This window comes from Herbaspirillum sp. WGmk3 (genome assembly GCF_023952535.1).
Taxonomy (GTDB): Bacteria; Pseudomonadota; Gammaproteobacteria; order Burkholderiales; family Burkholderiaceae_D; genus Herbaspirillum; species Herbaspirillum huttiense.
Genome location: NZ_JAKYWT010000007.1, coordinates 1 through 55,651, shown reverse-complemented (window position 1 = coordinate 55,651; position 55,651 = coordinate 1). Strand labels below are relative to the sequence as shown.

Annotated in this window: 52 protein-coding genes (1 of these 52 cut by a window edge); 32 read left to right on the top strand and 20 right to left on the bottom strand. The window is 64.1% G+C overall.

Annotation, left to right across the window (positions count from 1 at the left end):
* From MKD49_RS23095 to MKD49_RS23085, 3 genes are all read left to right on the top strand, one after another.
* Window positions 1–1,658: the 3' portion of an ABC transporter ATP-binding protein/permease gene (locus MKD49_RS23095; protein ID WP_252697480.1), read on the top strand. It extends 118 nt beyond the left edge of the window; the window shows 1,658 of its 1,776 coding nt (coding positions 119–1,776); the start codon falls outside the window, past its left edge; the stop codon is at window positions 1,656–1,658.
* 120 nt (window positions 1,659–1,778) lie between these two features.
* On the top strand, window positions 1,779–2,627 hold the full coding sequence (locus tag MKD49_RS23090; RefSeq protein WP_034335221.1) for a D-amino acid aminotransferase: 849 nt from the start codon (window positions 1,779–1,781) through the stop codon (window positions 2,625–2,627).
* Between the two features lie 181 nt (window positions 2,628–2,808).
* Window positions 2,809–3,090: a DUF493 family protein gene (locus MKD49_RS23085; RefSeq protein ID WP_017452757.1), complete on the top strand. Its 282-nt coding sequence runs from the start codon at window positions 2,809–2,811 to the stop codon at window positions 3,088–3,090.
* A gap of 66 nt (window positions 3,091–3,156) precedes the next feature.
* Here the strand turns inward: MKD49_RS23085 and gcvA are convergent, their stop codons facing one another.
* Window positions 3,157–4,107: a transcriptional regulator GcvA gene (gcvA, locus tag MKD49_RS23080; RefSeq protein WP_134137682.1), complete on the bottom strand. Its 951-nt coding sequence runs from the start codon at window positions 4,105–4,107 to the stop codon at window positions 3,157–3,159.
* Between the two features lie 196 nt (window positions 4,108–4,303).
* Here gcvA and MKD49_RS23075 point away from each other — a divergent pair, with 196 nt between their 5' ends.
* Genes MKD49_RS23075 through MKD49_RS23060 form a run of 4 tightly spaced genes read left to right on the top strand, consistent with a single transcriptional unit; the run spans window position 4,304 to window position 7,147 of the window.
* The gene (locus MKD49_RS23075; RefSeq protein ID WP_252697479.1) at window positions 4,304–4,618 is read left to right on the top strand and encodes a DUF2917 domain-containing protein; all 315 of its coding nucleotides are present in this window, start codon (window positions 4,304–4,306) and stop codon (window positions 4,616–4,618) included.
* Window positions 4,619–4,653: 35 nt separating this feature from the next.
* A complete protein-coding gene (gene lipB / locus MKD49_RS23070) occupies window positions 4,654–5,346 on the top strand; it encodes a lipoyl(octanoyl) transferase LipB (protein ID WP_134137683.1) in 693 nt (230 codons plus the stop codon).
* 40 nt (window positions 5,347–5,386) lie between these two features.
* Window positions 5,387–6,379, top strand: coding sequence for a lipoyl synthase (lipA, locus tag MKD49_RS23065; protein ID WP_008333855.1), 993 nt, complete (start codon window positions 5,387–5,389; stop codon window positions 6,377–6,379).
* An 18-nt stretch (window positions 6,380–6,397) separates the two neighbouring features.
* A complete protein-coding gene (locus MKD49_RS23060; protein WP_252697478.1) occupies window positions 6,398–7,147 on the top strand; it encodes a Fic family protein in 750 nt (249 codons plus the stop codon).
* A 6-nt stretch (window positions 7,148–7,153) separates the two neighbouring features.
* Here the strand turns inward: MKD49_RS23060 and MKD49_RS23055 are convergent, their stop codons facing one another.
* Entirely contained in the window at window positions 7,154–8,572 is a 1,419-nt protein-coding gene (locus tag MKD49_RS23055) for a coniferyl aldehyde dehydrogenase (protein WP_252697477.1), read from the bottom strand.
* A gap of 33 nt (window positions 8,573–8,605) precedes the next feature.
* On the bottom strand, window positions 8,606–10,237 hold the full coding sequence (locus MKD49_RS23050) for a GMC family oxidoreductase N-terminal domain-containing protein (protein ID WP_252697476.1): 1,632 nt from the start codon (window positions 10,235–10,237) through the stop codon (window positions 8,606–8,608).
* A gap of 235 nt (window positions 10,238–10,472) precedes the next feature.
* Between MKD49_RS23050 and ribA the strand changes: the two genes are divergently transcribed.
* From ribA to MKD49_RS23035, 3 genes are all read left to right on the top strand, one after another.
* On the top strand, window positions 10,473–11,159 hold the full coding sequence (gene ribA / locus MKD49_RS23045; protein WP_039790315.1) for a GTP cyclohydrolase II: 687 nt from the start codon (window positions 10,473–10,475) through the stop codon (window positions 11,157–11,159).
* A 222-nt stretch (window positions 11,160–11,381) separates the two neighbouring features.
* Window positions 11,382–12,548: a GTP-binding protein gene (locus tag MKD49_RS23040; RefSeq protein ID WP_252697475.1), complete on the top strand. Its 1,167-nt coding sequence runs from the start codon at window positions 11,382–11,384 to the stop codon at window positions 12,546–12,548.
* A gap of 146 nt (window positions 12,549–12,694) precedes the next feature.
* Complete coding sequence (locus MKD49_RS23035; RefSeq protein ID WP_252697474.1) at window positions 12,695–15,535, top strand: EAL domain-containing protein; 2,841 nt, start codon at window positions 12,695–12,697, stop codon at window positions 15,533–15,535.
* Window positions 15,536–15,604: 69 nt separating this feature from the next.
* Here the strand turns inward: MKD49_RS23035 and MKD49_RS23030 are convergent, their stop codons facing one another.
* A complete protein-coding gene (locus tag MKD49_RS23030; RefSeq protein ID WP_121037454.1) occupies window positions 15,605–16,540 on the bottom strand; it encodes an AEC family transporter in 936 nt (311 codons plus the stop codon).
* Between the two features lie 137 nt (window positions 16,541–16,677).
* On the opposite strand from MKD49_RS23030, the gene mnmC reads away from it, so the two are divergent.
* Window positions 16,678–18,555, top strand: a complete 1,878-nt coding sequence (gene mnmC / locus MKD49_RS23025; protein ID WP_252697473.1) for an FAD-dependent 5-carboxymethylaminomethyl-2-thiouridine(34) oxidoreductase MnmC — start codon at window positions 16,678–16,680, stop codon at window positions 18,553–18,555.
* On the opposite strand, the gene MKD49_RS23020 is transcribed toward mnmC, so the two are convergent.
* Together MKD49_RS23020 and MKD49_RS23015 are read right to left on the bottom strand one after the other, a co-directional pair.
* Window positions 18,530–18,865, bottom strand: a complete 336-nt coding sequence (locus tag MKD49_RS23020) for a YXWGXW repeat-containing protein (protein ID WP_121037460.1) — start codon at window positions 18,863–18,865, stop codon at window positions 18,530–18,532. The genes mnmC and MKD49_RS23020 overlap by 26 nt on opposite strands.
* A gap of 220 nt (window positions 18,866–19,085) precedes the next feature.
* Window positions 19,086–20,063, bottom strand: a complete 978-nt coding sequence (locus MKD49_RS23015; RefSeq protein WP_252697472.1) for a helix-turn-helix domain-containing GNAT family N-acetyltransferase — start codon at window positions 20,061–20,063, stop codon at window positions 19,086–19,088.
* A 244-nt stretch (window positions 20,064–20,307) separates the two neighbouring features.
* Between MKD49_RS23015 and MKD49_RS23010 the strand changes: the two genes are divergently transcribed.
* On the top strand, window positions 20,308–21,915 hold the full coding sequence (locus MKD49_RS23010) for an NAD(P)/FAD-dependent oxidoreductase (protein WP_121037466.1): 1,608 nt from the start codon (window positions 20,308–20,310) through the stop codon (window positions 21,913–21,915).
* Between the two features lie 76 nt (window positions 21,916–21,991).
* Here MKD49_RS23010 and phaP read toward each other — a convergent pair whose 3' ends face one another.
* The 3 genes from phaP to MKD49_RS22995 form a co-directional block, all read right to left on the bottom strand.
* Complete coding sequence (gene phaP / locus MKD49_RS23005) at window positions 21,992–22,561, bottom strand: TIGR01841 family phasin (protein ID WP_006463404.1); 570 nt, start codon at window positions 22,559–22,561, stop codon at window positions 21,992–21,994.
* 238 nt (window positions 22,562–22,799) lie between these two features.
* Window positions 22,800–24,008: a patatin-like phospholipase family protein gene (locus tag MKD49_RS23000; protein ID WP_252697471.1), complete on the bottom strand. Its 1,209-nt coding sequence runs from the start codon at window positions 24,006–24,008 to the stop codon at window positions 22,800–22,802.
* Between the two features lie 134 nt (window positions 24,009–24,142).
* Window positions 24,143–24,349 (bottom strand): DUF3717 domain-containing protein, encoded by a 207-nt coding sequence (locus MKD49_RS22995; protein WP_034331418.1) that lies wholly within the window; start codon window positions 24,347–24,349, stop codon window positions 24,143–24,145.
* Window positions 24,350–24,615: 266 nt separating this feature from the next.
* On the opposite strand from MKD49_RS22995, the gene MKD49_RS22990 reads away from it, so the two are divergent.
* The 7 genes from MKD49_RS22990 (at window position 24,616) to MKD49_RS22960 (ending at window position 32,216) form a co-directional block, all read left to right on the top strand.
* The gene (locus MKD49_RS22990; protein ID WP_252697470.1) at window positions 24,616–25,851 is read left to right on the top strand and encodes an SfnB family sulfur acquisition oxidoreductase; all 1,236 of its coding nucleotides are present in this window, start codon (window positions 24,616–24,618) and stop codon (window positions 25,849–25,851) included.
* A gap of 40 nt (window positions 25,852–25,891) precedes the next feature.
* The gene (locus MKD49_RS22985) at window positions 25,892–27,154 is read left to right on the top strand and encodes an SfnB family sulfur acquisition oxidoreductase (RefSeq protein WP_252697469.1); all 1,263 of its coding nucleotides are present in this window, start codon (window positions 25,892–25,894) and stop codon (window positions 27,152–27,154) included.
* 9 nt (window positions 27,155–27,163) lie between these two features.
* The gene (locus MKD49_RS22980) at window positions 27,164–28,543 is read left to right on the top strand and encodes an LLM class flavin-dependent oxidoreductase (RefSeq protein ID WP_134137695.1); all 1,380 of its coding nucleotides are present in this window, start codon (window positions 27,164–27,166) and stop codon (window positions 28,541–28,543) included.
* 121 nt (window positions 28,544–28,664) lie between these two features.
* Window positions 28,665–29,486 (top strand): MetQ/NlpA family ABC transporter substrate-binding protein, encoded by an 822-nt coding sequence (locus tag MKD49_RS22975; protein WP_039790299.1) that lies wholly within the window; start codon window positions 28,665–28,667, stop codon window positions 29,484–29,486.
* Window positions 29,487–29,636: 150 nt separating this feature from the next.
* Entirely contained in the window at window positions 29,637–29,786 is a 150-nt protein-coding gene (locus MKD49_RS22970) for a hypothetical protein (protein ID WP_166675115.1), read from the top strand.
* 138 nt (window positions 29,787–29,924) lie between these two features.
* Entirely contained in the window at window positions 29,925–30,857 is a 933-nt protein-coding gene (locus tag MKD49_RS22965) for a DMT family transporter (RefSeq protein ID WP_121037538.1), read from the top strand.
* 12 nt (window positions 30,858–30,869) lie between these two features.
* Window positions 30,870–32,216, top strand: a complete 1,347-nt coding sequence (locus tag MKD49_RS22960) for a DUF2863 family protein (RefSeq protein WP_252697468.1) — start codon at window positions 30,870–30,872, stop codon at window positions 32,214–32,216.
* Between the two features lie 9 nt (window positions 32,217–32,225).
* On the opposite strand, the gene MKD49_RS22955 is transcribed toward MKD49_RS22960, so the two are convergent.
* The gene (locus MKD49_RS22955) at window positions 32,226–32,552 is read right to left on the bottom strand and encodes a hypothetical protein (protein ID WP_209585218.1); all 327 of its coding nucleotides are present in this window, start codon (window positions 32,550–32,552) and stop codon (window positions 32,226–32,228) included.
* A gap of 411 nt (window positions 32,553–32,963) precedes the next feature.
* Here MKD49_RS22955 and MKD49_RS22950 point away from each other — a divergent pair, with 411 nt between their 5' ends.
* Window positions 32,964–33,809 (top strand): transporter substrate-binding domain-containing protein, encoded by an 846-nt coding sequence (locus tag MKD49_RS22950; RefSeq protein WP_039790280.1) that lies wholly within the window; start codon window positions 32,964–32,966, stop codon window positions 33,807–33,809.
* 104 nt (window positions 33,810–33,913) lie between these two features.
* Here MKD49_RS22950 and MKD49_RS22945 read toward each other — a convergent pair whose 3' ends face one another.
* The 3 genes from MKD49_RS22945 to MKD49_RS22935 all read right to left on the bottom strand — a co-directional run bounded on the left by MKD49_RS22945 (window position 33,914) and on the right by MKD49_RS22935 (window position 35,148).
* A complete protein-coding gene (locus MKD49_RS22945; protein ID WP_252697467.1) occupies window positions 33,914–34,312 on the bottom strand; it encodes a PIN domain-containing protein in 399 nt (132 codons plus the stop codon).
* Window positions 34,313–34,666: 354 nt separating this feature from the next.
* Complete coding sequence (locus MKD49_RS22940; protein ID WP_252697466.1) at window positions 34,667–34,858, bottom strand: hypothetical protein; 192 nt, start codon at window positions 34,856–34,858, stop codon at window positions 34,667–34,669.
* Window positions 34,858–35,148 (bottom strand): hypothetical protein, encoded by a 291-nt coding sequence (locus MKD49_RS22935; protein WP_121037493.1) that lies wholly within the window; start codon window positions 35,146–35,148, stop codon window positions 34,858–34,860. Before MKD49_RS22935 ends, MKD49_RS22940 begins: the two co-directional genes overlap by 1 nt.
* 440 nt (window positions 35,149–35,588) lie before the next feature.
* Here MKD49_RS22935 and MKD49_RS22930 point away from each other — a divergent pair, with 440 nt between their 5' ends.
* Together MKD49_RS22930 and MKD49_RS22925 are read left to right on the top strand one after the other, a co-directional pair.
* Window positions 35,589–36,740, top strand: coding sequence for a sigma-54-dependent Fis family transcriptional regulator (locus tag MKD49_RS22930; RefSeq protein WP_252697465.1), 1,152 nt, complete (start codon window positions 35,589–35,591; stop codon window positions 36,738–36,740).
* Window positions 36,741–36,825: 85 nt separating this feature from the next.
* Entirely contained in the window at window positions 36,826–38,628 is a 1,803-nt protein-coding gene (locus MKD49_RS22925) for an NAD(P)/FAD-dependent oxidoreductase (protein WP_209570010.1), read from the top strand.
* Between the two features lie 127 nt (window positions 38,629–38,755).
* Here the strand turns inward: MKD49_RS22925 and MKD49_RS22920 are convergent, their stop codons facing one another.
* Window positions 38,756–39,529, bottom strand: coding sequence for an amino acid ABC transporter ATP-binding protein (locus tag MKD49_RS22920; protein WP_305882139.1), 774 nt, complete (start codon window positions 39,527–39,529; stop codon window positions 38,756–38,758).
* 10 nt (window positions 39,530–39,539) lie between these two features.
* Window positions 39,540–40,205 carry an amino acid ABC transporter permease gene (locus MKD49_RS22915; protein ID WP_008333808.1) on the bottom strand — a complete coding sequence of 222 codons (666 nt, stop codon included), beginning with the start codon at window positions 40,203–40,205 and terminating at the stop codon, window positions 39,540–39,542.
* Between the two features lie 355 nt (window positions 40,206–40,560).
* Here MKD49_RS22915 and MKD49_RS22910 point away from each other — a divergent pair, with 355 nt between their 5' ends.
* Together MKD49_RS22910 and MKD49_RS22905 are read left to right on the top strand one after the other, a co-directional pair.
* Window positions 40,561–41,358 carry an SDR family NAD(P)-dependent oxidoreductase gene (locus tag MKD49_RS22910; protein WP_134137703.1) on the top strand — a complete coding sequence of 266 codons (798 nt, stop codon included), beginning with the start codon at window positions 40,561–40,563 and terminating at the stop codon, window positions 41,356–41,358.
* An 86-nt stretch (window positions 41,359–41,444) separates the two neighbouring features.
* A complete protein-coding gene (locus MKD49_RS22905) occupies window positions 41,445–42,710 on the top strand; it encodes a D-amino acid dehydrogenase (RefSeq protein WP_252697464.1) in 1,266 nt (421 codons plus the stop codon).
* 43 nt (window positions 42,711–42,753) lie between these two features.
* Here the strand turns inward: MKD49_RS22905 and MKD49_RS22900 are convergent, their stop codons facing one another.
* On the bottom strand, window positions 42,754–43,197 hold the full coding sequence (locus MKD49_RS22900) for a hypothetical protein (protein WP_034338987.1): 444 nt from the start codon (window positions 43,195–43,197) through the stop codon (window positions 42,754–42,756).
* Window positions 43,198–43,447: 250 nt separating this feature from the next.
* Between MKD49_RS22900 and MKD49_RS22895 the strand changes: the two genes are divergently transcribed.
* A complete protein-coding gene (locus MKD49_RS22895; protein WP_034338990.1) occupies window positions 43,448–44,023 on the top strand; it encodes a hypothetical protein in 576 nt (191 codons plus the stop codon).
* Between the two features lie 158 nt (window positions 44,024–44,181).
* Here the strand turns inward: MKD49_RS22895 and MKD49_RS22890 are convergent, their stop codons facing one another.
* Window positions 44,182–44,859, bottom strand: a complete 678-nt coding sequence (locus tag MKD49_RS22890; RefSeq protein WP_039790266.1) for a flagellar basal body L-ring protein FlgH — start codon at window positions 44,857–44,859, stop codon at window positions 44,182–44,184.
* A 473-nt stretch (window positions 44,860–45,332) separates the two neighbouring features.
* Between MKD49_RS22890 and folE the strand changes: the two genes are divergently transcribed.
* Both folE and MKD49_RS22880 read left to right on the top strand, forming a co-directional pair.
* Window positions 45,333–46,076 (top strand): GTP cyclohydrolase I, encoded by a 744-nt coding sequence (folE, locus tag MKD49_RS22885; RefSeq protein ID WP_039790264.1) that lies wholly within the window; start codon window positions 45,333–45,335, stop codon window positions 46,074–46,076.
* Window positions 46,077–46,078: 2 nt separating this feature from the next.
* Entirely contained in the window at window positions 46,079–46,504 is a 426-nt protein-coding gene (locus tag MKD49_RS22880; RefSeq protein WP_252697463.1) for a BLUF domain-containing protein, read from the top strand.
* Between the two features lie 76 nt (window positions 46,505–46,580).
* On the opposite strand, the gene MKD49_RS22875 is transcribed toward MKD49_RS22880, so the two are convergent.
* On the bottom strand, window positions 46,581–47,825 hold the full coding sequence (locus MKD49_RS22875; protein ID WP_252697462.1) for an HD-GYP domain-containing protein: 1,245 nt from the start codon (window positions 47,823–47,825) through the stop codon (window positions 46,581–46,583).
* Between the two features lie 327 nt (window positions 47,826–48,152).
* Window positions 48,153–49,580 (bottom strand): MFS transporter, encoded by a 1,428-nt coding sequence (locus MKD49_RS22870; RefSeq protein WP_252697461.1) that lies wholly within the window; start codon window positions 49,578–49,580, stop codon window positions 48,153–48,155.
* 219 nt (window positions 49,581–49,799) lie between these two features.
* Here MKD49_RS22870 and MKD49_RS22865 point away from each other — a divergent pair, with 219 nt between their 5' ends.
* The 5 genes from MKD49_RS22865 to MKD49_RS22845 all read left to right on the top strand — a co-directional run bounded on the left by MKD49_RS22865 (window position 49,800) and on the right by MKD49_RS22845 (window position 55,266).
* Window positions 49,800–51,044, top strand: coding sequence for a M20/M25/M40 family metallo-hydrolase (locus MKD49_RS22865; RefSeq protein WP_121037513.1), 1,245 nt, complete (start codon window positions 49,800–49,802; stop codon window positions 51,042–51,044).
* Between the two features lie 218 nt (window positions 51,045–51,262).
* Window positions 51,263–52,741, top strand: a complete 1,479-nt coding sequence (locus tag MKD49_RS22860) for a HAMP domain-containing sensor histidine kinase (protein ID WP_134137708.1) — start codon at window positions 51,263–51,265, stop codon at window positions 52,739–52,741.
* Window positions 52,731–53,234, top strand: a complete 504-nt coding sequence (locus tag MKD49_RS22855; protein ID WP_034339018.1) for a hypothetical protein — start codon at window positions 52,731–52,733, stop codon at window positions 53,232–53,234. Before MKD49_RS22860 ends, MKD49_RS22855 begins: the two co-directional genes overlap by 11 nt.
* A gap of 72 nt (window positions 53,235–53,306) precedes the next feature.
* On the top strand, window positions 53,307–54,689 hold the full coding sequence (locus MKD49_RS22850) for a sigma 54-interacting transcriptional regulator (RefSeq protein WP_039790255.1): 1,383 nt from the start codon (window positions 53,307–53,309) through the stop codon (window positions 54,687–54,689).
* Between the two features lie 232 nt (window positions 54,690–54,921).
* Window positions 54,922–55,266, top strand: coding sequence for a BON domain-containing protein (locus MKD49_RS22845; protein WP_121037519.1), 345 nt, complete (start codon window positions 54,922–54,924; stop codon window positions 55,264–55,266).
* A gap of 205 nt (window positions 55,267–55,471) precedes the next feature.
* On the opposite strand, the gene MKD49_RS22840 is transcribed toward MKD49_RS22845, so the two are convergent.
* The coding region (locus MKD49_RS22840) for a hypothetical protein (RefSeq protein WP_252697460.1) at window positions 55,472–55,651 on the bottom strand (180 nt) is incomplete at its 5' end.

Genomic DNA, 55,651 nt, shown 5'->3' with positions numbered 1-55,651 from the left:
TGCTGCTGGCCATCCTGGCTTTGAACCTGGGCATGGTCTACATCAACGTGCGGCTCAATTCCTGGAACCGCGACATGTACAACGTGCTGCAGTCGCGCGACTATCCGCAGTTCAAATCGCTGCTGTGGCAGTTCTCGGGGCTGGCCTTCGTCTTCGTGGCCATCGCCATCTACAGCGTCTACCTGAAGCAGGCGCTGCAGATCCGCTGGCGCTACTGGATGAGCACGCGCTACCTTGACCGCTGGCTGGCGCATCGAGCCTACTACCGCATCGAGCAGGGACAGGAGGGCCGCCTCTCCGACAACCCTGACCAGCGCATTGCCGAGGACCTGCATGCGCTGACCAGCGATACGCTGTCGCTGGTGCTGGGTTTCATTTCCAGCAGCGTGACGCTGTTCTCCTTCATCCACATCCTGTGGTCGGTCAGCGGGCCGCTGTCCTTTACGGCGCTGGGGCAATCGTGGGTCATTCCCGGCTACATGGTCTGGTTCGTGATCGCCTATGCCGCCATCGGCTCCGGTGTGGTGTGGTGGATCGGCCGCCCGCTGGTGGGATTGAGCTTCAACCAGGAACGCTTCGAGGCCAATTTCCGTTTTGGACTCATCCGCGTGCGCGAGCATGCCGAGGCCGTGGCCCTGTATCGCGGCGAGCCGCAGGAGCGCGCGCAGCTGACTGCCCGGCTGGATGACATCCGCGAGAATTGGTGGAACATCATGCGGCTGACCAAGAAGCTCAACGTGGCCGTCAATTTCTACGGGCAGTTCGCGGTGATCTTCCCCATGCTGGTGTCGGCACCGCGCTATTTTTCCGGGGCCATTTCGCTGGGCGTGCTGATGCAGATCAGCGATGCCTTCGGGCAGGTGCAGGATGCGCTGTCGTGGTTCATCAATGCCTTCACCACGCTGGCCAGCTGGAAGGCTTCCATCAACCGGCTGGCGGGCTTCCACGCGGATGTCGAACGCGCTGCCGGCATGCCGCGCACGCTGGCCGTCACGCAGCATGGCGGCAGTGCGGTGATGCTGGACGGAGTGCAGTTGTCCTTCCCCGATGGCAGCCTCATGCTGCGCCGTCTGGATGCCCGCGTGGAGTCGGGCGAACACGTGCTCATCAGCGGTCCTTCCGGTTGCGGCAAGTCGACCCTGATCCGCGCCATGGCCGACATCTGGCCTTACGGCGAGGGCCGCATCGCGCTGCCGCAGGATGCGCCCGCGATGTTCCTGCCCCAGCGCAGCTACCTGCCCATCGGCACGCTGCGTGCAGCGCTCTCCTATCCGGCTGCCGAGGGCAGTTTCGAGGATGCGCTCATTACGCGTTACCTGGGTTTGTGCCGTCTTGCGCATCTTGCATCGCGGCTGGACGTGGCAGCCAACTGGAGCCAGGCGCTGTCACCGGGCGAGCAGCAGCGGCTGGCGTTCGTGCGGGTGTTCCTGAACCGTCCGCGCCTGGTGTTCCTGGACGAGGCCAGCAGCGCCATGGATGGCGAGACCGAGGAAGCACTCTATGCCGCCTTGCCGCGCGAGCTGCCGGGCGTGACCGTGATCAGCATCGCCCACCGCGAGACGCTGGCGCGCTTCCATGACGTGCGCTGGAAATTCGTGCCGCCCGCCGCCGGCGAGGATGCCGGACATCGTGTGGAGGCGCTGCCGATTGCGGCGTGAGGGCAGGGGGACGTTATACCGTTTTTGCATGGGGACGCCGGAAGCTGCGTGACAGAATGGATTCATCGCGGCACGGTTGCCGCCTTCACCCGATCACTCTCGATTACCGGAAAGCCCATCATGAACGATCCCATCGTCTACCTCAACGGCGAACTCACGCCTCTCTCTGAAGCCCGCGTGCCGGTGCTGGACCGCGGCTTCATCTTTGGCGATGGCATCTATGAGGTGATCCCCATGTATCGCCGCAAGGCCTTCCGTGGCCAGCAACACCTGGCGCGCCTGTTCCGCAGCCTCGACAGCATCGGTATTCCGAATCCGCATGACGAAGCCGGCTGGAATGCCCTCATCGACCAGGTGGTCGAGGCCAACGGTTTGGACGACCAGATGATCTACCTGCAGGTCACCCGCGGCGTGGCCAAGCGGGCTCATGCCTTCCCCAAGGAGGTGGTGCCGACGGTGCTGATCATGACCAATCCGATGGCCCTGCCGCCGGCCGCGTCCATCGAGAAGGGTGTGGCCTGCGTGAGCATGGAAGACCGCCGCTGGCTGAACTGCCAGATCAAGTCGACGTCGCTGCTGGGCAATGTGCTGGCGGCGCAATTTGCGGCCGAGCATCAGGTGACCGAAGCGATCCAGTTCCGTGATGGCTATCTGTCGGAGGCGTCGTCCTCCAACGTGTGGGTGGTCAAGGATGGCAAGATTTCCGCGCCGCCCAAGGACAACCTGATCCTGGAAGGCATCCGCTATGGCCTGATGGAAGAGCTGTGCGCCGAGCAGGGCATCGTGCTGGAGTCGCGTCGCATCACGCGTGAGGAAGTGCTGGCGGCTGATGAACTCATGATTTCCTCGGCCAGCAAGGAAGTGCTGCCGGTGGTCACGCTCGATGGCCAGCCGGTCGGCAGCGGCCAGCCGGGGCCGGTGTTTGCCAAGGTGTATGCGGCGTATCAGGCGGCCAAGGCGCGGCTGTAAGACATTTGCAGCTTGTCATGACCAGCGGGTGGCGCTGCGGTTTTCTGCACGCCGCCCCGCCCGCATGGCGTAGAATGCAGGCATTCCCCACCCAACACCTCCGCTTGAACCCGGCTTGTTCATCCCCATCTGGGAGCATTGAAACCGGAGCGCCAGGCGGACAACGCCAAGGCGGTTTGCCATGACTATGCCCACTATTTCCCCTGAAGAATCCCTGATCGAGTATCCCAGCGACTTCCCCATCAAGGTGGTCGGGATCACCCATGACGCCTTCGCCGAGACCATCGTCGCCATGGTCATCGAGCACGACCCCGAGTTTCACGCGGGCAAGGTCGAGATGCGTCCCTCCACCCAGGGCAAGTACCTGTCGCTGACCCTGACCGTGCGCGCCACCAGCCGCACCCAGCTCGACAACATCTACCGCGCGCTCTCCACGCACGAGATGGTCAAGTTCGTGCTCTGAGGTCCGCCATCCCCCTGGCGAAAACCGGCGCAGCCCGCAAGGCGCGCCGGTTTTTTCATGCGCACATCACTTCTTGCGGGTTGACGTTTTCTGCACCTTGCCCGGCCATTCCGACTGCGCCTGGAATTGCCGCATCTCTTCCACGATCCATTTCCTGAAGGCCGCCACTCCCGGTTTCTCCAGCCCTTCCGGCAGATGCACCAGATAGTGCGCCTCCTCGCACAGTTGCGCCACGTCGAACAGCCGCACCAGGGTGCCGCTGGCGATCTCCTGCCAGGCAATCGTATGGCGCGACAGCGCCACCCCCTTGCCCTCCACCGCATGGCGCAGCGTCAGCGAAGAATCCTCCACCACCAGCGTGCCGCGCGGCTCGGGCAGGTCCAGCCCGGCCAGGGTCAGCCACGGTTGCCAGGATTCGCGCGTGTCCATGCGCAGCAGGGTGCAGTGCACCAGGTCGGCGGGACGCACCAGCTTCTTGTTCTGCTTGCCGCGATAGCCGGGCGCGGCCACCGGGTAGTAGTAGTCCTCGCTCAGTTTCTCGGTGACCACGCCCGCGTACTGGCCCCGGCCAAAGCGGATGCCGATGTCCACCCCGTCCAGCCGCAGGTCGACCAGATGGCTGCCCGATTGCAGCACCACCTCGATTTCCGGATGGACATCGATGAACTTCCACAGGCGCGGCGCCAGCCAGCGTGAAGCGAAGGAGGGCGTGGCCGAGATCACCAGCCGCTGCTGGCGCGTCTGGCTGCGCAGGTGGTCGGCCGCTTGCGCGATCTCGCCCAGGGCCTTGCGGATGGTGGCGGCGAAGCGTTCGCCGGTCTCGGTGATGGAAATGCGCTTGCCATGGCGATGGAACAGCTGCAGGCCCAGGTCTTCCTCCAATGCGCGCACCTGGTGGCTGATCGCCCCCGGCGTGACGTGCACTTCTTCAGCCGCACGCGAGAAGCAGCCATGGCGGGCGGCCGCATCAAAGGCGCGCAGGGCGGCCAGGTTGGGGAGCTTGCGCAAATCGGCCATGACGGCTCCTTGTGAATTAAATTAGCAAGGACGAGCAATATATATCGTTTTGCTGCGCTTGCGAGCTTTCCTACAATGATGACTCATCACGCATCACTCCAGGCATCTTCCCCCTTGCAGCCGCACCCTCCCGGGCATCGCAGCAGGGACGCGGCTTGCCTGGCGAATCAGACAGTCGAGCACAGGAGCCAGCGCCATGACAATTTCATTCACAGATCCCAGCCTTCCCGGCCAGTTGCAGCAAGGCCAGGTACAGACCCGCCGCCTGCAGGGCGGCGTACGCATCCGCGTGACCTCCGGACTGGTGTGGCTGACCATTGCCGGCTGCCGCGACGACATCTGGCTCCAGCCCGGCCGCTGCTTCGACTACCACGGGCGCGGCGACGCCATCTTCGAAGCGGTCAACGGCGCGGCCGAGTTCACGGTCACGCTCTTGCCTCCCAAGGGGTGTGGTGGCGATCCGATCCGTATTGCCAAGCTCTTGCCGCACGGCCTGATCCGCTGGTTCTGATACGGGCAAAGACGAATTTCGCTACACTGGCGGGCATGCAAACCGCACTGCCCACCGCCAGCACGCCCATGGCTGGCGCCCGCCGGCCCGAGATCGTCCGGCGCGGCGTCGAGCCCTACGAGGCCAGCTTCGCCGCCATGCGCGCCTACACCGATGCGCGCACCGCCGATACCCCCGACCAGCTCTGGATCGTCGAGCATCCCCCTGTCTACACGCTGGGCTTGGGTGCCGACCGCGCCCATGTGTTGAATCCACACGACATCCCGATTGTCCAGACCGACCGTGGCGGCGAGGTCACTTACCACGGCCCTGGCCAGGTGGTGATCTACCTGTTGATGGACCTGCGCCGCAACCGCAGCGGGGCGCGCCTGTTCGCCCGCGAATTCGTGCACAACATCGAAGAGGCGGTGATCGCCACGCTGGCGGCGTATAATCTGGCCGGTGTACGCAAGGAGGGGGCGCCCGGCATCTACGCCGCCGACGGCCCCTGGCAGGGCGCCAAGGTGGCCGCGCTGGGCTTGAAGATACGGGGCAACGGCTGCACTTACCATGGTGTCTCGCTCAATGTGGCGATGGACCTGGCACCGTTTTCCTGGATCAACCCCTGCGGCTACGAAGGCCTGGCCACCGTGGACATGCAGACCCTCGGGGCTGCCGATGCCCGGCTGGACGCTGTCCAGGACTTGCTTGCCGACCAACTGATCGCCCGCTTCGCGGGCATGGCTTGAGCCCCACGCGCCGCGTGCGCCCGGGGCCGGAACGACCGACATGACTACCGAACTCACTCCCGCAGCAGATTCTTCCTCCAATGCCACCGGCTCGGCGCGCGCCAATCCGCTGGACAAGCAGAAGGGCGCCGGCAAGACCGCCTGGATCCCGATCAAGGTGGTCGCCGCCGAAAAGCTGAAGAAGCCGGACTGGATTCGCGTCAAGGCCGGTTCGCCCACCACGCGTTTCTACGAGATCAAGGACATCCTGCGCGCCAACAACCTGGTGACGGTCTGTGAGGAAGCCTCCTGCCCCAACATCGGCGAGTGCTTCGGCAAGGGCACCGCGACCTTCATGATCATGGGCGACAAGTGCACCCGCCGCTGCCCCTTCTGCGACGTCGGCCACGGCCGCCCCGATCCGCTGGACCCCAACGAGCCGGAAAACCTGGCCAAGACCATCGCCCAGTTGCGCCTGTCCTACGTGGTCATCACCAGCGTGGACCGCGACGACCTGCGCGATGGCGGTGCGGCGCACTTCGCAGCCTGCATCCAGCGTGTGCGTGAATTGTCGCCCGAGACCCGCATCGAGATCCTGACCCCGGACTTCCGTGGCCGCATGGACCGTGCGCTGGAAATCCTCAAGATGGCTCCCCCGGACGTGATGAACCACAACCTCGAAACCGCCCCGCGCCTCTACAAGGAAGCGCGTCCGGGTTCGGATTACGAATATTCGCTGAGCCTGTTGAAGCGCTTCAAGGACCTGCATCCGGAAGTGCCGACCAAGTCCGGCATCATGGTGGGCCTGGGCGAAACCGACGAGGAAGTGCTGCAGGTCATGCGTGACATGCGCGCGCACAACGTCGACATGCTCACCATCGGCCAGTACCTGATGCCCAGCGGCGACCACCTCCCGGTGCGCCGCTACGTGCACCCCGACACCTTCAAGATGTACGAGGAAGAGGCCTACAAGATGGGCTTCGTGCATGCCGCCGTGGGCGCGATGGTGCGCTCGAGCTACCATGCGGATCAGCAGGCGCACGGGTTGGTCTGACCATCTTCATAGAGGGCCATGTCACCGGCCGCCCGGCACGTCGCGGTCGATGCTGCAAAGTCAGCGCTTGATGCGGCGCGCCCTCTACCTCCTTATACGCAAGCATCGCTGCGCGAGAAGTTGGTACTGGATTGGACCTTCCATTCCAATGCCCTCGCAGGCAACACGCTGACCCTGCGCGAAACCAAGGTGGTGCTGGAAGGCATCACCGTCGGCGGCAAGTCGCTGCGCGAGCACTTCGAGGCCATCAATCACCGCGATGCCATCCTCTTCGTCGAGCAGGTCGTGGCCGGCCACGAGCCCCTGAGCGAAGCGCACATCAAGGACATCCACAGTCTGGTGCTCAAGGGGATCGATGCCGATGAGGCGGGCCGCTATCGCCGCGAGAACGTGGTGATCGCCGGTGCCAGCACCACTCCGCCGGATTTCCTGCATCTCAACGATGAAATGCGCGCCTTGCTGGCGTGGCATCAACAGGCCGGCAGCCTGCATGCGGTCGAACGTGCGGCGCAATTGCATACGCGCTTCGTGAAGATCCATCCCTTCATCGATGGCAATGGCCGCAGCGGCCGCCTGCTGTTGAACCTGGAACTGATGAAATCCGGCTATCCCCCGGCGGTCATCCGCAAGGAAGACCGGCTGGCGTATTACGACGCCCTTGATGAGGCCTGCGTCAGCGGCGACCATGCGGTCATCACCACCCTCGTGGCCGAGAGCGTGCAGCGTTCGCTGCGCTTGTATCTGGATCTGCTGCCTGCTCCCGGATGAGCCGCGTCAGCTCAATCGCCTGATCAACCCCATCACCCATTCAAATTTGTTTCCATAAGGCGGATGCAAGAGCGACCCGCCGTTCCAACGCGCCTGCCGGAACACCGGCTTGCGCTTGCTGAAGGTATCGAAACCCCAGCGCCCGTGATACGCGCCCATGCCGCTTTCGCCGACGCCGCCAAAGGGCTGTTCCTCCTGCACCAGGTGCCACAGGCAATCATTGATGGTCACGCCGCCCGCATGGGTCTGCCGCAGCACCTGTTCGCGCCGTGCCGCATCCTCGCCGAACCAGTACAGCGCCAGCGGGCGCGGACCTTGCCGCACATGGGCGATGGCTTGCTCGAGTGTTTCGTATTCGAGGATGGGTAGCACCGGCCCGAAGATCTCTTCCTGCAGCACCCGCATCGACGCAGTCGCGCCCAGAATCAGCGTGGGCGCGAGCTTGCGGCTCTGGCCCAGCTGTTCTCCCGCCGGGTTCACCTCGATCACCTGCGCACCCGCCGCACGCGCTTCTTCCACCATCGCCTGCAATCGCGCCCGATGGCGCGGGCTGATGATGGCGGTGTAGTCGGGGTTGTCATGCAGGCGCGGATACAGACGGCCCATCGCTTCGGTCAGTTGTTGCGCCACCCCGGCCGCTTGTCCGCGCGGTACCAGCAGATAGTCCGGTGCCACGCAGGTCTGCCCGGCATTGAGCAGCTTGCCGAAGGCGATGCGCTGCAGACTGGCCGGCAAGCGGCACGAGGTATCGAGAATGGCAGGCGACTTGCCGCCCAGTTCCAGCGTGACGGGTGTGAGATTGGCCGCCGCCAGTTGCGCGATCTGGCGTCCGACCTGGGTCGACCCGGTAAAGAACAGGTGATCGAACGGCAGCGATGCAAAAGCCTGTCCGATGCTGGCGTCCCCGGTGACCACGGCCATTTCCTCCGGGGCGTAGTAACGCGCGACCAGCTCGGCCAGCAGGGCCGAGAGCCGGGGCGTGAGTTCGGAGGGTTTGAGCAGCACCCGGTTGCCCGCCGCCAGGGCCGCCAGCGCCGGGCCCAGCGCCAGTTGCAGCGGGTAATTCCATGGCGAGATGATGCCCACCACGCCCAGCGGCTGCGCCAGCAGGCGATTGCTGCCGGGCAGGAAGTGCAGGGCGGTGGCCACGCGTTGCGGACGCATCCAGCGTTTCAGGTGCGACTGCGCATGGCGGATTCCGGCGCGCAGAACGAACAGTTCGGCCATCCGTGTCTCATGGTGCGAGCGGCCCCCGAAGTCGGCGTCGATGGCGGCGATGAGGGCTGCTTCGTGCTCGCCCATGAGGGTCTGCAGGCGCGCCAGCCGGTCCATGCGCACTGCATGCGAGGGATCACTGTCGGCAGCAAACGCCTGCTGTTGCGCGATGAAGAGCTGCTGCAATTCTGCAGCGGTGGTATCAGTCATTGATGCATCCTTGCATGGTGTCATCGAACAGTGTCAGGCTGCCTCGGCATGCGCCTGGCTGGCGCGGATCATGTCAGCTGCCTTCTCGGCAATCATGATGGTGGGTGCATTGGTGTTGCCGCTGACCAGCGTGGGCATGACCGACGCATCCACCACGCGCAGGCCCTGCAGTCCATGCACGCGCAATTGCGCATCGACCACCGCCATCTGATCCTCGCCCATGCGGCAAGTACCCACCGGATGGTAGATGGTGTCGGCACGCTGGCGGATCATGGCTTCCCACGCTGCGTCATCCATGTCCTCGCGGCCACCGAACAGTTCGCGCCGGCAATAGCGGCGCAGCGGTTCGGTCATGACGATCTGGCGCGCGATGCGGGCCCCCGCGATCATGGTGGCCAGGTCGCGCGGGTCGGAGAGATAGCCCGCATCGATCAGCGGATCGGCCATGGGATCGGCCGATTGCAGCCCCACGCGGCCGCGCGAATGCGGGCGCAGCATGCACATGTGCAGGGAGAAGCCATAACCGGCATGCAGCTTTCTTGCATGGTCATCCACGATGGCGATGCAAAAATGCAGCTGGATATCCGGCCGCTCCAGCTCCGGACGGGTCTTGAGGAAGGCTGCGCCTTCCGCAAAGGGCGTGGCGATGAGGCCCTCGCCATGGCGCTTCCAGGGCAGCAGCTGGCCCAGCAGGCGCAGGCCGCCGACCACGCCGAGGCCAAAGTTGTCGGTGTCGCGGGTGGTCCATCCTTGCGTGAAATCGAGGTGATCCTGCAGGTTCTGGCCCACCCCGGGCAGGGCGTGATGCAGGGCGATGCCATGCGGCAGGATGTCCTCGGGCCGGCCCACCCCCGACAGTTGCAGCAATTGCGGCGAGCCAAAGGCCCCGGCGGCGAGGATGACTTCACGCGTGGCGCGCACCTGCGCTTCTTGCTGCTGCTGGCGATAGGCCACGCCCACGGCACGCTTGCCCTCGAACAAGACACGTTGTGCGCGCACCTGGCGCAGCACGGTCAGGTTGGGCCGCTGCCCCATCACAGGATGCAGGTAGGCCGCCGCCGCCGAGCAGCGCTCGCCGCGATGATCGGACGTGTGGAATTGCGTGACCTGGTACAGACCCACGCCTTCGTTGTCGCCGGTATTGAAGTCCTGGCACAGCGGATAGCCGCGCGCTTGCGCCGCTTCGATGAAGGCGCGCGTGATCGGGCGCGGGCGATTCTGTTCCGAGACCTGCAGCGGGCCGCTGGCCCCGTGCCAGGCATCGGCCCCGCGCACATTGTTCTCGGAGCGCTTGAAGTAGGGCAGCACCGACTCCCAATCCCAGCCCGGGCAGCCAGCCTGGGCCCAGCCATCGTAGTCCTGGCGCTGCCCACGGATGTAGAGCATGGCGTTGATGGCCGAAGAGCCGCCCAGGGCGCGGCCGCGCGGCTGGTAGCCACGGCGGCCATTCAGGCCCGCCTGGGGAGTGGTCTGCAGCGCCCAGTTGTTGAGCTTGCCGTAGCCGGGCAGCATGGCCACCACGGCGGCCGGGGTGCGCACCAGCAGGCTGTCGCCCTGGCCGCCGGCTTCCAGCAGGCAGACCGTGACGCGTGGATCTTCCGACAGGCGGGCGGCCAGTGTGGCACCCGCCGAGCCGCCACCGGCGATGACGTAATCGAACAGCACGGTTGTCTCCCTTTGTTATCGTTGACCGGCTTTCAAGGGGATGCCGCCCTTGGGGCTGGCACCGTGTCCGGTGTGTCCCGGACTGGCTGGCATTATGACGCGGCCAGCCCGGCCTGTTCAAATTCCCTGCACGAATTGGACAATTGCCTTCACCGGAGCGGCCCGCGCGCTGAAATAAACCCCGGCCCAAGGTAAGATACGCGGTTCTGAGCATTCGATTCGAAAGCAGGTTGTCATGTCCTCACCGATCGCACCGGCCGCTGCCGCGCCGGAAGAAAAACTGGTTTTCGTCAGTTCGTGCAAGTTGCCCATGCCCTGGGCGACCTTCGAACTGCACGCCTTCTACGATGAAGTTTCCGGCAAGGAACACCTGGCCCTGACTCTGGGCGATGTCGGCAACGGCGAGCCGGTGCTGGGCCGCGTGCACTCCGAGTGCCTGACCGGCGATGCGCTGTTCTCCCAGCGCTGCGACTGCGGTGCCCAGCTGGAAGCGGCCCTGAAGAAGATCGCCAAGGAAGGCCGTGGCGTGCTGTTCTACCTGCGCCAGGAAGGCCGCGGCATCGGCCTGTTGAACAAGATCCGCGCCTATCACCTGCAGGACCAGGGCGCCGATACGGTCGAAGCCAACGAACGCCTGGGCTTCCCCGCCGACATGCGCCGCTACACCATCGTGCTGCCCATGCTGGCGCACCTGAAGATCACCAGCCTGCGCCTGATGACCAACAACCCGCGCAAGGTCAAGGCGCTGGAAGACAGCGGCATCACGGTGGCCGAGCGCATCGCCCTGATCGCCAACCACAATCCTTTCAACATCGGCTACCTGGGCACCAAGGCGCGCAAGCTGGGCCACCTGCTGCCGGGACTGGCCAAGACCGAAGAGAAGACGGAAAAAGTGCCGCTGGATGCGCACGACAACGAGTAACGCGCATCCATCACGCGGGTGAATGCAGCGCGGGCGGCCATTCAGAGCGTGAATTCCTGCCCTGCGGTAAAACCAGGTAAAGACACCGGTTCCCGCCGGGCGCGGCTTGCCGTCAGGACGGACCCCCATGCGGTCCGTCTTTTTTTTGTCTCGCGGAGGCAGTCCGCTTGACGCATCAGGTAGCATGACGGCTGCATCGTCCTTACTCCCCGTCCTTACACCATGAATCCATCCGTCCCTGCCGGCAGCGCGCCGATACCCGTTTCCCTGCTGACCGGTTTCCTGGGCAGCGGCAAGACCACGCTGCTGAACCATCTCATCACCCAGCCGGAGATGAAGAACACCCTGGTCATCATCAACGAGTTCGGCGAGATCGGCCTGGATCACCTGCTGGTGGCCCACAGCCAGGAAGAGACCATCGTCGAGATGAGCAGCGGCTGCCTGTGCTGCACCATCCGTGGCGACCTCAAGAAGACCTTGAAGGACATCACCTGGCGCTTCGCCGAAGGCGGCCAGCGCAAGTTCGACCGTGTGGTCATCGAGACCACCGGCCTGGCCTCGCCCACGCCCATCCTGCATACGCTGATGACCGATGCCTTCATCTCGGAGCGCTATCGCCTCGATGGCGTGATCGTCACGGTGGATGCCGTCAACGGCATGTCGACCCTGGACCATCACCCGGAAGCGATCCAGCAGGCCGCCGTCGCCGACCGCCTGCTGCTGACCAAGACCGACCTGGTGGACGCCGATACGCTGTCGGCCCTGCAGGCGCGCCTGCGCACGCTCAATCCCGGCGCGCGCCAGCTGCAGCCGCAGGTCGGGCAGATCGCTGCTGCCGAGCTGCTCGACGCGGGCCTCTTCAAGCCCGGCGAGAAGATGCCTGACGTCGCGCGCTGGCTCAACGAGGAAGCCTTCGCCGAGAAAGAGGCGCACGCCCATCATGCGCACCATCACCACGGCCATGGCCACGAGCACGGACACCACGATCATCATGGCCGCCACCATGACGATCACGCCCATGACGTCAATCGTCACGATGACCACATCCGCGCCTTCTGCTTTACCTTCGACGAACCCATCGATCCGGTGCTCTTCGATGAGTGGCTGAGTTTGCTGGTCGGCTTCAAGGGCCCCAACATCCTGCGCATCAAGGGCATCCTCAATCTCAAGGGCGAGGACAGGCCGACCGTCATCCACGGCGTGCAGCACATCTTCCACCCCACGGCCACGCTGCCGGAGTGGCCCTCGGAAGACCGCCGCAGCCGCATCGTCTTCATCACCCGCGATGTCGAGCGCGCGACCATCGAGCGTTCCTTCGATGCCTTCATGCAGGCCCAGGCGATTGAGCGCGAAGCACGCGAGCAGCGCCAGTCGCCATCGGTTTATTGAGCCCGGTCACGCTGAACAAATGCGTTTGTTCCCATGTGGAAACATGCGAGCAGGCTGGTCCGGTTAAAAATAAATGCGCTTTGACCGATAACAAGGGGTGTCCCGGATTATGATCGGGCTCTCCTAAGGGATATAACGATTCGTTTATGCAGCGTGTGATCAACAAGCTGGGGGCAACGTTGTCGGCATCGCTCACGCTGATGCTGGGTTTGTGTGCCACTGCGACGGTGTTCGTCGCGACCAGCCATCTGGAAGAGGATGCCGTCCAGCTCGACTTCGAGCGTCGGGCGGGCCTGCGCGCCTTCACCATACAGCGCGGTCTGGAAGAGGCGGTGCAGGTACAGTCGGTGGTGAACCATTTCTATGCCACCGTGGGCGATCCCACGCGCGAACAGTTCGAGAGCTTCACGCGGCCGCTGCTGGGACGCTATCCCTATGTGCGCGCCTTCAGCGTGCAGCGCTTCGTGGCCGACGAAGACCGGTTGGTGTTCGAGGCCCTGCGCCAGGGGGCCAAGCGGGGCTTTGAAATCACCGCGCTCGATGGCGACCGCACCGTGCGCGCCTCGCAGCAGCCGACCTATCTGGTGGTCGATTACGTGGAACCGGTGGCCGGCAATGAAGCGGCGCTCGGGCTGGATGTCTCGCGCAATCCCGCCATCATGGGCGCGCTCGACGCCGCCGTGGTCAGCGGGAATCCTTCTTCAACGCCGCCGATCCGGCTGGCCCAGACCGGCCCGGATGAGCGCGGCCTGCTGGTGATCCAGCCGGTCTATCGCGGTGGCGTACAGCCGACCGACACGGCGGCCCGTCGCGCACTGCTGGTCGGCGATACCACCGCCGTACTGGAACTCAACGGCCTGGTGCAGAAGATCCTCGACGGTGCCGGGCTGATGTCCGACCATGAGATCGGCCTGCGCCTCTACGTCGGACCCCAGGCCGATCCGGCCAACCTGGTCTACCGCCACGACAGCCAGCCCCGCGCCATGCAGTGGATGGACCAGGTCATCAAGCCGGGCAGCTTCTTCCGCCATCCCTCCACCACCATCACCAGCTTCGACATCGCCGGCCAGACCTGGCACATGGAGATCAGCATCCCGCCACGGTCGGTCTTCTCGGACCACTACGGTTCGCTGCTCATCGGCCTGGTCGGCGTGATCGCTTCGTTGCTGGGCGCGGCCTACATGCGGGCGCTGTCGATGCGTTCGCACCGCGTGCAGCAACTGGTGGAAGACAAGACCGCGGAGCTGCGCACGACCAATGCCCTGCTGTCGGATGACATCAAGGCGCGCCGCCTGGCCGAACGTGCGCTGCGCCTGCGTCATCAGGCCATCGAGGCCAGTGCCAATGCCATCCTGATCCTCTCGGCGCAGGAGCCGGACTACGCCATCGAATACGTCAATCCGGCCTTCGCCCGCATCACCGGCTACAGCAGCGGCGAAGCGGTGGGCAAGAGCATTCGTTTCCTGGAAGGCCGCGACAGCGATCCTGAAGGTTTCGAGACTGTGTGGATCGCCATGCGCGAACAGCGCGAACACAATGTTGTACTGCGCAACTATCACAAGGATGGCTCGGAGCTGTGGAACGATTTCTACATCGCCCCGGTGCGCGACGAGAGTAGCGTGGTGACGCATTTCGTGGCGGCGCTCTACGACATCACCTCGATGAAGCGCTATGAAGCCGAACTGGAATTCCAGGCCAGCCGCGACACGCTCACCGGCCTGATCAACCGCCACATGCTGCGCCATCATCTGGAGCAGGCCATCGGCACGGCCGAGCGGCAGAAGCAGGCCTTGTGGGTGGTGTTCGTAGACCTGGACCGCTTCAAGTTCGTCAACGACACCCTCGGCCACAAGGCTGGCGATACCCTGCTGCGCACGGTGGCCGGTCGCTTGCGTGCGGCCGTGCGTGAAGCCGATACCGTGGCGCGGCTGGGTGGCGACGAATTCATCATGATCCTGCCGGAGCAGGACGAACTCTCGCTCGATACCCGCAGCCTGCAACGCATCATGGATGCGGTGGCGGCCCCCGTGACGCTGGGCGGCCATACGCTGTTCATGACCTGCAGCATCGGCGTGGCCTGCTATCCCAACGATGGCACCGATGGCGAGACGCTGATCAAGCACGCCGACATCGCCATGTATCGCGGCAAGCAGACCGGCCGCAACAATTTCCAGTTCTACACCCCAGCCATGAACGAGCAGGCGCTGGAACGCCTGCGCATCGAAGGCGACCTGCGCAATGCGCTGGATCACGGCGAATTCCTGCTGCACTACCAGCCCAAGGTGGACCTGGCCTCGGGCCGCGTGGTGGGTAGCGAAGCGCTGATCCGCTGGCTGCATCCGCAACTGGGCATGGTCTCGCCGGCGCGCTTCATCGGCCTGGCCGAAGAGACCGGCCTGATCCTGCCCATCGGCGCCTGGGTGCTGCGCACCGCCTGCACCCAGTGCCGCCAGTGGCAGTTGGCCGGGCATGAAGACATCAGCGTCTCGGTCAACCTCTCGGTGGGCCAGTTCCTGCAGAAGGATCTGGTCTCCTCGATTGCCGATGTGCTGCAAGACACCGGCCTGCCGCCAGCCTCGTTGGAAATCGAACTCACCGAGAGCCTCATGATGACCGACGTCGAGCACGCCATCGGCATCCTGGCGGGCTTGAAGAAACTGGGCATCCGTCTTTCCATCGACGACTTCGGTACCGGTTATTCGTCGCTGGCCTACCTGAAGCGCTTCCCCATCGACGTGCTCAAGATCGACCGTTCCTTCGTGCGCGACATCACCATCGATGCCGATGATGCGGCCATCACCGCCTCCATCATCTCGCTGGCGCGCCACTTGAAACTGCGCGTGATTGCGGAAGGCGTGGAGACCGATGAGCAGCTGGACTACCTGCGCCACTATGGCTGCGACGAGATCCAGGGTTACCTGTTCAGCCCGCCGGTGGCGGCCGAGAAGTTCGAGCAGATCCTGCGCGAAGAGCGGGTGATTTTGTAATTTTTCTTCACGCGCTGTTCTGGAATCAGGCCGCACGGCAATGCCGCTGCGGCCTTTTTCATATTGGGCTCAATGATGCGCAATCCAGGCCAGGATGAGCGCGATGGTGGGCAGCGAGAGGGTGGTGGAGTACAGGATGGCGCGCGACATGGCAGTGACTTCGCGCTGATACAGCTCGGCCAGCATGAAGGGCCCGGTACCGATGGGCAGCGCCGCCAGCAGCACCGCGCTGTCGGCCCACAGGCGCGGCATGGGCAGGATCCAGTAGGCCAGCACGGCGGTCACGGCCGGCTGCAGCAGCAGCTTGAAGGCCACCAGCAGCCACACCGGCGAGCCTCCCGCCGTGCGCACCGGCTGGGCCAGGAACAGCCCCAGCGAGACCAGCGCGCAAGGACCGGCCGCACCGCCCAGAATCTTGAAGAGCTGCTGTACGCCAGTGGGAATGGCCACCCCGCTCAGGGCCACGATGATGCCGGCCACCGGCGCGATCATGATGGGATTGCGCAGCAGCGAGCGGCCCACCTTGGCCACGGTCTGGCCGAAGGCGGCCTGGGCATGCAGGCAGGTTTCCAGCAGCACGATGGCCACCGCAAAGAGCAGGCAGGCCGTCATCACCATGGCGATCACCGAGGGCGGCAGGCCGTCGCTGCCGAAGGCCAGGTAGCACAGCGGAATGCCGATGAAACCGGTATTGGCGTAGGAGCTGCCGAGACTGTCGATGATGACGTCGGGTGCGGCCGCTTTCTGACGCAGGCGCAGCGCAGCGGTGATCAGGAACACCACCGCCACGCCGATGGCGAAGACGGCGATGAAGCGCAGGTTGGCGAAGTCCGCGGGTTTGAGGCGCGACATGGAATCGAACAGCAGCGCCGGCAGCGCCAGCCAGATCACGAAACGGTTCAGCTCGCTGGCCGCGCCTGCCGAGAGGATGCGGCGCTTGCGGCACATCCAGCCCAGGAAGATCAACGAAAAAATCGGGAAGACGATGTTGAAGATGGCGAGCATGGCGTGGCGGGTTGACCGGCGTCGGAGGTGGGAACAGACCCTACGGAGCCGCTCCTGCTTTGTCAAGGCGCAATGCCGCACGGGGCGGGCGGCGTAGAATGGCGGCCTTGTCTGATTTATCCACAGGGCTTTTCACGATGCCTGCGCGTCCTCTTCAACTTGCCTCCCCTGAATTGCTGGCCGCCTGGCGCGCCGAGGCCGATACCATCACCGCCGCACTGCAGGGCGTTCCGGACTGCCTGCGCGAACAGCGCAGCGCCACCGTGCTGGACCTGCATTTCGGGCTGGGTCAGTCCTTCTTCGCCACCTGGCATGCTTTCGCCCGCCAGCGCGCGCAAGGGGAGGGCGCGGTGCATCTGCACTACATTGCGATCCTGCCGCATCCGCCATCCGCGGAAGTCCTCTCCGAAGACTTGACTTATGCACAGGCCTTGCGCGCTGCATGGCCGCTGCCCTTGCCGGGCACGCACCGCCTCTTGCTCGATGAAGGCCGCGTCACGCTGACTCTGATCTGGGGTGCATTGGAAGAAGAGCTGGCCCGGTTGGACGCACCGGTGGACCTGTTCTACCTGCATGCGGATCCGACCCGCTTCGATCCTGCCGCGCCATCCTGGCATGCGCATGCCTGCAAGCGCCTGGCGCGGTTGGCCTGGACCGGGGCGCGGGCGCTGGTGTTCGGTGCGGCGGCCGATGTGGCGCTGATGGCGGCGATGCGCCAGGTCGGTTTCCATGGACAGGCGCAGGACGGCGCGCTGGCCTTGCGTTATGCACCGGCCTGGGCGCGTCCGGCCACGCATGTGGCGGCATCCGATACGCCGTTGCGGCGCGACCTGCCGCATGCACGGCAGGCGCTGGTGATCGGCGCCGGGCTGGCCGGAACCGCTGCGGCCGAGCGGCTCACGGCACGCGGCTGGTGCGTCGATCTCATCGATGCGGGCCCGGAGGTGGCGACCCGCGCTTCAGGCAATCACGGTGGTCTCTTCATGCCCGCGCTGGCTCGCGATGACAGCCCGCTGGCGCGGCTCACGCGTGCGGCCTTCCTGTTTGCTTCACAGCGTCTCGATGATCTGGGCGGGGTGGGTCTGGACGATCACGCTGCCATTCGTGGCGAGCGCTGCGGCATCCTGCAATTCGGCCGCGATGCCAAGCAGGCGATCTCCTTCGAGCAGGGCGCGCAGGAGTGGCAGTATCCGCCGCGCTATGCGCGCTGGATGTCCGCCAGTGAGACGGCAAGCGCACTGGGCATGCCGACCATGGGCGGCGGCTATTTCTTCCCGGAAGCGGGCTGGCTCAATCCGCCCTCGGTGTGCCGCCGCATGCTGGCGGTGGCGCAGTCGCAAGGCGCGGTGCGCACGCATTTCAATCGCGCCGTCGCCCGCCTGGTACGCGTGGATGATCAATGGCAGGCACTCGATGCCGCTGGCCTGCTGATCGCGCAAGCGCCGGTGGTGATCCTCGCAGCGGGCGCGCAGGCGCGCGTGCTGGAGCAGGCGGCGGGTTTGCCGCTCAATGCAGTACGCGGCCAGGTCTCGCACCTGCCTGCAACAGGCTTCCCCGATTTGCCGCATGCGCTGTGTGGTGACGGTTACCTCACGCGCCCCTATGCCGGGCAGGTGTGCATGGGGGCCAGCTATGATCGCTTCGACGATCCAGCCCTGCGTGCCGACAGCCATGCCGAGAACCTGGCCCGCCTGCAGCACATGCTGCCGCAGATCGCGGCACACATGTCGCTGCCGCAGGCGGATGCGGATCTTCCTGGGCGGGTCGGCCAGCGCTGCATTGCGCCGGACCGCTTGCCGCTGGTCGGTGCCTTGCCGGGTGAGGCGGGGATCTATGGCCTGTTGGGCTATGCGTCGCGCGGCCTGATCTGGGCACCGCTGATGGCCGAGTTGCTGGCCGCGATGATCGAGCGCGAGCCCTTGCCGCTGCCGCGCGAATTGGTGGCGGCGCTGGACCCGGCCCGTTTCGGCGCGGATTCAGCGATCGGCCTCAACGCACCCAGTGACCCGGAATGAATACCCAGCCACCCGGACCCGGTTGCCAGTGCGCCGGCTCATAGCGGGCGTAGTCGCGGCGCACGCGTTCCCAGTGGCCGCCGATCCAGATGTGGCGATGGCCGTTCCAGGCCCAGTAGCCGGGTGCCCAGGCATAGCCGTGACGCGGGGCGGGTACCACTTCATAACGCGGGGCGGGCGGTGGCGTGCCGATGCGCACATCGACGCCGACTACCTGCGCTTGCGCGGCAGGCGCCAGGGCTGCGGTGGCAGCGAGCGCTGACAGGGTCGTGAGAAGGACGAAGGCGAGGCGAGTGATCTTGGTTTTCATGTTGGACTCCTGCAAGGTGGTGGTGCGTGGATGCAGCGCAAGCGGGGCCGCGCTGTGAAAACCACTGTAGGAGCCGGGCTTCTTTAAGACTGTAATGTTGTGTTTCCAGTTGTGTCCGTGCCTGCCACCGCTGCGTATGGCAGCCCCGAAGGCAGCGCAGCGCTGGCGAATCCGGTAACAAATCGCGGCATACCGATACATGCCGCGCACCCTGCACCGCTCATTTCCTGCGCGCCGGGCGCTCGTAGCGTTGCTCCACCACGCGGCTTCCCCATTGCTCACCCGGCGATTCCTCCACCAGTTCGAAGCCGGCCGACAGATACAGGTGGCGTGCCGCATCCAGTCCCTGGAAGGTCCACAAATAGCAGGCCAGGCGATGGGCATCGACAAAGGCCATGGCCTGTTCCAGCAAGCGCCGTCCCACGCCGCTGCCGCGCAGGCTGTCGTCGACGATGAACCAGCGCAGGTGCGCTTGCCGATGCTGCAGATCGCCATCGATCACGATGGAGGCCAGGCAGCGCCCGTGTTCGACGTGGGTCCAGAGTTGCTTGCCGGCCTGGGGCAGGGTTTGCGCGAAGCTGCCCAGTTCGCTGGCCACCTTGTGCTCGAAGAACACCCCGAAGCCGGCCGCCGCGGCGTAGTAGCGCGCATGCAGGCTGGCGATATCGCCGATGCAGCCGGGCTGGTAGCCGGTGCTCAATTCCGCTGTCGCGCCTTTGGCCGGGCGAGCTGCCGCATTGGGGTTGTCGCGCGACAGGGCCTCGGAATACAGCGCCAGCGCCCGCACCAGACCCTGCTGGTCTTCCGGCAGGATGCGCCGCAGGGCGCCGGAGACCTGGTCGGTGGCGAACTTGTCGATCTTCTTGCGCAGCGCCTGCCCCTCTTCGGTCAGCGCCAGACTGTAGGCCCGCCCGTCGCCCGGCACCGGGCTGCGCCGTACCAGCCCCAGTGCCTCCAGCTTGGCCAGCTGGCGGCTGGTGTTGGATTTGTCCAGGTACAGCAGCTCGCCCAGCTCGCGCGCCTGCAGGCCGGGTTTGAGTCCGATCTCGATGAGCGCGTGCACCGCCGAGGGGGCCAGATCGCTGCCGGCCAGGGTGCTGCGCATGAAGCCCAGTTCCCGCACCAGCTTGCGCGACAGCTCGCGCAACTGGCGGATGGTCTGGTCGCGCGGGGGAGACTGCAGGCCGTCATAGTCCATGGCAAGATTCGGTAATGGTTGCGAAGTGCAATCAATGCTGCGCCAGATGCTTGCGTTATGCAACTTGTTTGGCAGCCCGGGCCATGTTGGCTGTCGCACCTGCGCAACTGGCGGGGCCGGGCTGGGAGCGCCTGCCGGGCTGGAGTAAAATGTCGCCTTTCGCGCAGCCTTCCGCCGTGAGCACACCGGCCATCGTGGCCTGCGCCACCTCCTGCATCCCCAGTCTTGTTGAAAGTCCCCGCACATGTTGCGCATCTCTGAACTGACCCTTCCGTTGAGCCATACGGAAGACGAACTGAACGCCGCCATCCTCGACCGCCTGGGCATCCCGGCCGGCGACCTGCTGTCCTTCACGCTGTTTCGCCGCAGCTACGATGCCCGCAAGAAGACGGCCATCACCCTGAACTACACCATCGACGTCGAGGTGAAGGACGAGGCGGCGGTCCTGGCACGCCATGCGAAGACCACCAATGTCGGCCCCACGCCCGATACCTCCTATCACTACGTCACGCGCGCCCCGGCGAGCATCAAGAAACGTCCGGTGGTGATCGGCTTCGGTCCCTGCGGTCTTTTTGCGGCGCTGATCCTGGCCGAGATGGGTTTCAATCCCATCATCCTGGAACGCGGCAAGACCGTGCGCGAGCGCACCAAGGACACCTGGGGCCTGTGGCGCCAGCGCGAATTGAAACCGGAATCGAACGTGCAGTTCGGTGAAGGCGGGGCCGGGACCTTCTCCGACGGCAAGCTCTACAGCCAGGTCAAGGACCCCAAGCATTATGGCCGCAAGGTGCTGGCCGAATTCGTGGCCGCCGATGCGCCGCCCGAAATCATGTACGTCAGCAAGCCCCACATCGGTACCTTCCGCCTGGTCAAGATGATCCAGCTCATGCGCGAGAAGATCGAGAAGTTGGGCGGCGAATTCCGCTTCGAGCAGCGCGTCGAGGATGTGCTGATCGAAGATGGCCAGATCCGTGGCCTGACCCTGAACACCGGCGAACAGATCGAAGCCGACCACGTGGTGCTGGCCATCGGCCACAGCGCCCGCGATACCTTCGAGATGCTCTACGAGCGCGGTGTCTACATCGAGGCCAAGCCGTTCTCGATCGGCTTCCGCGCCGAGCACCCGCAGTCGTTGATCGACAAGTGCCGCTTCGGTCCCGGTGCCGGCCATCCCATCCTGGGCGCGGCCGATTACAAGCTGGTGCATCACGCCTCCAATGGCCGTTCGGTCTACAGCTTCTGCATGTGCCCGGGCGGTACGGTGGTGGCGGCGACCTCCGAGCCGGGCCGCGTGGTCACCAATGGCATGAGCCAGTATTCGCGCAATGAGCGCAATGCCAACAGCGGCATCGTGGTGGGCATCTCGCCGGCCGACTATCCGGGCCATCCGCTGGCCGGCATCGCCTTCCAGCGCGAGTGGGAAAGCCGCGCTTACGAACTCGGCGGCGGCAACTACAATGCGCCGGGGCAGCTGGTGGGCGACTTCATCGCCAATCGTCCCTCGACCCAGCTGGGCAGCGTGGAGCCATCGTACAAGCCGGGCGTGACCCTGGGCGACCTCAACCCGTCGCTGCCCAAGTACGCCATCGATGCCATCCGCGAGGCGCTGCCGGCTTTCGAAAAGCAGATCCGTGGCTACTCCATGCATGACGCCGTGCTGACCGGCATCGAGACGCGGACCTCTTCGCCCATCCGCATCAAGCGTGACGACCACACCCTGCAGAGCCTCAACACCAAGGGCCTGTACCCGGCCGGTGAAGGTGCCGGTTATGCCGGCGGCATCATGTCGGCGGCCATCGACGGCATCCGCGTGGCCGAGGCGCTGGCGCTGGACATGGTGGGACAGGGCTGATCCCAGGACCGCCCAAAGCAAAACGCCGCTCCGGTGACCCGGGGCGGCGTTTTGTTTTTACGGCCTGAAGTGAAGATTACTTCTTGGCGCGGGCCGAAGCGACGGTCTTTTCAGCAGCAGCGGTGAACTGTTTGGTCGCGTTGGCCAGGTTGGCTTCCAGCGTTTCCACAGCTTGCTTGGAGTTCTTGGACAGTTGCTCGTAGGCAGCGTTGGCGTTGGTCAGGGTGGCCTTCAGGATCGAGACGGCTTGCTCCGAACCCGGGGGCGCGTTCTTGCTGATCTCGTCGATCAGGGCCGACAGCTTGCGGCTGGTTTCGGAGATCTGGGCTTCGGCAGCCTTGGTGAATTCAGCCTGGGTCGAGGACACGATACCGGCCAGGTGACGGCTGTAGGCGGTGGCCTTTTCAGCGCCCGGCTGGGCTTGGGCGGCGGCCAGCGACAGCAGTTCCTGCGGGTCCTTGGCGGCGGCCAGCTGCTTGGCGGCAGCGGTGGCTTCTTCCAGGGTGGCCTTGGTTGCCGACAGGTTCAGTTCAACGATCTTTTCCACGCCTTCGAAGGCCTTGGCGGTCAGGTTGTTGATGAGGTCCAGGTGGGCTTGCAGGTTGGCCTTGGTGGCGGCGGAAAACTGATCTTGGTACGAAAACATGTGCATCTCCTAGGTGATATGAACAAATGAGCTTGCCGACGAGCGTGACGATCAAAACAATCGGCGTTCGAGCGCGGCTTTCGACCAGAATCAATCAACAATCATGATTTGTGCGCCGCAACAATTCTTATTTTATGCACTTCTTTGGTGAAATCAAGTGTTATTTGTGCGGCGCACAAAAAATAATCCGCCGCGTGGACATTTTGCTACGCCGCACCAGCAGCGGCTTTGCGGGCGATCAAGCCGAACGTTCGGTCGTTTTCTCCGGGCGGACGTGGGTGTCGCCGCTGGGGAGGTCGTGGACCACGATGCCGGTATCGCTCTCGGAAAACGGACAGCCCTTGCCCAGCGCGATGGCACGCAGGCCATCCTGATACCCTTGCTCCCAACGCCACATCACCGAGCCTTTGGCGAAGTTGACGTCCTTGGAGGCCATGTTCCAGTCGCGCCCGGCATAGGCCAGCCGCACGATGTGGATGGTGCTGTCGGCACCCAGCTCGGCCATCATCTGGCGGTCCTGCTGGGTCAGCATGTCGGGCGGCAGGCGCTTGTAGAGCGCGTGGGCCGCGCGGCGCAGCTTGTATTGCTGCAGATAGGCATCGATGTGGCGCTGGGAACGGGAGGCGAAGGTGACATCCTTCTCGCGCGTCTGCACCTCTTCCAGGGTACGCGGCTCCGGTCCGTCGGCATGCCACAGGTCAACCATCATGCAGAGCAGGTTGGTACGCGGCTCATCGTTGAGCACGGCTTCCAGCGGCGTATTGGAATACAGCCCGCCATCCCAGTACAGTTCGCCGTCGATGCGCACCGGCGCAAAGCCCGGGGGGAGGGCGCCGCTGGCCATGACATGTTCCGGTCCCAGCGGCCGCTGGCGCGAATCGAAATTGACCAGGGTGCCACAGGTGACCTTGACCGCCGCGACCGTCATGCGGATGCCGGAGGGACCGTTGAGGTAATCGAAGTTGACCAGGCGCGACAGCGTCTCGCCCAGCTCGGCGGTGCTGTAGAAACTGGCTTCGTCGGGCGGCACCGGCAGCCCGAGCGCAAAGGGGTTCAGCGGACGCGGCCGGAAGAAGCCGGCCGTGCCGCGCAGAAACGTATCGAGCGTGGTCAGGCGGGTGGCCCAGGGGCGCAAGGCGTCCGGGACCTGGCGCAGGTCGAACACGTCCGGATGCGCCACCGTCTCCCAGAATTCGCGCAGGCGGGCGATGCGGGTCTCGCGCGGGTTGCCCGCAATCAAGGCGGCGTTGATGGCACCGATGGAGGTGCCGACCACCCAGTCGGGGGTCAGGTCGTTCTCGTGCAGGGCCTGGTAGACCCCGGCCTGGTAGGCACCCAGCGCACCGCCTCCCTGCAGCACCAGCGCCACGCGCGGCTTGGCAGCCACGGCGGCGGGGGCGGATTTGCGGCGGGGGGAGGGCGGCGACTGATCCTGATCCTTGCGCATCGTTCTTCCTTTCTGGGGATACCGGATTGATCCGGGAACAACGTGAACGTTCTGAATGTTCAGAAGGAGTCTAGGATAACGCGCTTACACGGAAGTGACCGTCACTGTACGCGGACGTACGAAAAACCTGGAGTTCAGCTGGCCAGCCAGGCCTCGATCAGCTGGCGCGCCTGGGCATCGATCTGCTCCAGGTCCACTTCATGGCGGCGATGGAAAATCATCATCGCGTACAGGCCCGCCAGGGCATTGACTTCCGGGGACAGTGCGCACTCCTCTCCGCTGGCCGGGCGCTGGTGGCGCCAGTAGTTGATTGCATCTTCGAGTTCGGTGAGGGTGAGCATGGCGGTATTTCTTGATAAAGACGTAAGGTAAAACGTCGGCGCATTCTACTCCATTTCAGCCGCCGATACTGGTTGAAAACACAGTATGGCCGGGCTTGTCGGGCCTCCATGCAATTTCCGCATAAGCATCCGCGTTCTCTGCAGCATGCGAAAAACAAGCAAGCACATGCGCAATGCTTCGTTCGGATTCCCCCCTCGCTTTGCTCTAATGAGACCCCTCGCGCGCGCCATTCGGCGCTGCCCGCACTATCCCTCAGGAGTGGTTCATGTCCGCGCACATCCTAGAAACCGTCCGCCGTCCCGGCCTGCGCCAGGCCCAGCGCATCACCAGTGAAGCGCAGGCGCTGCAGGTTGCCGCCGAGCTGGCCGCCGAGTTCGCGCAAAGCGCCGCCGAGCGCGACCGTGAGCGCATCCTGCCGTTCGACCAGATCGAACGCTTTTCGCACAGCGGCCTGTGGGCCATCACCGTGTCGCGCTCCCATGGCGGTATCGGCGCATCATGGCAGACGGTGGCCGAGGTGTTTCGGCTGATCTCGGCGGCCGACCCTTCCATCGGCCAGATTCCGCAAAATCATTTCGGCAATCTCAACCTGATCGCCAAGCTCGCCAGCGAAGAGCAACAGCGCTTCTTCTTCAACGAGGTGCTCGAAGGCGCGCGACTGGGCAATGCCGGTCCCGAGCGCAACGGCAAGAACGTGCTCGACGTGCGTACCCGCGCGACCCTCGACACCGCAGCAGGGGATGGTAGCTACCTGCTCAATGGCACGCGTTTCTATTCCACCGGTGCGCTCTATGCGCACTGGATTCCCAGCCGCGCCATCGATGATGAGGGCCAGCCGCTGGTGGTCTACAGCCGCCACGATGCGCCGGGTCTGCGGGTGATCGATGACTGGTCCAGCTTCGGCCAGCGCACCACGGCCAGCGGTACGGTGGTGTTCGACAACGTGCGCGTGCCGGCGTCGCAGGTGCTGCCCCTGAAGGACGCGCTGCAGCAGCCCAACAACATCGGCCCGGTCTCGCAGCTGATCCAGGCCGCCATCGATGCTGGCATCGCCCATGCGGCCGTGCAGGACACCATCGCCTTCGTCACCACCCGTTCGCGTCCCTATGTGGACAGCGGCCTGGAGCGTGCCAGCGACGACCCCTACATCCTGCGCGACATCGGCAACCTGAGCCTGCGCCTGCATGCGGCCGAAGCGCTGCTGGAAGAGGCGGCCGCCGTGCTCGACAGCCTGCCCGCCAAGATCAGCTTCGAGCAGATGGCGCAAGCCTCGGTAGCCGTGGCCGAGGCCAAGGTGCTGTCTACCGAAGTGGCCTTGCTGGCCTCGGAAAAACTGTTCGAACTGTCCGGTTCGGCTGCGACCCTGGCCAGCCACAACCTCGACCGCCACTGGCGCAATGCGCGCGTGCACACGCTGCACGATCCGGTGCGCTGGAAATATTTTGCGGTCGGCAATTACGCCCTGAACGGCACGCCGCCGCCGCGCCACTCCTGGAGCTGATGCCCGGACCCTGCCTTCCCTCATTCGAACGCGAACCATCATGACCCAGACCGCTGCCGCCCAGGCCACCCACACCACGCTCGATTCCCTGCCGCCGCCGTCGGGCACGCCACCGCGCCTGGTGGCGCGCATCCGCGACGACGCCGAAGCCATCGCCGCCGCGCGCAAGCTGGCCGAGGACTTCAGCCGCGAAGCCGCGCTGCGCGACCGCGAGCGCAAGCTGCCCTGGGACGAGCTGGAACGCTACGTGCGTTCGGGCCTGTGGGGCATCACCGCGCCCAAGGAATACGGCGGTGCGGGTGTCAGCTACGGGACCTTGGCCGAAGTCATCGCTACCATCTCTGCGGCCGATGGTTCCATCGGACAGATTCCGCAAAACCATTTCTATGCGGTGGAACTGATCCGCGTCAACGGCAGCGAATCGCAGAAGCGTTTCTTCTTCGACCGGGTGCTGCAGGGCGACCGCTTCGGCAACGCCCTGGCCGAACTCGGCACCAAGACTTCGCATGACCGCAAGACCCGTCTGACCCGCAACGAACATGGCCCCGGCTACCGCATCAACGGCCGCAAGTTCTACGCCACCGGCGCGCTCTATGCCGACTGGGTGCCGACCTCGGTGATCGACGAAGAGGGTGTGCAGCAGCTGGCCATCGTACCGCGCCATGCACCGGGCCTGACCATCATCGATGACTGGTCCGGCTTCGGCCAGCGCACCACCGGCAGCGGCAGTGCCGTATTCGAGAACGTCCATGTACCGGCCGATGCCGTGATCGGGTTTGCCACTGCCTTCTCGCGGCCCACGCAGATCGGCCCGATGGCGCAGATCCAGCACGCGGCCATCGATCTGGGCATTGCGCGCGCAGCTTATGCGGACCTGCTGCAATTCGTGCGCACCCGCTCGCGGCCCTGGGTCGACAGCGGTGTGGAACGCGCCGGCGACGATCCGCTCACCATTCGCGAAGTGGGCGACCTGACCATTCAGCTGCACGCCGCCGAAGCGCTGGTGCGCCGCGCCGGCCGCAAGGTCGATGCCGCCGCTGCCGCGCCCACGGAAGACAGCATCGCAGAGGCGTCCATTGCGGTGGCCGAGGCACGCGTGCTGACCACCGAAGTCTCGCTGGCGGCCGGCAGCAAACTGTTTGAGCTGGCCGGTTCGCAATCGACCCTGTCCGAACACAATCTCGACCGCCACTGGCGCAATGCCCGCACCCATACGCTGCATGATCCGGTGCGCTGGAAATATCACGCCATCGGCAATTACGTCCTGAATGGCAAGAAGCCGCCGCGTCACGGCGCGATCTGAGGAGCCCGCATGGCCAAGAAGGAAATCCGTCTCAACGCATTCAACATGAATTGCGTCAGCCACATCAACCACGGCCTGTGGACGCACCCGCGCGACCGCTCGCAGGACTACACCGACATCGCCTACTGGACCGACCTGGCGCGCCTGCTGGAACGCGGCAAGTTCGACGGCCTGTTCCTGGCCGATATCGTGGGCGTCTATGACGTTTACCAGGGCAATACCGATCTCACCCTGCGCGAGACCATCCAGCTGCCCGTGAACGACCCGCTGATGCTGGTCTCGGCGATGGCGGCAGTTACCGAACATCTGGGCTTTGGCGTCACCGCCAACCTGACCTATGAGGCGCCGTTCCTGTTTGCGCGCCGCATGTCCACGCTGGATCATTTAAGTCGTGGCCGCGTGGGCTGGAACATCGTCACCGGTTATCTCGACAGCGCCGCGCGCGCCATGGGCTTGCATGAACAGCTGGAACACGATCAGCGCTATGACCGCGCCGATGAATTCATGGAAGTGGTCTACAAGCTCTGGGAAGGCAGCTGGGAAGACGGTGCCGTGGTGCGTGACCGCGCGCGCCGCGTCTATGCTGACCCGGCCAAGGTGCACAAGATCGCGCATCACGGCGACTACTACCACGTCGAAGGCATCCACCTGAGCGAGCCGTCGCGCCAGCGCACGCCCGTGCTGTACCAGGCCGGTTCGTCCGGACGTGGACAGGCCTTCGGTGCACGCCATGCGGAATGCGTGTTCATCTCCAGCCAGAGCAAGGACGCCACGCGCAAGCTGGTGCAGAGCATTCGTGACGGTGCGGTGCGCGAGGGACGCGATCCGGATGCCATCAAGATCTTCATGGGCCTGACGGTGGTGACCGGCCGCACTGACGAGGAGGCCCAGGAGCGCTTCCGCGAATACGCCAGCTACGCCAGTCCCGAAGCGGGGCTCGCGCATTTCTCGGCGGGCACCGGCATTGATTTTTCGAAGTATGAGCTGGATGAACCGATCCGCGCGGCCAAGACCAATGCCATCGAATCGCTGACCAAGGTGGTCACGCAACCGGAGCTGAACTGGACCAAGCGCAAGCTGCTGCAACAGCTCGAACTGGGTGGCCGTTATGCCAGCATCGTGGGCGCGCCCGACCGCATCGCCGATGAACTGGAAAGCTGGGTCGCCGACACCGGCATCGACGGCTACAACCTGACCCGTACGGTCGCGCCGGAGAGTTTCGAAGACTTCGTGAACCTGGTCATTCCGGTCCTGCAGGAACGCGGTTCCTACAAGCGCGAATACGCCCAGGGAACTTTGCGTGAAAAACTTTTCCAGCGCGGTGCCACCTTGCCGCAAGAGCACGTGGGTGCGGGTTTCCGGGCGGGAGCGGCGGTCGAGCACGCCTGAAGTAAATCGCCTGGCGGCTGCGCGCAGGCACATGCGCGCAGCACATAAGCAAAGCGGAAATGATTCCTTCCGCACCGGTTGAGGGCTCGCTACATTGGCCTTTTTTCAACCGGGGAAAACAATGAAATCGATCGTCACCAACTGGCTTTCGCACCTTGCCATCGGCGTGCTGGCCAGCGCCAGCATCACGGCCCAGGCCGCCACCGACCAGGTGATTCGCGTGGGCGTGACCAGTGGTCCGCATGCGCAGATTTTCGAGCAGGCACGCCGCGTCTTCGAGCGTGACAATCCGGGCTACAAGGTCAAGATCATCGAGTTCAACGACTACATCCAGCCCAATGCGGCGCTGGACGCTGGCGAGCTCGATGCCAACAGCTACCAGCATCGTCCCTTCCTCAATGCGCAGATCAAGGCGCGCGGCTACAAGCTCTATGCCGAGGGCAAGACCATGATCGGGCCCATGGCGATCTATTCGCGCAAGTATCGCAAGCTGGAGGACCTGCCGGTGGGGGCAAAGATCGGCATTCCCAATGACCCGGCCAACGAGAGCCGCGTGCTGCTGCTGTTGCAGAAGCAGGGCCTCATCAAGCTGCGCGAGGGCATCGATCCGCTGACCGGCACCAATGCCACGCCCATCGACATTACCGAGAATCCGAAGAAGTGGAAGTTCGTCGAGATCGACGCCGCGCAATTGCCGCGCACGCTCGATGACCTGGATGCCTCGGCCATCAATGCCGACTATGCCTCCAAGGCCGGCTTCAATCCGGCGCGCGACAGCCTGCTCGTGGAAAGCGGCGACAGCCCCTATGCCTGCCTGATCGCCGTGCGCGACAAGGACCGTGCGCAGCCTTGGCTGGGCAAGCTGGTGCAGGCGTATCAGTCGCCGGAGGTGAAGCGGTATATCGAGACCGAGTTCAAGGGAGGGATTTTGGCGGCTTGGTGAGTGCGATCGTTCTTGCCGGGCGTTGATTTGTTTTGATGGCGCGGCAAAAGTTTTTGAAACGCATCAACGTCGAGAGAGCGGCCCTTATAGTGAAGTCCCGGCGCATGTCCACATGCGGCCGGTTCAACGTTCACGAGAGGGAATTCGCTCATGTCATTTTTCCGCAAGCTTTGGCAGGATCTTAAAAACGGCGAAATGCACGCCGGTGCGCTGGTGGCTGAGCTTGGCACGATTGGGTTCGTTTTGCTGCTTCTGCTATTGGGCGGTGTCAAAAAACTCATCGAGACTTTCTGGCATTGAGCTCGCCGCACTTTTCTTTTCCACAGGGCTGCACGCCATCATCCGGTTCCCTTCGTTCGAGCAGGTAAAATGCTGGCTCCATTCACCGGAGCCAGCGTCGTCCATACCGCCGGCCTCGACACGATATCCGAATCGAACATGAGCTACACCCCCAGCCGCCCCATGGGCTATGGCTGTCTGATCCTGAGCATGTCCCTGGTCGGCGCTTACGTCGCGCTGACCAAGCCGCTGGCGGCGCTGCTGCCGGTGTTCCTGCTGGCCTGGCTGCGCTTCGCCATCGGCGCGGTCGCCATGCTGCGCTGGCTGAAGAAACCAGCCGATGAAAAACCGCTTTCCACGCAGTCGCGCTGGCTGGTCTTCCTCGAATCCTTCCTCGGCAATTTCCTCTTCACGCTGTGCATGATTACCGGCGTGTCGATGACCAATGCGGTCTCGGCGGGCGTGATCATGTCCTCCATTCCGGCCGTGGTGGCGGTGATGAGCTGGGTCTTCCTCAAGGAAAAAATCAGCCTGCGCGTCTGGGGCGCGGTGGCCTGCGGGGCCATCGGCATCGGCTTGCTGTCGCTGGCCAAGGACAGCCATGGCGCGGCCGCTGCCAGCGGCGGGCAGAGCGCCTGGCTGGGCAACGTACTGGTGTTCTGCGCGGTGCTGTGCGAGGCCGCCTATGCCGTCATCGGCAAGAAGCTGACCACGGTCCTCACGCCCAAGCGCATCAGCGCCGTCATCAACCTGTGGGGCCTGCTGCTGATGACTCCCATGGGCTTGTACACCGCGCTGCAATTCAATTTCTCCACCGTGCCGGCCAACATCTGGCTGCTGCTGGTGTTCTATGCCCTGGCCGCCAGCGTCTGGACCGTGTGGCTGTGGATGACGGGATTGAAGGTGGTCCCGGCTGCGCGTGCCGGCGTCTTTACCGTGATGCTGCCGGTCTCGGCCGCCGTGGTCGGTGTGCTGGCGCTGGGCGAAAGTCTCTCGGCCCTGCAGGCCGGTGCCTTCGCCGTGGCCCTGGCCGGGATGTTCCTGGCCACGCTGCCGGGCCGCAATACCGCCGACAAGTTACCGCTGAACTGAGCGAGGAAAAAAATGAATCAAACCAAACGCCCCACCGGCAAACCACATTCCCCCGGCCCCAAGAAAGCCCCCCAGGGCCACGCCAAGCCAGCCGCGAAGGCGGGCCCCAAGCCTGCGCCCGCGGGCCCGGCACGCGACAAGCCCAAGACCCACGTCTCCACCGAAGCCGCCCGCCGTCGCCAGCACCAGGCGCATGCGGCTTCGCAGAGCCTGGATGAAGATGAACTGCGCGTGCAGCAGATGGTGGCGCTGGCCAGTGCGGTCGCCGCCGATGCGCCGGACCGCGCAGGCCGCCGCGTCGGCCAGGATGAACTGGAACGCATGGTGCGCAATACCCTGCGCGAGCGCGATGACGACACCCTCTACGAGGCGCTGGAACAGCTGCGCTACGACGATCCGCGCGGCCATGCTTTCCTGCGTGAAGTGGTGGAAGAGGGCGCCGACATCATCGTGCTGCGCCGGGGCGAGAAGGAACTGGAAATCAATGCCTTCCTGATCCCCCTGCTGGCGCGCACGCGCGGTGGCCTGCGCGAGGAACAGGCCCTGGCCGATGGCGATGCCTTCGACACCCTGCGCGAGAGCATCCAGAAAGCCGGACTGGAAAGTCCCAAGGCGCGCGTGGTGCTGGTGCATCATCTCTATCATCCGGAAGAGATCAACGCCCTGAGCTTCAGTGAAGTGGAAGCCATGAATCGCGATGCCTTTGCCTCGCTGACCGACAAGAAGATCCTGAGCGTACCGGCCATCGAGCGCAGCATGCGCGGCTGGCCGGCCAGCCATTTCGCGGCCGACGATGAGGCGCTGGAACTGCGCTTCCTGCTGGGCTTTTCGCTCAAGGAGGTGACTGATCCTTTCTATGCGATTCCACAGGAAGAAGCGGCCGCCGATGCCTACTTCGAATCGCGCGCGCAACGCTTCCGCCAGTGGAGCGAAGAGATCACGCCGCTGATGCAGCAATGCCTGACCGGGCAAACCGGCGAGGCGGCGCAGTGCCAGTTGCACTTCCTGTACCAGGATCTGTTCCATGGCGCCAAGCACACAGGCAATGGCGAATACCGCACCCTGCAGATGCTCTCCGAACTGGAAGCCGGTCTGGCGCAATCCGCTGCACAGGCGGCAGAGGCGAGTGCCTACATCGCGCTGGTGGACGAGGACGACGAGACCACCCTGCAGGTCGTACTGCGCAATGCGCAAGCCACGCTGGCCCGCTCTGAACATCTGGTCGAGGGCGATCTGCAGGCGGTGCTGTTCGATGCCGCCGATGCGGTGGCCTCGCTGGGCGTGACGGCTGTGCGCCTGGCCGATGGCTTTGATGAGCACGGACAGCCGGTGCGTCCGCGCGATCTGCCTGCGGTCTGATCGGCGTGCTCAGTCCAGCAGCGCCTGCAGGCTGGTTCCTGCAGGCTGGCAGCGGAAAATCAGCTCTACCTGCATCGGACGCCAGCCACGGATGAGCTGGCGCAGGTCGGCCTGCATCTGCTGCTTGCCGCAGAAGGCGGTCGCCTTCTCGCGCGCGGCCGAAGTCAGGGCCGGAATCGACATGGTGTAGCTCACCCCCGTGGCCGAGACCGTGTAGAGATCGCCACGCCCGGCGCTGACTTCGCTGAAGTTGGCGCATCCGCCCAGGGCGGCTGCACCGAGACAGGCGGCCAGCAGGCGGCCGTTGTGGCGATGATGATGATGGTGACTGCGCATGAGATCCCCCTTGTACTCGTGACGCGTGCTGTCGGCAATTGCCCTGCGGCATCAACACGACAAGGCAAGCCTACGCGCGGCATGGCTGCCGTTGGGGGTGGCTTACCCGGTTTTACCCGGATGGCGTGGCTGTAAAAAAATCTTCAATGGCGTTCGAAAAATAGCGTGACCTGTCAATTTTCGTACAGGCGTGTCAGGACGCCGGACACTTCACCTGAGCGTAAAAAATTTCCTGCCTGCTGGGAGGCTGGGCCATACGCGTCCCTCTGCCTGGCATTTGCCTGCGCGAGCGGCTTGCTGCTGGGCTAAAATCATCGACGCCGTCCGGCCAGGGCCGGGTGGCAGACCACGTGTGCCATGCTGCCGACCACAGCGCAGCGGTACCATCCGCCAAATCAGGGAGAACCGAGAATGACCAACCGTCGCAGTTTCATCACCGGCGTGGCCGGCCTTGCCGCCGCCACTGCCATCCCCAACGTCTTCGCCCAGGCCGCCGCTGCGACCGGCTCCACGGAACCGACCCTGGCCCGCGTGCAGCGGACCAAGACCCTGCGCATCGGTGCCGTGCGCGGTGCCGCACCGTACTACAACAAGGACCTGGCCAGCGGCGAGTGGGGCGGTTTCATGATCGATTTCGCCAAGAGCCTGGCGGCCAGCCTGAACGTGAAGCTGGACATCACCGAAACCACCTGGGGCAATTCGGTGCTGGACCTGCAGACGCACAAGATCGATCTGTTCTTCGGCATGAACCCGACTCCGGCGCGCCGCGAAGTGATCGGCTTTACCGAACCGCTGTTCCTGAACGCCTTCACGGTGGTCTCCAAGAAGGAGTTCAAGACCTGGGCAGATCTGAACAAGCCGGAAGTCAAAATCGCCGTGGACATCGGTTCCTCGCACGACCAGATGATCAGCCGCGTCTGTCCCAACGCCACCATCGTGCGCCTGGAAAAGGCGGACGACGCCACCCTGGCGCTGCAGACCGGCCGCGTCGATGCGCAGGTGCTGGTGTGGCTGCTGGCCCTGAACATCCTCAAGAAGAATCCTGCGCTGGGCAAGATGTATGTGCCGCAGCCGCTGGAAGCGACTTCCACCAACATCGGCGTACCCAAGGAAGAGGACAAGGCCTGGGTCGAGACCATCAACAAGTGGATCGCCGCCGAGCGCGCCGCCGGCAAGATCAAGCCGACCGTGCTGGGCAATCTGCAGAAGCTCTCCGGGGTGAAGCCGGAGGATGTACCGGCGCAGATTCCGCTGTGATGCCGGGCGGCCTGATCGGCCGCGCTGCAGACGAAGAAAACCCGCGCTGAAATGCCAGTGCGGGTTTTTTATTGGCGGGCCGGATGGCGCTTGCGCGCAGGGCTTCAGTTGTTGAGCAAACGCATGCCGGCGGTTCGGGCGGCGTTGCGATCAAAGGTCAGGGTATCGCTGCATCCTGCCTGGTGGCCGCTGCGTTCGATCAGGCAATCCGCAAATCCTGCTGTTGATTCAGCAAAGCGGTGGAGCGCCTGCAATGCACTTTCGGAATTTTCGACAACAATTTCAGGGGCCAGCAGGAGCCTCCCGATGATGCGCACCAATTGAGGCTTGCGCACCTTGTAGGCAGCATGCAGCACCCACACCAATTCTGCCAAGGCGATCTGGGACAGGAAGCCCGGATGCTGCTCGCTCAGCGATTCGATCAGTGCCGTCGCTTGTGCCGATTGCAGCGGATGGTCCTGGGCGAAGTAGCGCGCCAGCACATTGGTGTCCAAGCCGATCATTGCGGTGCTCCGCCTCGCCGGGCAATGGCGTGCTCCATCTCCTCCAGAGACACGGGGCGCTGCGGCCGCACGCAGCCCTTGAGTGCCCGGATCGACCCTGAAGGGACGCCAGGAGTGGCTTGCGAACGGGGCTCGGGCGCGATGGCGTTCTTGTTTTTCGCGTGAGCTTTGAGTACGTGGGGAGCGATGGTAGCGGCAGGCATGGTGAACCTCCAGTCAGGGGGAAAAGGGAGAGCCGCGAAGTTGCCAGATGCCTTCCCCGACGTCGAGGTCATGACGATCTTTTGCCGGAGGGTCTCGATTTTTTGCGGAGCATCTTTCATGGCAGGGCGGATCGCCTCTGATGCAATTGAATCATTTGATTCGCTTGAACTCGCTGGCATGGAGCACCACCTCCAGCAGGGTTTCCAGCTTGATCATGCGCTCGGTGAGGTTTTCGATCCGTATCTGTTGCTGACGCAGGGCTTCGCTTTGCAGAATCACCTTGTCCTCCAGCTTGATGACGGTCGCCAAGGCGCTCCAGATACGGCCGGTAATGCCGAACATCAGGCGCTCCAGGACCGGGCGGATGCGTCCAGCGCAGCCAGCCGTGCATTGCTGGCCTCGATGAAGGCCAGCGACGCATCGGCGCTGGCGCCGGCCCGTTCGGCTGCTTCCTGCGCCAGAATGGCCAGTGTATCCAGCTCCTCTTCCCATTGCGCAGCCTCATACGCCAGGGCACCGAGACACATCAGCTCCGAGATCTGCAGCCCCAGCTTGCGCGCCTTGGCAGCGATGATTTTCTCTTCTTGCGCGGTGGCTTCGACCACGATGGTTGCGACGGCAGCAGTACGCATGATGAACCTCCAGACAGGGAAAGGGGAGAGCCGCGAAGTTGCCTGATGCCCTGCCTGAAGTCGAGGCCGTTGCAGATTTTTGCAGGAGGGTCTCGATTTTTTGCGGAGCATCTCTCGCACGCTGGTATCGTCTTTTTGCAAGCCGGCATCATGAAGCAGAAAAATATTCGCTGACAATTTGCAAGCACAAGAACGCCGCTGCCGGGCTTTTGTCTTGCTGGCCGGGGCCTGTGAACCGCCCCTCATGCTCCGATCAGCGTCGACATGAGCCCCCCTTCGCGCCTTGAGACAAGCGTCTCACCATCCCCCGATGCTGCGCCGCAGGACAACTCGCCGCGCACGCTGTGCTACAAAATCACCCATCGCTTCACCGTCGTTTGCGCCCTGATCCGCATTGATGCCGATGGATCCGCGCAGTGCCGTCCAGCCAGGAGCCCCCCATGCCCTACGTTGCGAAAGTCAGCCATCTCGACCGCGTGCGCCACCTGCTCGACGGCCAGCCCGATCCTGCCGCCAGTCCCTACCAGCAACGGCTGAGCTCGTCTTACCTGCGTTCACTCGACCAGCACCATCTCGACCCGGCCGACATGCGCGGTCCGCGCGTACTGAGCTCCGGTGAGCTGCGCCAGGTCCAGCAGGGCGAGGAAGATTTCCTGCGGGCATCAGGGCAATGCCTGTCGGTGCTGCACCAGACCGTGCGCGAAGCCGATTACTGCGTGATGCTCACCAATGCCGGCGGCACCACCATCGACTATCGCGTGGACCGCGAGCGCCGGCATGATTTCAAGCGGGCCGGTCTCTATCTCGGTTCCTGCTGGTCCGAGAGCGAAGAGGGGACTTGCGGAGTGGCCGCCGTGCTGCAGGATGCCTTGCCGATCACGGTCCACAAGAGCGATCACTTCCGCGCCGCCTTCACCACGCTGACCTGCAGCGCTGCCCCCATCTTCTCGCCGTCGGGTGAGCTGATCGGCGTGCTCGATGCCTCGGCGATCCGCTCGCCCGATGCGCGCGACAGCCAGAATCTGGTCAACCGCATCGTCCAGCAAAGCGCCACCCTGATCGAGGATGGCTATTTCCTCAATGCCATGGCCTGCGCCTGGGTGCTGCTGGTCCATCGCAGCCGCCATTACGTGGAAGCGCAACCGGAAATCCTCATCGCCTTCGATGCCCTGGGCAACATCATCGCGGCCAATCGCCGCGCGCGCGAATGCATCGCCGGATTGCAGCAATTGCCGCGCCCCATGGGCGAGATCTTCGACCTGCAGTTCGAACGCCTGCTCGACAGCCGCGCCCTGCAAGGCTTGCACCTGCTGCGCCTGCATGGCGGCAGCACGCTCTATGGCCGCGTACGCGCACCCGTCTCGCGTGCGGTGCGTCCGGCCCGTGCCCATGCGGCGGCGACGCCGGTGGCCACAAGCAGCGAGAGCCCCGTCATCGAAGCCAATGAACGCCAGGAGCGCGACCAGATCGTCGCCGCCCTGACCGAATGCAAATGGCGTGCGCCGCACGCCGCCCAATTGCTGGGCATGTCACGCGCCACGCTGTACCGGCGCATGGCGCGCTACCGCATCCTGCCGCCGCATCGACGTTAGCGCGGCAGGCTTCACCCAGGCGGTCACAGAACCGCCACCCCCCATCCAACCACGAGATCTATTGTCGAGATAGAGGAGACTTGTCATGCCCGAAGAAACCCCCAGCCAGACCATCGCGCACCTGCTGGAAACCCTGCAGGCCGCCCTGCGCGAAGGCAATGCCGCCAAGGCCGCCGCCCTGTTCGGGGAGGACGGCTACTGGCGCGACCTGATTGCCTTCACCTGGAACATCAAGACCCTGGAAGGCCGCGACCAGATCTGCGCCATGCTGCAATCGCAGCTGCCGCAGCTGGGATCGATACAGCTGCGTCCCGATCCCGATGAGACGCCCTCGCAAGCCGATGGCGTAACCCAGGGCTGGATCCTGCTGGAGACCGCCGTCGCCCGCGGCAAGGGCTACCTGCGCCTGCGCGACGGCAAGATCTGGACCCTGCTGACCACCGCCGCCGAACTGAAGGGCCACGAAGAACCCAAGGGCGTGAACCGCCCGCGCGGGGCGGTGCATGGCGTGCATACGCAGCGCCGTACCTGGAAGGAAGAACGCGAAGCGGAGGCGCGTGAACTGGGCTACCAGCAGCAACCGTATTGCCTCATCATCGGCGGCGGGCAGGGGGGCATTGCGCTGGGTGCACGGCTGCGCCAGCTGGGTGTGCCGACCATCATCATCGAACGCAACGAGCGCGCCGGCGACAGCTGGCGCAAGCGCTACAAGTCGCTGTGCCTGCATGATCCGGTGTGGTACGACCATCTGCCCTACATTCCCTTCCCCGAAAACTGGCCGGTCTTCGCGCCCAAGGACAAGATCGGCGACTGGCTGGAGATGTATGCCAAGGTAATGGAATTGAACTACTGGGGTTCCACCGTCTGCAAGTCCGCCAGCTTCGACGAAGCCACGCAGAAGTGGACCGTGGTGGTCGAGCGTGAAGGCAAGGAAGTCGTGCTGCAGCCGACCCAGCTGGTGCTGGCCACCGGCATGTCGGGCAAGCCCAATGTGCCGCAGTTTCCCGGAGCGGAAAACTTCCGCGGCGATCAGCATCACTCCTCGCGCCATCCCGGCCCCGATCCTTATCGCGGCAAGAAGGTGGTGGTGGTCGGCTCCAACAATTCGGCGCACGACATCTGCGCGGCGCTCTGGGAGAACGGCGTGGACGTGACCATGCTGCAGCGCTCTTCCACCCACATCGTCAAGTCCGATTCCCTGATGGAACTGGCCCTCGGCGATCTCTATTCCGAGCGCGCAGTGGCCAGCGGCCTCACCACAGGCAAGGCCGACCTGCTGTTTGCGTCGATCCCCTACAAGGTCTTGCCGTCGATGCAGAAGCAGGTGTTCGACAAGATCCGCGAACGCGATGCGGATTTCTATCGGCGTCTCGAAGAGGCCGGTTTCCTGCTCGATTTCGGCGATGACGATTCCGGCCTGTTCATGAAATACCTGCGGCGCGGCTCCGGCTACTACATTGACGTGGGTGCCTCCGAGCTGATCGCCGACGGCAAGATCCGTCTCAAGAGCGGCGTCGACGTCAAGGAGATCCGCGCACACTCCATCCTGCTCTCCGATGGCAGCGAATTGCCGGCCGACGTGATCGTCTATGCCACCGGTTACGGTTCCATGAATGGCTGGGCCGCCGACCTGATCTCGCACGAGGTGGCCGACAAGGTCGGCAAGTGCTGGGGCCTGGGATCGGCCACCACCAAGGATCCGGGACCGTGGGAAGGCGAACAGCGCAACATGTGGAAGCCCACGCAGCAGCCCGCCCTGTGGTTCCATGGCGGCAACCTGCACCAGTCGCGCCATTACTCGCTGTATCTGGCGCTGCAGCTGAAGGCGCGCATGGAGGGTATTCCGACACCGGTGTATGGCCTGCAGGAGGTGCATCATCTCCGATAAGGCCCGCACCTGAGACCGGCAAGGGCAGATGAAAAAAATGGCGCACAGAGAAATCTGCGCGCCATTTTTTCGTCCGGCTGAAAAGCTGCTGTCAGCGCGGTTTCGTTGCCATCTCCATCACGCTCGTTCAGGCATTGAAGCGGGCCAGGAAAGCCTGCGTTGCCGCCTCGCGCGGATTGTCGATCACCTGCGACGGCGGTCCGGCTTCCACCACCACGCCATCGCGCATGAACACCACCTGGTCCGCCACTTCACGGGCGAAGGCGATCTCGTGCGTGACCAGGATCATGGTCATGCCATCGGCGGCCAGGCCACGGATCACGTTGAGTACTTCACCGACCAGTTCCGGGTCCAGCGCCGAGGTCGCTTCATCGAACAGCATCACGTCCGGCTGCATGGCCAGCGCGCGGGCGATGGCGATGCGCTGCTTCTGGCCACCGGAGAGCTTTTGCGGATACATGTCGGCACGGTCCGACAGGCCCACCTTCTGCAACAGCGCCATGGCCTTGGCGCGCGCTTCGGCCTTGGGCGTGCGCAGCACGGTGACCATGCCTTCCATCACGTTTTCCACCGCCGTCATGTGCGGGAACAGGTTGAAGTGCTGGAACACCATGCCGGTGCGCGCCCGGAAGGCGGCCAGCTCGCGGTCCTTGGGCAGGCGCGACTTGCGGCCGTCGAATTCGAAGTGGCGCTCGCCGATGCGTACCGTGCCCATGTCCGGCACGGTCAGCAGGTTCAGGCAACGCAGCAGCGTCGACTTGCCCGAGCCCGAGGGGCCGATCATGGCCACCACGCTGCCTTTGGGCACGGCGATGGAAATGTCCTTGAGCACCACGTGCTCGCCAAAGGCCTTCTTGAGATTGCTGATCTGGATCATCGCGTCCGAGTGTTGGTTGTTCATCGTCTTCTCCTCAACCATGCTGGACCGACAGGCGGTTTTCCAGGCGCTTGGCCCAGATGGTGGCCGGCAGCAGGATCACGAAGTAGATGATCGCCACCAGGGTGTAGATTTCCAGCGGACGGTAGGTTTCGTGGGCGATGATCTGGCCCTGGTACAGCAGGTCGGGCACGGCCAGCACCGACAGCAGCGAGGTGTTCTTGAGCTGCATGATGGACTGGTTCACCAGCGGTGGCGTCATGCGTTTGAAGGCCTGCGGCAGGATCACGCGCTTCATCAGCTGGAAACGCGTCATGCCCAGTGCCCAGCCCGCTTCGGACTGGCCGACATCGATGGAGACGATGCCGCCGCGAATGATCTCGGAATAGAACGCACCGCCATACAGCGCCAGCGACAGCATGGCCGCCGTGCCCGCCGACATCTCGATGCCCAGCAGCACCGGCAGCGCATAGTAGAACCACACCAGCTGCACCAGTACCGGCGTGCAGCGGAACACTTCGACGAAGGCGCGCAGCGGGCCGGAAATGAAGGGGTTCGACGACAGCCGGCCCAGCCCCACCACCAGACCGACCAGCAGGCCGAGCGCGATACAGGCCACGGTGTAGGAGAGGGTATAGACGAAGCCGATTCCGATGATGCTCCTGAATTGCCAGAGCGAGCCGAAGTCCCATTGATACATCTGCGATTTTCCTTGGTTGCCAATTGCATGAGCCCGGGGAGGGCAGGGTGTGCAGCGCATGCACGAACCATGCCCTATCCCTCCGGGGCAGTTGTGCGCCGGGTACCGGGAGGAGGGAGGACGTGGGAAGAACTGCCCGCGCATGGATTGCAGGCGACCGCAACCGACGCTGCGGCGTGCCGCGAACCCGGCCATTGTAAAGGAGAACGCCTGGAGCACGAACTGAACAAAACGTCTCATCATGCGCCGGGAACCCCTGTAGATGCGGGCTTTGGCTAAAATGACGGGATTGCGCAAGTGAAGTGTTATGCCAAATTCCCGGTCAGCGGGAACGTGCTGTTTCACCTTTTGGATCATGAACCCGTCCCCTTTTTCTTCCATTCCTGCTGCCAGTTCTCCCCTTTCTGTGCGTGTCATCCTCATCACCGGTGCCGCGCGCGGCATCGGTGCGGCGGTGGCCACCACCGTGGCGGCACCCGATGTCGCCCTGGTCCTGCATGCCCGCAGCGAATCGCCTGAGCTGCAGGCGGTGGCGCAGCAATGCCGCGCGCAGGGCGCGCAGTGCACGCTGGCGCTGGGCGACCTGGCCGATCCGCATACCGCAGCGCAGTTGCGTGACGCTGCGCTCACGCACTACGGCAGGCTCGATGCGCTCGTGGCCAATGCCGGCTTTGCCGATCGCAAGCGCATCGGCGAACTCGATGATACGGACTGGTCGCGTTCGCTCGATGCCCTCCTGGGTGGCTTCTTCCGTTTGATCACCGCTTGCCGCGAGCCGCTGCAGGCCAGCGGTCAGGGCCGGGTGGTGGCCGTCAGCTCCTTCGTGGCCCACGTGTTCCGCCTGGGGGAATCGGGCTTTCCGGCATCGGCGGCGGCCAAGGCGGGCATCGAGGCCCTGGTGAAATCGCTGGCGGTGCAGGTGGCCGCGGCCGGGGTGACGGTCAACGCGGTGGCGCCCGGCTACGTTCAGAAAAGCGACCCGGCCAAGTCGGCCATCGACCCGGCCGCCTGGCAGGCGGCGCTGGCGCGCATCCCGCTGCAGCGCCTGGGACAGCCGCAGGAGATCGCCAATGTGATCGCTTTCCTCCTCAGTCCGGCGGCTTCCTACGTCACCGGACAGGTATGGCATGTGGATGGCGGACTCACCCTGTAATGCGAAAACGATTTAAATCGTTTAAATCATTTATATCATTCACATCATTTGCATCATTTACTTTTTTCGGAAGTTGAACTGAGACCATGCGCATCATCGTGCTGGGCGCCGGCATCGTCGGCGTCACCACTGCTTATTTCCTCCGCGAGCGCGGCCATGAAGTGGTCGTGGTGGAACGCCGCGCCGAGGTGGCGGCCGAGACCAGCGTCGGCAATGCCGGCCATGTCTGCCCCTCGTATGCTACGCCGTGGGCGGCTCCCGGCATGCCGGCCAAGTCGCTGAAGTGGTCGGTGCAGAGCTGGCTGGGGATCGAGGCGGCCTTGCGTTTCACGCCGCGCCTGGATGCGCATCAGTGGAAGTGGCTCAAGACCTTCCTGGCGCAATGCACGCCCGAGCGCTATGCCGTCAACAAGGCCCGCATGGGGCGCCTGGCACGCTACAGCCACGGCCAGTTGAAGCAGATCCGCGAGCGTCTCGATATCCGCTACGAACAGACCACCGGCGGCAACCTGCAATTGTTCCGCACCCAGGAAGGGCTGGACAATGCCGGGCTGTCGACCAAGGTATTGGCGGAAGCCGGCGTGCCTTTCGAGCTGCTGGATGCCGATGGCTGCGTGGCCTTCGATCCGGGCTTGCATGCGGCCCGTCATGAATTGAAGGGCGGTTTGCTGTTGCCGATGGATGAAACCGGCAATTGCCCGCTGTTTGCGCGCGCGCTGGCCGGCTGGCTGCAGGCGCATGGGGTGGAGTTTCACTTGTCCACAGAGGTGCAGGCCATCGAGGTGGCCGGTGGCCAGGTCAGCGGCCTGCGCACACCCACTGGTACCTTGCGCGCCGATGCCTACGTGGTCGCCTGCGCCAGTGCGTCAGTACCGATGCTGAAACCCCTGGGGCTGGACCTGCCGATCTATCCGGTCAAGGGCTATGCCATCACGGTGCCGGTGGCCGATCCCAAGAGCGCGCCGCGCAGCGGTGTCATGGACGAGTACTACAAGGTCGCCATCACCCGCATGGGCAATCACATCCGCGCGGCAGGCACGGCCGAGATCGGCAGCTGGGATGCGCGGGTGACCCCGCGCGATTGCGCCACCGCGCTGAAGTCGCTGAAGAATCTTTATCCACAGGGCGCCGATCTGGCCAAGGTCGAGTACTGGGCCGGACTGCGCCCCATGACACCGGACGGCGCACCGCTCATCGGTGCCACCCGCTATGCCAACCTGTGGCTCAACGCCGGCCATGGCTCCAATGGCTGGACCACGGCCTGCGGGTCCTCGGCCATCATCGCCGACAAGATCTCGGGCGTGGCCAGCGCCATCGAGAGCGCCGACCTGGAGCCGCAGCGCACGTTCTGAGCGGCGCGCTGCCGATCAATGATCAATGATCAATGATCAATGATCAGCGATCAAACAGCGCATCCACATTGTCGCCATTGCTGAAGCTGCTCACGGCCCAGCCGCCAGGCGTCTTGTAGAAGATGAACATCCACGGGATGGCCTGGCGTTCGGTTTTTTCGATGTAGGTGAGCTTGATCAGCGATTCGCCCACCTTCTCGGAACGGATGAATTCGTAGCCGACCGAATTGCCGACCAGCGCTTCGATGGCCGTGCGCGCGCTGCGTGCACTGGTGCGTGCGCCCTCGAAGGCGCGGATGTCCACCAGCGCATAGGGCGAAAGCAGGCCATAGGCATCATCGGTGCGGCCGGCACCGGCCTGGGCCATGACCTTGTCGGCCAGGGCGCGCACTTCGGTGTCGGATTTGAGGGTATCGGCCTGGGCGGCCTGCAGCAGGCCGGTGAAGGCGAGGGAGGCCAGCAGGGAACGAATGATGAGCGAGGGCATGGAAGTCTCCTTGTAAGGCAGCACATGAAACGGCACAGGCGGCTATTGTGCCAGTACTGTGCAGGTCCCCGCCAAGCCTTGTATTTGCGTGACGTACGTGGCTGTTAAGCCTGCACAGGGTCAGCGTAAATCAAGGTAAAACGGTCCTGCGACTGCAATATGCGCCGCTATGATGGGCAGCCTGTAATCCCGGCCACCTGCGCCATGCAGGGATCGTGAAAGCCAAGGGATTGCGCTCGGGGAGAGCATCATGCGCACCATCATCATTGCCACCTTGCTGGCTTCATCGCTGTCGGGCTGCATCGTCACGTCCGGCAATGCCCTGGTCGACGCCGTGGGCCTGGTCGGTTCCACCGCCTCCAGCGTGCGCGCGATGACGCCCAACTCGGTACAGAATCCCATCGTCTACAGCAAGGACCCGATCCACGAAGTCTGCATCGAGTGGAATGGCTCGGTGGCGCTGAGCGACTTCGTGCCCGGCCTGCAGGGCGAGCTGCAGAAACACGGCGTGCAGAGCCGGGTCTACGATGCCGGTACCCAGTCGCTGGCCTGCCCGGTGACGCTGAGCTATGTGGGCTACGTCAAATGGGATACCAAGGTCTTCACCGATGCCTATACGCCCTATCTCACCTATGCCGCACTGACCCTGCGCCGCGAAGGCCGCGTGCTGGGCACGGCGCAGTACCGGCTCGGTTCCTTCGGCCAGGACAAGTGGGCCAGCGCGGGTGACAAGCTGGCACCGCTGATCGATGCGCTGTTCCCGGGCAATCCGCAGGTGGCGGACAATTCGCCGGACAACATGCGCAGCGCGGCCAACGGATTCTGAAGCCGGATTCGAAAGACGAAATACGGCGCACACGGCGCACTCGGGGATCACGCTGTTGCGCCTCCAATGAAAAACGGCAAGCTGCGCGCTTGCCGTTGTCGTTTGCAGACTGGGTGATCTCGCGCCTGCAGCGCGTACCCGATCACACCATCACGTGATCACCAGATGGTCAGCAGGCGGCGGAAGAAGTTGCCATCGGTGCTGGCATCCGCAATGGAGCCACCGCCGACCTGTTCCAGCCGCGCATCGGCCACGTTGGAGGAGGCCACGATGCCGCCGCGGATGTCACGGGTGCGCACCACACCCGAGAAGCGCAGGGTGTTGGTGTTGCCGTTGACGCCGATGCGCTTTTCACCGGCCACCACCAGGTTGCGGTTGGGCAGCACTTCGACGATGGAGACCATCAGCGTGCCGGTCATGGTGTTGGTATTGCTGCTGTCGCCGGAGCCCTTGAAGGTATTGCTGCCGTTGGCCGAATAATTGGCGTCGTACAGTTGCGTGAACAGTCCGCCCAGCGGCGCGCCCGAGCCCGGGCCCTTTTGCGTGAGCGTGGTGTCGCGGCTGTTGGTGGTGGCCGCCTTGTTGCTGCTGCTGATGGATTCGGAGATGTCGATCTTGATGATGTCGCCCACGTTGTAGGTGGTCGGCTCTTCGAACAGCTGCGCGCTGGAGACGCGGAAGATGGCACCATTGTTTTCCACGTTGGCCACCTGGTAGGCCGGCCGCACGCTGGTGGGCCCGGTCACCATGGGTGCCGGGCTGTTGCAGGCCGACAGCGAGACCGATAGCGAAACGGCCAGTGCGCAGGCACCGGCAAGGCGATACTGGAATGTCATGGTACTCCCCCGATGGCGGCCAGGCTGGATGCCCGGCACGAGCCACCGCCCGCTGTTGCCTGCTTCTGAGCTGCTGCTTGCCTGAGGCGGGCAGCCACCTCGCAGGAAGCATGAACGCGCGGGCGGCGCGTGCAGGGATGATGGTGGCTGCAGGCGTAAGCAGCGGTTAGGCCCGTGTAAAGTGCGGCAAGCAATCATCAATGGCGGTTAAGTCGTGCGCTGGGCAGCATTAAGCGCAGATGAATGCTCCTGCGAACGAGCATTAAACACGGGGCACGGAGGTCATACGGATGAATCCGGCGGCCCCCTTTTTCGCCGCAGGCGCTGCCGTGGACGGCACGCCACAGCCGCGCTGTTGTGATCGCTTTGACTCGGGCTTGACGCTGGTTTGCCCTCAATGCGTCTGCGTTTTTCCGTGCATAATGACGCCACCCCCAACTCAGCGGTCCCGCCTGGCGTGATCGCACTCCATCATGGCAACAGACAAGAACCAGGCCGCCACCAGCGCCGAGATTGCAGCGCCCAGCGTGCACGAGCAGCTGGTATCGGCCCGCATCCGCCAGCGCATCAAGGCGGCCGGCGTGCGTTTCCACGCCAACGACAATATCGCCGCCTTCATCCGGGAAGGCGAACTGGAGCAATTGCAGGCCGAGGTACAGTCCAAGCTGGCCGCGGTGCTGGAGAGCCTGGTGATCGATGTCGAGAGCGACCACAACACCCAGGACACCGCCAAGCGCGTGGCCAAGATGTACCTGAACGAAGTTTTCAAGGGCCGCTACCAGGCGGCGCCGCCGGTGACCGAGTTCCCCAACATCGAGCGCCTGAATGAGCTGATGATCGTCGGCCCGATCACGGTGCGCAGTGCGTGCTCGCACCACCTGTGCCCGATCATGGGCAAGGTGTGGGTGGGCGTGATGCCCAATGAACATTCCAACCTGATCGGCCTGTCCAAGTACGCGCGCCTGCTGGAATGGATCATGAGCCGCCCGCAGATCCAGGAAGAAGCGGTCTCCCAGGCCGCCGACCTGCTGATGCAGAAGCTGCAGCCCGATGGCCTGGCCATCGTCATGGAAGCCGATCACTTCTGCATGCACTGGCGCGGCGTCAAGGATGTGGAATCGAAGATGATCAACAGCGTCATGCGTGGCTCCTTCCTGCGTGATGCCAACCTGCGCCGTGAATTCCTGGCGCTGATTTCCCAACGTCAACGAGGTTAATCATGCTGGTTCGTCTGATCTACGCAAGCCGCTCGCGCGAGACCATCACCCACGAGACCATCGAGGGCATCCTGGCTGCCTCGCGCCAGCGCAATCCGCAGCAGGGCATCACCGGCGTGCTGTGCTACAGCGACACGACCTTCGTGCAGGTGCTAGAAGGCGGGCGCGATCAGGTCAATCGCCTGTATGGCCGACTGCTGCGTGATGACCGTCATCGGGACGTGATCCTGCTGGCCTATGAATCGATCGACGAGCGCCAGTATTCGTCCTGGACCATGGGCAAGATCCGCCTCGACAAGATCAACCGCTCGCTGTTGCTGAAGTATTCGGTCACGGGCGAACTCAATCCCTACGATGTTTCCAGCTGTTCCACCGTGGCGCTGCTCAATGAGCTGGCCTCGACGGCGGCCTTCGCCCAGCGCGATTGATGGCGCAGGTTCGCGCGGATGTGAGAACGGCACCTTGCGGTGCCGTTTTTTTTTGGCTTGCGTGATGTGTCCTGGCTCAGTCCAGGTCGATGCTGGGCAGGCTGCGGATGCCCCACTTGGCCGGATCGGCATAGGCCACGATTTTGTCGCCGCCATGGGCCAGGTCGATGATCTCCGCCTTGAGCGGCATGCGGCTGGTGGTCGAGTAGAACAGTTTGATGCGCGGGGTGAGCAGGTGCTCCGGCCGCTGGTCCACCACGATGCCCAGCCGGCCCGATTGCAGGATCACGCAGGAGCCGGTCGGATAGATGCCGATGGCCTTGACGAAGGCTTCCATCGTGATCGGATCGAAATGCCCGGCGCTGGCGGCCATGTGGCGGATCGAGCGGGCCGGATCCCAGCCGGCCTTGTAGGGACGGTTGGAGGTGATGGCATCGTAGACGTCGCACACCGCGCCCATCTTGGCCATGATGGAAATGCTGTCGGCCTTGAGATTGAACGGATAGCCGCTGCCGTCGATCTTCTCGTGATGGTGCAGCGAGACATCCAGTGCGACTTCGCCAATTCCTTCGATCTGTTTGAGGATGCTGTGGCCCTGTACGGTGTGCGAGCGCACCGAGGCGAATTCTTCTTCGGTCAGCTTGGCGGGTTTGTTGAGGATATCCAGCGGCACGGCCATCTTGCCCACATCGTGCAGCAGGCCGGCCATGCCGGCTTGCTTGATCTGTTCCTGCGTCATGCCGAGCTGGTTGGCCAGCGAGATCATCATCGCGCAGACCGCCACTGAATGCATGTAGGTGTAATCATCGGTGGTCTTCAGCCGCGCCAGGCTGATCAGCGCATCGGCATTGCGCGAGACCGAGGAGGTAATCTCGGTCACCAGTTCGGCCGCATCCTTGACGTCGACCGTCTTGCCCATGCGCGCTTCGGAAAACATGTTGAGCACGGTGGACTTGGAGGAGGAGATGATGCGCGCCGCGCGTTCACGTTCTACCGCCGTCTCGGTGCGGGTAGCTGGTTTGCGCACGGCCACCGTGGCGCTGGCACCCTGGTGGGCGATGGCGATCTCGGCGGGGGGCGCGGCGTCATCCTGCTCCGCCTCGCCGGTCTCGTCGTCGATATCGTGTTCGGGGGCGATGTCGCGGCCCTTGGCCGTGTCGATGGTCACTTCGTCGACCGGGCACTCGCGCAGGGTTTGCAGGTCTTCCAGCGTTTCGATCTTGAAGGATTTGCGCCAGAAAGGATGATTGATCCATCCGCCGGGGATGGAATGAACGTACATGCCCAACCGTAATTGAGCCAAGGCGATGGATTTCAACATATCGAATTCAGGTCTGTGCCTGTCGCTGGTTCCCGTACTGAAAGCGGTTCGATTTCCCTGATGAAATGGACGCCTGTTGTCTGAAGGAATGAAGCTCGGCGATGTTCTGTGAACATCATTCCACTGACGAGCTATCGTAACAGAATGGCATCAGTTTTACGCGGCTTGTCGTCATCTTGCCGACGAATTTTACCTGCGTCCGCACGGAAGTTTATGTGCGGAAAATGTTTGATCTGAAGATCGTTGAAAAATTGATGTAATACCGAGACAGGCAGCCACCGCCTGAGAATCCGGCCGACGGTGGCTGTGAGGAATGGTGAGAAAAACTTATTTTTTCAGTGGCGGCGCATAAGGGTTGCTGGTGAGCAAACGCAGGAAGCTGGCAATGCAGGCCACTCCCGCAAAGGCGGCGCCGAAGCCGAGGGCAAAGCGCGAGCCCTGGGTCTCCGACAGGTTGAAGCACAGCGCCACCAGCGCGGCCCCGACACTCTGGCCGAGCAGCCGTGCCGTCGCCACGATGCCGGAGGCACCACCGCTGCGATGCGGCGGGGCGCTGGTCATCAGTGCCTTGAGATTGGGCGACTGGAAGAAGCCGAAGCCCATGCCACAGAGCAGCATGCGCCAGCTGATTTCCCATGCGGTGGGCGCAGCCGGCATGAAGGTCATCGATAGCAGCCCTGCACACAGGAGCGCCAGCCCGACGCCGCCGAGGATGCCGACCGGATAGCGATCCGACAGCCGTCCGGCGATCGGTGCCATGATCGCCACGGCCACCGGCCAGGGTGTCATCAGGAGACCGATCTCGACCTGGCTGCGGCCCAGGTCATGGTGGAAGAAGAAGGGCAGCGAGACGAAGGCGAGGCCCTGCGCCGCGAAGGAACACACGGCGGTGATCGCCGAGAGCGTGAACATGGGATGGCGGAACAGGTCCACCGGCAGCATCGGTGCCGGATGCGACAGTTCGCGCTTGAGCAGGAACAGGCCGCAGACGATGGCGGCGCCCAGTTCCAGTCCGACCACGCTGGCCTCTGCCTGGTGCGCGCCTTCACCGATGGCCAGGATCAGCAGGCCGAAGGCAGCCGCATTGAGCACGGCGCTGCGCAGGTCGAAGGCGTGTGTCGACAGCGCGGTATGCGGCAGCGAGGGCAGGGCCAGGATGACGGCCGCCACGCCCAGCGGCACGTTGACCGCAAACAGCCACGGCCAGGGTGCGATGGCGAGGATGCCGGAGGCGACCGATGGTCCTACCGTGAAGGCGATGGCCACGATCAGGGTATTGAGCCCGACGCCACGGCCCAGTGAGCGGGTCGGATAGATGAATCGGATCAGCGCGGTGTTCACGCTCATGATGCCGGCCCCGCCCAGTCCCTGCAGGAAGCGCGCCATCACCAGCGTGGGCAGGGACCAGGCCACCGCACACAGCAGCGAGGCTGCGGTAAAGAGCACCAGTCCCCAGATATAGATGCGGCGGTAACCGACGATTTCCCCCAGCGCCGCCAGCGGCAGCAGCGCCACCATCATCGCCAGCTGATAGGCGGTGACGATCCAGACCGAGGCTGCCGGTGTGGTGTTGAGGTCCAATGCCATGGCGGGCAGGGCCGTGTTGGCGATGGCGGTGTCGAGCGTGGCCAGGCCGACCGCGATGCCCAGCGCCAGGATGGCGCGCCCGCGCTGCTCGGGCGGCAGGCCCTCGCCAGCGATGACGATGTGATGGGCAGGATCGGACGTGCCGGAAGTGGAAGGCTGCGAGGACATGGTTTGGTTGGGTGTTGGCGGTGCAAGCGTGCTGGTGCTGCCGCTTGTTGTCGTGGTTGTCTTGGAGGTCCTGGAATGCGCGCCACCCCGCAAGGCAGCGCCGGTCAATGATAGCGGGGAACGCCCGGATGCGCAGGCGGCGGCCACACGCGGGGCGGCTGCGCTATGATGGCGGTTTGCGCCAGCGCGGCTGGTGCCTTTGATCACGGAGTGGCAAGCATGTCCAAACAGCAGTTGTCGGAGCGCCTGTGCGCATGGATCGATCAGCATTTCGAGGAAGAGGTCGGGGTCCTGCAGCAGTTGATCCGCATCCCCACCGATACCCCGCCCGGCAACAACGCCCCGCACGCCGATGCGGTGGCCGAGTTGGTGCAGTCCTGGGGCTGGCAGGCCGAGAAGCACGCGGTACCGGCCGACCAGGTGCGCGACTATGGCATGCAGAGCATCACCAACCTGATCGTGCGCCGTCCCTATGGCGACGCTGGACCGACCCTGGCGCTCAACGCCCACGGCGACGTGGTGCCGCCGGGCGAAGGCTGGACCCATGACCCGTATGGTGGCGAAGTGGCGGATGGCCGCATCTATGGCCGTGCGGCAGCGGTCTCCAAGAGTGACTTCGCCAGTTATATCTTCGCCACGCGCGCGCTGGAGTCCCTGGGGGCAGCGCTGCGCGGCGCAGTGGAACTGCACTTCACGTATGACGAGGAATTCGGCGGCGTGCTCGGCCCGGGCTGGCTGCTGGAACAGAAGCTGACCCGTCCGGATTATGTGCTGGCGGCCGGCTTCAGCTACAACGTGGTGACTGCCCACAATGCCTGCCTGCAGTTCGAGGTGACCGTGCATGGCCGCGCCACGCACGGCTCCATGCCCGAGACCGGCCATGATGCCCTGCAGGCGGCCAATGCCATTCTCAATGCGATCTATGGCGCGCTGCCGGGATTGAAGGACATCCGCTCCTCCATCCCGGGCATCAGCCATCCGACCATGATCGTCGGCCGCATCGACGGCGGTACCAATACCAATGTGGTGCCGGGCAAGGTGGTGCTGAAGATGGACCGCCGCATGATTCCCGAGGAAGATCCGGCGCAGGTCGAAGCGGGCGTGCGCAAGCTGATCGAAGACGCAGTGGCCGGCCTGCCGGGCATCCGTGTGGAAATCCGCCGCCTGCTGCTGGCGCGTGCGCTGCGCCCGCTGCCGGGTCACGAGAAGCTGGTGGACAGCCTGCTGCGCAATGCCGAACAGGTCATGGGCGAGACCCTGACCACCAATGGTTCGGCGCTCTATACCGATGCCCGCCTGTATGGCGAAGCAGGCATTCCGGTGGTGCTGTTCGGGGCCGGTCCGCGCACGCTCATGGAATCCAATGCCAAGCAGGCCGATGAGAACCTGGCGCTGGATGACCTGAAGAAGGCCACCAAGGTGGTCGCCCTGATGCTGCTGGATTTCCTCGGTCCGCAAGACTGAGGCCGACGCCGTTCCGGGCGCGCCTGCGGTCCTCCGTGGCAGGTCGCGCTCGCGGAATTGCTGCGGGGAAACGTCGCCGCATCGCAGGCCGCCCGACAAATGATTACAATGTGTGCCCGCAACAGCGTGGCCGGCGTTTCCTGTCGGCATGTTTCGGGCCGGAGGGCAGTGCGCCAGCCGGATAACCAGGCAAGTCTTGTGGGACCGAGATCAATCGCATGTTCAACGCCATCGAGCACACTCATCCGCCCCAGTCGCCCGCCGGCCGCAAGCCCGGCTATCTTGGATTGTCGTTCCGGCAATTGCTGCTGGCGGCCTTCCTGCTGATCGCCGCGCTCCTGAGCGGTACGTCCATCCACGCCCTCTTCACGCTGGACCGCATGTCGGCCAACAGCCGCGAGACGGCGCGCCAGGCGGTGCAACTGACCGAATCCGCCCAGCGGCTGGCCGAGCGCACCGTGGCCATGGAGCGCAGTGCGCGCCAGTACCTGGTGCTGGATGACCGCGCTTTCCATGATCGTTTCAACGAGGCGCGCGAGCAGGCGCGCCAGGCTTTGGGTGAATTGTCGGATTCGCTGCCGATGGCCCCGCGCGACCTGTTCAGCCAGTGGGGCGTGTATGTGGATGAAGCCGCCGGCGTGCTGGAGGCGGAGTCGCGCAAGGACAAGGGCGAGCAGGCCAAGCTGTTCCAGGACTTTGCGCGCCTGCCCGCGCTCAATGAACGCATCGCGCTGGAGAGCCGGCGCGAGGTGGATCGCCGCAACAATGCTTTATCGGCGGCGCTGGAGCAGCAGCGCCAGCTGCTCACCGCCCAGGTGGTGGGGGCCATCGTGCTGGCGGTCTTGCTGGCGTTCTGCTTCGGACTCTGGCTGTCGCGTCCGATGGCACGGCTGGAGCAGGCCATTGGCCGGCTGGGCGACAATCGCTTCGACCAGCCCATCGACGTGCGCGGCCCGGCCGACATCCGCCGCCTGGGCCAGCAGCTGGACTGGCTGCGCCAACGGCTGGCGGATCTGGAGGCGGAGAAGTCGCGCTTCCTGCGCCATGTCTCCCATGAATTGAAGACTCCGCTGGCGGCGCTGTGCGAAGGCGCGGCCCTGCTGGATGACGGCGTGGCCGGGCAACTGACCGAGAACCAGCGCGAGATCGCTCGCATCCTGCGCCAGAATACCCAGTCGCTGCAGACCCAGATCGAGGATCTGCTGCGTTATAACGAAGTCTCCTTCGATGCCCAGCGCATCCATCCGGTGCCGGTGGACCTGCGCGCGCTGCTGCACAAGGTGATCGACGACCAGCGCCTGCAATGGCTGGCGCGCGAACTGAAGGTGGAAATCGAGGGTGCGGCCCGTACCGTGGTGGTCGATCCCGAGAAGATGGCCATCGTGCTGGCCAACCTGCTGTCCAATGCCGTGCGCTTCAGCCCGCAGGGCGGCTTCATCCGCTTCCTGCTGAGCGAGGCTCCGGGCATGGTGCGGGTGGAATGTCTGGACCAGGGGCCGGGCGTGGCACCGACCGATACCGCCCGCATCTTTGAACCCTTCTACCAGGGCTTGCATCAGCCCACCGGTGCCCGCCGTGGCAATGGCATCGGGCTGTCCGTGGTGCGCGAGTACGTACAGGCGCATAGCGGCAAGGTCTATCTGGTCCCGCGTGAGGGCGGGGCGCATTTCCGAATCGAGTTGCCTGATGAAAAATAAGATCCTGATCCTGGCTTGTTCCGTCGTGCTGGCCGCGTGTGTGGGGCCGCAGCCGTCCGCACCGACGTCGACCGTCCAGCTCATCCAATCCTCCAGCAACATCGACGAACTGCTGGCCTACAACGCCCAGCTGCGCAAGATGACGCCGGCCGAACTGGGCCGCGAGTTGCAGCGTGTCAATACCTATCCGGCCGGTCCGGCGACCAATGTGCGCCGCGCCATGGCCCTGTCTTTGACGCGCGACGCCATCGACCTGGCCAAGGCCGAAGCCCAGCTATGGAACGTCATGGCCGATCGCAGCGTCGAAGCGGAGAAGCTCAAGCCTCTGGTGCAGTTGCTGGTTGGACATTATTCCGACCTGCGCCGCGTGGCCGACGGTGCCGAGAAGTCCTCGGTGCAACTGAAGGAAGCGCAGCGCAAGGTCGATCAGCTCAACGACAAGCTGGAAGCGCTCAAGAACATCGAACGGACCCTGCCGGCTGGCGGCAAGTAATCTGCATCCCCGAAGACCCGGGGATGCCGCCATCCCGCCGGGGCCGTTCCCTTTACTGGAACTGGAGTCCCGATGGGAAAGACTGCCCCCCTGATGCTGGTCGACGATGATCCCGACCTGCTGCGATTGCTGACGCTGCGCCTGAACGCCAGCGGCTACCGCATCCTGGCCGTGGAAAGCGCCGAGGCCGCCCTGGCCCAGCTGGCCATTGCGCTGCCGGCGCTGGTGATCACCGATGTGCGTCTGCCCGGTATGGATGGGCTGGCGCTGTTTGCCGAGATCCGCAGCCGCTATCCGGCCTTGCCGGTGATCCTGCTCACCGCCCATGGCACCATTCCCGATGCCGTCGAGGCCACCACGCAGGGGGCCTTCGCCTATCTCACCAAGCCGTTTGATGGCCATGTCCTGCTGGACAAGGTGGCGCAGGCCCTGAGCCTGTCCGCGCCAGCCCAGGAGACGCCGGATGAAGCCTGGCGCGCCGACATCATCAGCCGCAGCCAGCGGGTCGATGAACTGTTGGCCGAGGCCCGGCTGGTGGCGGCCTCCGACGCCAGCATCCTCATCCGTGGCGACAGCGGTACCGGCAAGGAAGTGCTGGCCCGCGCCATTCACCGCGCCAGTCCGCGTGCCGGGAAGCCCTTCATTGCCGTCAATTGCGGTGCCATTCCTGAGCAATTGCTGGAGTCCGAACTGTTCGGCCATGTGAAAGGCGCATTTACCGGCGCTGTAGAGCATCGTGAAGGTTTATTCCAGGCGGCGGAAGGCGGTACCCTGTTTCTCGATGAAATCGGGGATATGCCGCTGGCCTTGCAGGTCAAGCTGTTGCGCGTACTGCAGGAAAAGACCGTGCGGCAGGTGGGGGCCAACCAGGCTGCCGAGGTCGACGTACGGGTGATCTCGGCCACCCACCGCGACCTGGAGGCGGCCATGAATGAGGGGCACTTCCGGGCCGATCTGTATTACCGGCTCAATGTGGTCACGCTCAGCCTGCCGCCGCTGGAAGAGCGGCGTGAGGATATCGCGCTGCTGGCCAATCATTTCCTCAAGACCATCGCCGCGCGCTATCCCAAGCGCCTGACGGGCTTTGCCCCGGATGCGCTGGAAGTGCTCAGCCTGGCCCACTGGCCGGGCAATGTGCGCCAGCTCTATAACGTCGTGGAGCAGGTGTGCGCGTTGTCGACCGCGCCGCTGATCCCGGCGTCGCTGGTCCAGCGCGCTTTACGGGTGCCGACGCTGGATCTGCTGCGTTATGCAGAGGCCAAGCAGAAATTCGAGCGGGATTACCTGGTGCGGCTGCTGAAGCTGACGGATGGCAATGTCTCCGACGCGGCCCGGCTGGCTGATCGCAATCGAACCGAGTTTTACCGGCTGCTGCAGAAGAATGGACTGGATCCAAGGCGATTCCGGGGTGGCGAGGAGGCCGTCGTGATGGAGCGACAGGACGGAGTCGTTTGAAATCAAGGAGTTGCGCTTGTCGCTAGGACATGATGTCGGGTCCGGCCGACGGAAATGGTGGGTTTGCCGGCTCATCTTTGCTGCCGGACTGCTGAGTTCGCGCGATAAGTCACTGATTTCATTGAGGATAGCTTGGGGTGGCATGGCATTTGCGAACGAATAGACCAGAGTTGCCCGCCTTGGTGAAGGGAAGGGCAATGCCTGGTCCACCTCATTGAACAAGGAGAACTCCATGAAGACATCTTCACTTGCAGCACGACTGCTGGCCGCCGCCATGGTGATGGCCGCTGCCGCACCGGCAGTCCACGCGGCGGATTCCGCCAGCACCAATGCGCCCTCTGCGCAGAAGGCCGGCGCCTATATTGACGATTCCGTGATCACCGCCAAGGTGAAGGCGGCGCTGGTGGAAGACAAGCAGATCTCTTCCATGAAGATCAAGGTCAGCACCAAGGATGGCGTGGTCACCCTGAAGGGCTCCGTCCCCAGCGCGGAGCTGGGCCAGCATGCCTTGCAATTGGTCGCCGGGGTCGAGGGAGTGCGCGATGTGAAGAGCGACCTGACCGTGAAGGCGGGTTAAGCAGAGCCGCTTGGGTTTGCAGAAAATCCGGTAATTATTTGAATTATTTAGACCAGTAAAAAAGAATCCGGGCCGTCCCGCCAGGGATGGCCCGGATTCTTTTGGTTTTTTTCGGTGCTGGCCAGAATCTCTGAGGCCCAAGCTGGGTAAGGCTTTTCGGCGTACCAGACGGAGCCTGGCCCATATCCTTCTAAATTATTTTGAACTATTTTTCAAAAAGTACTTGCGCGCTGCCGGATGCGTTGCTATAGTTCGCCCCCTGCTGACGAACAAAACGATTCGCGGCGATGCAAACAGCGCCAAGCGCATTTGCGACAGACAGATCTTTAAAAATTAACAGCCGATAAGCGTGGGCGTTTAATGAAGTGCGACAGAACTTCGGTTC

Excerpts from the sequence above, each read along its gene's own strand:
- MKD49_RS23090 (WP_034335221.1), top strand. The coding sequence starts at position 1,779 with ATGAACGATCCCATCGTCTACCTCAACGGCGAACTCACGCCTCTCTCT.
- MKD49_RS23085 (WP_017452757.1), top strand. The coding sequence starts at position 2,809 with ATGACTATGCCCACTATTTCCCCTGAAGAATCCCTGATCGAGTATCCC.
- gcvA (WP_134137682.1), bottom strand. The coding sequence starts at position 4,107 with ATGGCCGATTTGCGCAAGCTCCCCAACCTGGCCGCCCTGCGCGCCTTT.
- MKD49_RS23075 (WP_252697479.1), top strand. The coding sequence starts at position 4,304 with ATGACAATTTCATTCACAGATCCCAGCCTTCCCGGCCAGTTGCAGCAA.
- lipB (WP_134137683.1), top strand. The coding sequence starts at position 4,654 with ATGCAAACCGCACTGCCCACCGCCAGCACGCCCATGGCTGGCGCCCGC.
- lipA (WP_008333855.1), top strand. The coding sequence starts at position 5,387 with ATGACTACCGAACTCACTCCCGCAGCAGATTCTTCCTCCAATGCCACC.
- MKD49_RS23060 (WP_252697478.1), top strand. The coding sequence starts at position 6,398 with ATGTCACCGGCCGCCCGGCACGTCGCGGTCGATGCTGCAAAGTCAGCG.
- MKD49_RS23055 (WP_252697477.1), bottom strand. The coding sequence starts at position 8,572 with ATGACTGATACCACCGCTGCAGAATTGCAGCAGCTCTTCATCGCGCAA.
- ribA (WP_039790315.1), top strand. The coding sequence starts at position 10,473 with ATGTCCTCACCGATCGCACCGGCCGCTGCCGCGCCGGAAGAAAAACTG.
- MKD49_RS23040 (WP_252697475.1), top strand. The coding sequence starts at position 11,382 with ATGAATCCATCCGTCCCTGCCGGCAGCGCGCCGATACCCGTTTCCCTG.
- MKD49_RS23035 (WP_252697474.1), top strand. The coding sequence starts at position 12,695 with ATGCAGCGTGTGATCAACAAGCTGGGGGCAACGTTGTCGGCATCGCTC.
- MKD49_RS23030 (WP_121037454.1), bottom strand. The coding sequence starts at position 16,540 with ATGCTCGCCATCTTCAACATCGTCTTCCCGATTTTTTCGTTGATCTTC.
- mnmC (WP_252697473.1), top strand. The coding sequence starts at position 16,678 with ATGCCTGCGCGTCCTCTTCAACTTGCCTCCCCTGAATTGCTGGCCGCC.
- MKD49_RS23020 (WP_121037460.1), bottom strand. The coding sequence starts at position 18,865 with ATGAAAACCAAGATCACTCGCCTCGCCTTCGTCCTTCTCACGACCCTG.
- MKD49_RS23015 (WP_252697472.1), bottom strand. The coding sequence starts at position 20,063 with ATGGACTATGACGGCCTGCAGTCTCCCCCGCGCGACCAGACCATCCGC.
- MKD49_RS23010 (WP_121037466.1), top strand. The coding sequence starts at position 20,308 with ATGTTGCGCATCTCTGAACTGACCCTTCCGTTGAGCCATACGGAAGAC.
- phaP (WP_006463404.1), bottom strand. The coding sequence starts at position 22,561 with ATGTTTTCGTACCAAGATCAGTTTTCCGCCGCCACCAAGGCCAACCTG.
- MKD49_RS23000 (WP_252697471.1), bottom strand. The coding sequence starts at position 24,008 with ATGCGCAAGGATCAGGATCAGTCGCCGCCCTCCCCCCGCCGCAAATCC.
- MKD49_RS22995 (WP_034331418.1), bottom strand. The coding sequence starts at position 24,349 with ATGCTCACCCTCACCGAACTCGAAGATGCAATCAACTACTGGCGCCAC.
- MKD49_RS22990 (WP_252697470.1), top strand. The coding sequence starts at position 24,616 with ATGTCCGCGCACATCCTAGAAACCGTCCGCCGTCCCGGCCTGCGCCAG.
- MKD49_RS22985 (WP_252697469.1), top strand. The coding sequence starts at position 25,892 with ATGACCCAGACCGCTGCCGCCCAGGCCACCCACACCACGCTCGATTCC.
- MKD49_RS22980 (WP_134137695.1), top strand. The coding sequence starts at position 27,164 with ATGGCCAAGAAGGAAATCCGTCTCAACGCATTCAACATGAATTGCGTC.
- MKD49_RS22975 (WP_039790299.1), top strand. The coding sequence starts at position 28,665 with ATGAAATCGATCGTCACCAACTGGCTTTCGCACCTTGCCATCGGCGTG.
- MKD49_RS22970 (WP_166675115.1), top strand. The coding sequence starts at position 29,637 with ATGTCATTTTTCCGCAAGCTTTGGCAGGATCTTAAAAACGGCGAAATG.
- MKD49_RS22965 (WP_121037538.1), top strand. The coding sequence starts at position 29,925 with ATGAGCTACACCCCCAGCCGCCCCATGGGCTATGGCTGTCTGATCCTG.
- MKD49_RS22960 (WP_252697468.1), top strand. The coding sequence starts at position 30,870 with ATGAATCAAACCAAACGCCCCACCGGCAAACCACATTCCCCCGGCCCC.
- MKD49_RS22955 (WP_209585218.1), bottom strand. The coding sequence starts at position 32,552 with ATGCGCAGTCACCATCATCATCATCGCCACAACGGCCGCCTGCTGGCC.
- MKD49_RS22950 (WP_039790280.1), top strand. The coding sequence starts at position 32,964 with ATGACCAACCGTCGCAGTTTCATCACCGGCGTGGCCGGCCTTGCCGCC.
- MKD49_RS22945 (WP_252697467.1), bottom strand. The coding sequence starts at position 34,312 with ATGATCGGCTTGGACACCAATGTGCTGGCGCGCTACTTCGCCCAGGAC.
- MKD49_RS22940 (WP_252697466.1), bottom strand. The coding sequence starts at position 34,858 with ATGTTCGGCATTACCGGCCGTATCTGGAGCGCCTTGGCGACCGTCATC.
- MKD49_RS22935 (WP_121037493.1), bottom strand. The coding sequence starts at position 35,148 with ATGCGTACTGCTGCCGTCGCAACCATCGTGGTCGAAGCCACCGCGCAA.
- MKD49_RS22930 (WP_252697465.1), top strand. The coding sequence starts at position 35,589 with ATGCCCTACGTTGCGAAAGTCAGCCATCTCGACCGCGTGCGCCACCTG.
- MKD49_RS22925 (WP_209570010.1), top strand. The coding sequence starts at position 36,826 with ATGCCCGAAGAAACCCCCAGCCAGACCATCGCGCACCTGCTGGAAACC.
- MKD49_RS22920 (WP_305882139.1), bottom strand. The coding sequence starts at position 39,529 with ATGAACAACCAACACTCGGACGCGATGATCCAGATCAGCAATCTCAAG.
- MKD49_RS22915 (WP_008333808.1), bottom strand. The coding sequence starts at position 40,205 with ATGTATCAATGGGACTTCGGCTCGCTCTGGCAATTCAGGAGCATCATC.
- MKD49_RS22910 (WP_134137703.1), top strand. The coding sequence starts at position 40,561 with ATGAACCCGTCCCCTTTTTCTTCCATTCCTGCTGCCAGTTCTCCCCTT.
- MKD49_RS22905 (WP_252697464.1), top strand. The coding sequence starts at position 41,445 with ATGCGCATCATCGTGCTGGGCGCCGGCATCGTCGGCGTCACCACTGCT.
- MKD49_RS22900 (WP_034338987.1), bottom strand. The coding sequence starts at position 43,197 with ATGCCCTCGCTCATCATTCGTTCCCTGCTGGCCTCCCTCGCCTTCACC.
- MKD49_RS22895 (WP_034338990.1), top strand. The coding sequence starts at position 43,448 with ATGCGCACCATCATCATTGCCACCTTGCTGGCTTCATCGCTGTCGGGC.
- MKD49_RS22890 (WP_039790266.1), bottom strand. The coding sequence starts at position 44,859 with ATGACATTCCAGTATCGCCTTGCCGGTGCCTGCGCACTGGCCGTTTCG.
- folE (WP_039790264.1), top strand. The coding sequence starts at position 45,333 with ATGGCAACAGACAAGAACCAGGCCGCCACCAGCGCCGAGATTGCAGCG.
- MKD49_RS22880 (WP_252697463.1), top strand. The coding sequence starts at position 46,079 with ATGCTGGTTCGTCTGATCTACGCAAGCCGCTCGCGCGAGACCATCACC.
- MKD49_RS22875 (WP_252697462.1), bottom strand. The coding sequence starts at position 47,825 with ATGTTGAAATCCATCGCCTTGGCTCAATTACGGTTGGGCATGTACGTT.
- MKD49_RS22870 (WP_252697461.1), bottom strand. The coding sequence starts at position 49,580 with ATGTCCTCGCAGCCTTCCACTTCCGGCACGTCCGATCCTGCCCATCAC.
- MKD49_RS22865 (WP_121037513.1), top strand. The coding sequence starts at position 49,800 with ATGTCCAAACAGCAGTTGTCGGAGCGCCTGTGCGCATGGATCGATCAG.
- MKD49_RS22860 (WP_134137708.1), top strand. The coding sequence starts at position 51,263 with ATGTTCAACGCCATCGAGCACACTCATCCGCCCCAGTCGCCCGCCGGC.
- MKD49_RS22855 (WP_034339018.1), top strand. The coding sequence starts at position 52,731 with ATGAAAAATAAGATCCTGATCCTGGCTTGTTCCGTCGTGCTGGCCGCG.
- MKD49_RS22850 (WP_039790255.1), top strand. The coding sequence starts at position 53,307 with ATGGGAAAGACTGCCCCCCTGATGCTGGTCGACGATGATCCCGACCTG.
- MKD49_RS22845 (WP_121037519.1), top strand. The coding sequence starts at position 54,922 with ATGAAGACATCTTCACTTGCAGCACGACTGCTGGCCGCCGCCATGGTG.